The sequence below is a fragment of the Caryophanon latum genome (assembly GCF_001700325.1).
GTDB lineage: Bacteria > Bacillota > Bacilli > Bacillales_A > Planococcaceae > Caryophanon > Caryophanon latum.
In genome coordinates this window covers 1-57,671 of sequence record NZ_MATO01000067.1, presented here as the reverse complement: position 1 = coordinate 57,671, position 57,671 = coordinate 1, and the positions used below count along the sequence as shown (strand labels likewise).

Genomic DNA, 57,671 nt, shown 5'->3' with positions numbered 1-57,671 from the left:
CGAATCTAATTAGTTAGATTTAACGAAAGTCTTTTTGAAGCCGTTAATTGCTTCAGCCATATCAGCATCTGACGGAAGGTCTTTCGTGTTACGGATGTGATCTAAAACAGTTGAGTGGTTTGTTTCTAACCAGCTTAACCATTCTTGTTCGAAGCGTACGATGTCTTGTACTGGAATATCGTCTAAGAATCCACGAGTTAATGCATATAAAGACATAACTTGTTTTTCAACTTTAAGTAGTTTGTTTAAGTCTTGTTTTAAGATCTCAACAGTACGTTTACCACGCTCTAATTTAGATAAAGTAATTTTATCTAAGTCAGAACCGAATTGAGCGAATGACTCTAATTCACGGAACGCTGCTAAGTCAAGACGTAATGTACCAGCTACTTTTTTCATCGCTTTAATTTGAGCCGCACCACCTACGCGTGATACAGATAAACCTGCGTTGATCGCTGGACGTACACCAGAGTTGAATAAGTCAGATTGTAAGAAGATTTGTCCATCAGTGATTGAGATTACGTTCGTTGAAATGTAGTCAGAGATATCTCCAGCTTTTGTTTCTACGAATGGTAATGCAGTGATAGAACCGTTTTGGTACGTTTCGTTTAACTTCGCTGCACGCTCTAATAAACGTGAGTGTAAGTAGAACACGTCACCTGGGTATGCTTCACGACCTGGAGGACGTTTTAATAATAATGATAACTCACGGTAAGCAGAAGCTTGTTTTGATAAGTCATCGTATACTACTAATACATGTTTACCTTGTAACATGAACTCTTCAGCCATAGATACACCAGCAAATGGCGCTAAGTATAATAATGGAGCTGGTTGAGATGCAGATGCAGTTACAACGATAGAGTAATCTAATGCACCGTGTTTACGTAATGTTTCTACTACGCCACGTACAGTTGATTCTTTTTGACCGATAGCAACGTAGATACAAATCATGTTTTCGCCTTTTTGGTTAAGGATTGTATCGATTGCTACTGATGTTTTACCTACTTGACGGTCACCGATGATTAACTCACGTTGACCACGTCCGATTGGAACTAAAGCGTCGATCGCTTTAATACCAGTTTGTAATGGTTCATGTACTGATTTACGAGCCATTACGCCGAACGCTGGGCTCTCGATTGGACGAGATGTAGTTGCGTTGATTGGACCTAATCCATCAACTGGCATACCTAGAGGGTTTACTACGCGACCGATTAGTGCGTCTCCTGTTGGTACTTCCATAATACGACCTGTGCGACTAACTTTATCGCCTTCTTTAATGCCAAGGTACTCACCTAGAATAACGATACCTACGTTACCAGCTTCTAAGTTTTGAGCCATACCCATAACACCGTTTTCGAACTGTAAAAGTTCTCCAGCCATAGCGTTGTCGAGGCCATGAGCAAGCGCGATACCGTCACCAACACGGATAACCGTACCAGTTTCGCTTACTTCTAGTTCAGATTCGTAGTTAGCAATCTGTTGTTTAATCAGAGTACTGATTTCTTCAGCTTTGATGCCCATGAATGTCACCTCTCAAGTTCTTAATTATATTATCGAGTTAATGCTTTTTGTAAGCGTGCAAGTTTACCTTTTACGCTGCTATCAAAAATGTCATTTCCGATTTGAACACGAATACCACCGATTAGTGATTCGTCAATTACATTGTCAATTGCTAATGAGTTTTTGTTCACTCGTTTTGCGAATGCAGCTGAAATTTCAGTGCGTTCTTCTTCCGATAAAGGACGAGTAGAAAATACCGTTGCACGTGCAAACCCTTGTGAGTCAGCAGATAAACGATCGAATTCTTCCACTACATTAACTACTTCGTTAAAACGCTTACGTTCAACTAAAAGCTGAAGTACGTTAATAACAACCGGCTGTGCGCCAGCAAAAATTTCACCGATGAATTGCTTTTTGCGTTCAACAGATACTTTTGGAGCACTTAAAAGTGTTAGTAACTCTGGCGTATCTGCTAAGACTTTTGAAAGCTCAGCTAAATCTTGTCCAACTTCAGTAAGAAGCTTTGATTCATTAGCTGCTTCAAATAATGCTTGGGCATAGCGTTTCGCTACAGTCGATTGACTCATTTGATTTCGCCTGCCTTCGCAATCGTTTCTTTAATTAATGCACTGTTGTCAGCTTCTGAAATTTCTTTTCCAAGAACTTTAGATGCAGCAAGTACTGATAATGAAACGACTTCTTCACGAATAGCTTCAACTGCTTTTTCACGCTCTGCAACGATATCACGCTGTGCAGACTCTTTAAGACGAGCCGCTTCAGCAGTTGCTGCTGAGATGATTTCTTCACGTTGAGCAGTCGCTTGTTTTTTAGCGCTTTCTAAAATCTCAGCCATGTTAGCTTGAGTTTCTTTTACTAACTTTTCGTTTTGAGCTAATAAGTTAGCAGATTCTTTACGGTTCTTTTCTGCTTCTTCAATTTCGCTCGCAACTAACTCTTCACGTTGCTGCATGATACCCATTAAAGGACCCCAAGCGAATTTTTTTAGAAGAGCCATTAAAAGTAAGAACGTTACTAGTGTTACAACAATATCACCTAAGTTCATGCCTGTTGCACCAGCACCTAATACAAGGTTATCTAAAAACACGATTGTTTCACTCCCTTCAAGAGCTTGTAAGTTCATTTTATTTGTAAGAACTATGAATGTTTAAAAAATTGGAAATAAAGGTACACACAAGAAGTGACGAAGTTATTCAGAACGAATGAGCCTTCGCCACTACATTTTAAATACGAATCGGTAACGACCAATTATTGGTTCATTACGATGAATGCTACTACTACTGCGATGATTGGAAGGGCTTCAACTAATGCAACCCCGATGAACATAGTTGTTTGTAATGCGCCACGAGCTTCTGGTTGGCGAGCCATACCTTCTACTGTTTTTGAAACGATAAGACCGTTACCGATACCTGCACCTAGTGCTGCTAAACCGATAGCGATTGCTGCTGCTAATAAACCTAATGAACCTGTCATTTTTAATTTCCTCCTTGGAATTTTAAGTTTTTTTGGTTTTGGTTCTAACTTGTTACGCCGTAGCGTATATTATCAATGATCTTCGCTCACTTTGTGAGACATGTATACCATTGTTAACATCGTGAAGATGAAGGCTTGGATGAAACCGATGAAAATCGAGAATCCTTGCCATGCCATACCTGGAACAATCGCTCCTACGAAACCAAGTACACTTGATGCACCTAGTGTTGCGATTAAACCTAATAGCACCTCACCTGCGTAAATGTTACCGTAAAGACGCAGACCAAGAGTTAACGTATTTGCGAACTCTTCAATCAGCTTCAGTGGGAACATGAACTTCATTGGTGAGAAGAAAGTACCTGTATAATGGCTCGTGCCGCGAAGTTTAATACCATAATAGTGAGTTAACACTAAAATCATCGCTGCAAGTGTCATTGTTACAGTTGGATCGGCAGTCGGTGATTTCCACCATAATTCTCCGTCGATCGCAATTGCGAATGGTAAACCTAGTAAGTTGGAAACCGCGATAAACATAATAAGTGTAATACCTAATACGTGGAAGCGTCCTCCAGTTTTCCAGTCCATGTTACTTTGAATAATACCTTTAACAAAGTCCATGATCCATTCCATGAAGTTCTGCATACCTGTTGGCTTTAGAGCTAGCTTTCGTGTACCGATTACTGCGATTAAAAACACAACAGCTGCAGAAATGATTAACATCATTACTGTCGATAAGTTAAACGTTAGCCCGAACGAGTCGGTAATTTGCCACGTAAACTCTGGAGCTGTATGATTCATTGCTTGCATTCACCTCTCTTTCTAAAGCACTTTATTGGTTTCTTACAAGGTATATGCTTCGCTCTACAAGAACGAAAACATATGGGAACATTAGCCCGCTAACCGTGCTAATGAGATGAAAATATTCCGGCAACAACATAGCAACTGCTACCGCTGCAACACCTGATCCGAAACGGAAGGACATGCCCATAGATGCTGCTCTTCTTCCCTCACTAATGGATTTATCAAATTTCTCCATACGTCGAACTAAAATCCAAAAGTTATACGTACCAAATAATGCACCCAGTGCGATACCAGCGAAAATTGTTTGGTATGAAGTTAAAAATCCCCATCCTAAAGCGCAACCTGCTAGTAAAAAAAAGAGTCCTCTCTTTTGAGCGGCGTAAATCTGATGCAAATCTAGCATTTTACAAGTCTCCTGAACTAGTTTCGAGTAAAGATGACAATCACCACTAAGTGAATTCAGTTGTTGTAGTGAATGCACACTACATCGCGATGTATTATCGCATTAACAATTCTCTAAAAATATGATCCGGATCATGCCCTCTAGAAAACGGTTAAATAACTGCATTTCGCTCTCCTCCACTCTACAAAATAGAATGTCCTCAAGCACTAACCATTAAATGATTAGCATTTCCACCAGTATAGTAGTAGAAAGTTGATACAACAAGTGTTTATACGTCTTTTTACAGACTAAACCCTTATCATTCTTACCCTTTGTAAGCATACAATAGGGGGTATTTGATGTCAATTAGTTCAGGTGAAAAACTTCACAAACGCGCATACCTTGTCAAATTGTTGACAAATTTGTACGCGAAAATTCACAAAGCGATAAATTCTATACAAATTGCGTACATTTGTTGATTTTTTAAGCTGAATTTACGTATATATGCGAACTTTTTTTCAGCCGAACTGCGTCGCTAGCTTCCTCTATATAGACGGTGAATGTAGTTTCGTGCTTTGTTATTCAGCTCTCCAACTTTTCTATCGCGTAATGCAAGCCTTTCATGTAAAGCTCATGCTCGATTTGTTCATCGTCGCCGAAAGTTTTTCGCTCTTGCGGCTGCAGCTCGCCTATTGTTCAAACCGGCCTTCGCAATTTTTTCGATCTCCTACTATAAAAGACTAAATTGACGGTTGTTGTATTCCCTCATTTATCGATTTAAAAACATAAGCAGCGATTCAACGATGCGCTCTGATGCGTGACCGTCACCGTATGGATTCGATGCGTGCGCCATTTTTGCATATGCTTCTTCGTCTGTTAATAGCTCTTTTGCAAGCGTATAAATTGTTTCTTCCTCCGTGCCTGCAAGCTTTAACGTACCTGCTGCAATACCTTCAGGACGTTCCGTCGTATCGCGCAGTACAAGAACTGGCTTACCAAGTGATGGTGCTTCCTCCTGTACACCGCCTGAATCCGTTAAAATCATAAATGAACGTGCCGCAAAGTTATGGAAATCAAACACTTCAAGCGGCTCGATTAAATGCACGCGCGCGTCTCCTCCTAACACTTCGTTTGCCACTTCACGCACAGCTGGGTTCATATGCACTGGGTATACGACTTGTACATCGTCATGCTCTGCAAGTAAACGTTTGATCGCTTTAAACATGTTGCGCATCGGCTGCCCTAAGTTTTCGCGACGGTGCGCAGTTAATAAAATCATACGGTCGCTGCCAACTTGTTCAAGTACCGGATGTGTGTAATTTTCTTGAACGGTCGTGCGCAATGCATCGATTGCTGTGTTACCTGTTACGTAAATCGCTTCGTCTAATTTATTTTCCTTTAATAAGTTGTTGCGTGATTGTTCAGTCGGTGCGAAATGTAAGTCCGCCATAACACCTGTTAGCTGACGATTCATCTCCTCTGGGTACGGCGAATATTTATTGCCTGTGCGTAAACCAGCTTCTACGTGACCGATCGCAATTTGGTTGTAAAATGCCGCTAAGCTGCCAACGAATGTCGTTGATGTATCACCGTGAACTAATACGATATCTGGCTTCGCTTCCTTCATTACTTCGTCCAACCCTTTTAATGCGTTCGTCGTCACATCGATTAACGTTTGGCGATCCTTCATAATGTTTAAATCGTAGTTTGGCGTAATGTTAAACGTTTCAAGCACTTGGTCAAGCATTTGACGGTGCTGCGCTGTTACAGTGACGATCGATTCGATTTGCTCTGGATGCTTTTGTAACTCCAGTACGAGCGGCGCCATTTTAATTGCTTCTGGACGCGTACCGAAAATCGTCATTACTTTAAATTTTTTCATCAGTTTGTTCCCTCCAACATATTCATTACAATAGTTTCCTCTATTATATGTTTACCATAATAAAAAAGACTGCCTAATTGTTAGACAGTCTTCATTGTACTATAGAACGTACTTTTATTTAAGCTCGCTTATTTTGTGCCGAATAAACGGTCGCCCGCGTCACCTAAGCCTGGCACGATGTAACCGTGGTCGTTTAATTTTTCGTCAAGCGCTGCGATGTAAATATCTACGTCGTTATGCTCGTCTTGAATTGCTTTTACGCCTTCTGGAGCTGCGATTAAGCACATGAATTTAATGCTTTTTGCGCCGCGTTTTTTCAGTGAGTTGATCGCTTCAACTGCTGATCCACCTGTTGCAAGCATTGGGTCTACGATGATGAAATCGCGCTCTTCCACGTCTGCTGGCAGCTTCGCATAATACTCAACTGGCTTTAACGTTTCTGGGTCACGGTAAAGACCGATATGCCCTACTTTAGCCGCTGGAATTAGCTTTAATACGCCGTCAACCATGCCGATACCTGCGCGTAAAATTGGCACGATCGCAATTTTTTTACCTGATAATACTTTTGCTTTTGCTGTCGTTACCGGTGTTTTTACATCGATTTCTTCTAACGGTAAATCGCGTGTAATTTCAAATGCCATTAACGTTGCTACTTCGTCAACTAGCTCGCGGAATTCCTTTGTACCTGTTTTTTCGTCACGAATATGTGTTAGTTTATGTTGAATGAGTGGGTGGTCAAATACGTATACTTTGCTCACGAAAATCGCTCCTGTCGTTTAATTATCTGTCCTAGTATATCAGTTTTACTAATAAATGACGACTATTTTACTGCGAATGCGCTATATTGTATGTCATTTTTTTGACTAATGAAGTGTCTCTAAAAATTGCCCTTCACTTTTAAGGCAGGCTTTTTATTGCTCTAAGAGAGGCGAGTTGATGGTAGCGCTGCGGCGAGACTCCTTGGGGAAAAGCTCGTGCCTCAAGACCCCACAGACGTGAGGTACGAACGTCGAGGAGGCTTGAGCCGAGCCCCAGGAAAGCGAGCCGCATGAAGCGAACATCAATATCAAACCTAAAAAAGTACCCTCCATACATACGGAGAGTACTTTTATAAATTATGCGTATAATGGGTGCTTTGCTGTTAATGCAGCGACTGCTTGACGAGCTTCTTCTTTCACTGCTTCGTCTTCGTGGTTCTTTAATACTTTCGCGATAATTTTGCCAACTTCGCGTGCATCTTCTTCTTTGAAGCCACGAGCTGTGATCGCTGCAGTACCTACGCGAATACCAGACGTTACGAATGGTTTTTCTTCGTCGTAAGGAATTGTGTTTTTGTTCGTAGTGATTGCCACTTCGTCTAATACGTGCTCCGCTACTTTACCAGTTAAGCCTAAAGATTTTACGTTTAATAGTAATAAGTGGTTGTCTGTACCACCAGATACGATTTTCACGCCTTCTTCCATTAAGCTTTCTGCTAATGCTTTTGCGTTTGCTTTAATTTGTTTTGCGTACTCTTTGAATTCAGGTTGTAACGCTTCGCCGAATGCTACTGCTTTAGCAGCGATTACGTGCATTAAAGGACCACCTTGAATACCAGGGAATACTGATTTATTTAATTCTTTTTCCCATTTCGCGTCGTTTGTTAAAATCATACCGCCGCGTGGACCACGTAACGTTTTATGCGTTGTTGTCGTAACAAAGTCAGCGTGTGGGATTGGAGATGGGTGTTCACCAGCTGCTACAAGACCTGCAATGTGCGCCATGTCTACCATGAAGTATGCGCCTACTTCATCAGCGATTTCACGGAATTTAGCAAAGTCGATTTCACGTGGGTATGCAGAAGCACCTGCCACGATTAATTTTGGTTTTGCTGCTAACGCTTTTTGACGAACATCTTCGTAATCGATTACGTTTGTATCAGCTGTTACACCGTACTCTACGAAGTTGTATAAAATACCTGAGAAGTTTACAGGTGAACCGTGTGTTAAGTGACCGCCGTGAGATAAGTTCATACCTAGAACTGTGTCACCTGGTTGTAAAATTGTATGGTAAACAGCCATGTTTGCTTGTGCACCTGAGTGTGGTTGAACGTTTACATATGCTGCACCGAATAACTCTTTTGCACGGTCGCGCGCGATGTCTTCTACTACGTCAACGTGCTCACAGCCACCGTAGTAACGTTTGCCTGGGTAACCTTCAGCGTATTTATTTGTAAGGTAAGAACCTTGTGCTTCCATTACAGCTTCTGATACGAAGTTTTCTGAAGCGATTAACTCGATGTTGTCGTTTTGACGTTTTTTCTCTAATAAAATTGCGTCTAAAATAGACTTGTCCTGTACTGCTAATTTTTCAAATGCCATTGTTGAAAAATCCTCCCTGAATTAAATAATCATTTATTTTATAGGGTTACCCCTGCATTCATATAATTAATATTGCGCACGCTCGCCGCCGATTAGCTTCGGACGTGTTGTTGCAGTTGTGACAAACGCTTCGCCAATTTGTCGAATGCTTGTACGGACTGGGACTGCGACATGCTTTAAATGCATGCCAATCAATGTTTGACCGATATCGATGCCGTAATGTGCTTCAACACGCTCTACGACAACCGCTTCCTCGAAATGCTCATACGCATACGCTGACATCGAGCCACCTGCTGTTCGCACCGGTCGCACCGATACTTCGTCTAAGCGGTAATGCTCTGCTGCTTTGCGCTCAATCGTTAACGCGCGATTAATATGCTCGCACCCTTGAAACGCTAAATAAAGGTTATGCTTGTTCGCAAATTGCTGCAGCGGAACGAATAGCTCCTGTGCAACGTTTAAAGTTCCTGCTGTACCGATTTTTTCACCGATTACTTCCGACGTAGAACAACCAATAACGAGCAGTTGATGTGGTCGAACTGTTGGGGCAATCATTTCCTCAAACTGAACGAGCAGCTCTTGTAATTGTGCTTGAATCGTCATACAGACACCTTCTTAATTTTCTAATTCCGCAATTTTCTGAATGCGTTTTTCGTGACGACCACCTTCGAAATCTGTGTTTAACCACGTTTTAACGATTTCTTGTGCTAAGCCTGGTCCGATGACGCGCTCACCCATTGCTAAAATATTTGAGTCGTTATGGCAACGAGTTGCTTTCGCTGAAAATACATCATGCACTAATGCACAACGAATCCCTTTGAACTTATTCGCCGCAATTGAAATACCGATACCTGTACCACAAATTAAAATGCCGCGGTCAAATTCGCCGCTTGCTACACGCTCTGCTACTGGCTTTGCGTAATCTGGATAATCAACCGAATCATCCGTTTGTGGACCGAAGTCTGTATACTCAATGTTTAGCTCTGTTAATAAGTTCATAATCTCGCGACGTAAGTTATTTCCGCCATGATCTGAAGAAATTGCAATTTTCAAGGAAGTTCCCTCTTTTCATTTATTTTCTTCATTAGTGTATCATGCCTACTCAATAAAAACATCCGTTGTCTATTGAAATGTGTTATACAAATACGCATTAGTGTGTGTGAATTAGTGAGTAGATGTATCGCTACCATACAATGTCAAAAACGAATGTTGTCTATATTTAAACATGAAACATTGTTTTTTTAAAGCCTTTTTCCGAAAGTTTTATATGCTAAACAGATTAAAATTCGCTTTTAAAGAAAAAAGTGGTTTAAAAGAAGATTTTTCAACTTCTTTCAAACCACTTTTACGAACAATTATTTCGATCGATCAAATTGTTCGATGCTTGTAAATAGATTCGCCGCTTGCTCGTCTAATAACGTAGCAAGCGTGTTCACTTGCGCAATTGAAGCGAGCTGCGTTTTTGTTAAGTTTTCAACTTCCTCTGCGCTTGCTGACGTTTGTTGTGCAATTGCCGCAACGTCCTGCGATTGCGATGCTGTATGATGAATGTTACGCATTTGCTGCTCGACTAACTGCGAAATTTCGACAATATCAGTGGCCATTTGTTCTACACCCGCTGACATTTCGTTCACAGTCGATGTCGTTTCATGAATGCGCGCTGTTTCCTGCACAGCTAGCGTCACTTGCCCTTCCATTTGTGAAACAGCTGTCGTGATGTTATTTTGAATTGTACGAATAAGCTCTGTAATACCGCTTACTGCCTTCGCACTTTCATCGGCAAGCTTACGAACTTCCTCTGCAACGACTGCAAAACCTTTTCCGTGCTCACCTGCGCGTGCCGCTTCAATTGACGCGTTTAACGCCAATAAATTTGTTTGGTTCGCAATATCCCCGACGAGCGTATTAATCGCTTCAATTTGTGTCGCATTTTTTTCAAGCTCTTTAATATGTAGCAATGCTTCTTCATTGCCATGCGCAATCGCTTGAATACCGTTTACTAAGTTCGATACAACTTCATTCGTCGTCGTTAAATGCTTTAAAATTTCCCCTGACTGATTCGCTGAGCTTTCGGCACGATCGTTTACTTCCGCTGCGAGTTCGCGCACTTCCTCAATCGCATGCACTGTTTGCTGCACTGCACTTGCCGATAAATCTGCACCTTTTGAAATATGTGTAATCGTTTCGGAAATTGCCTGTGCTTGCTTCGTCGTGCTCGTCGTTTCGTCCGTTAAACGGTTCATCGTCGTTTTCGTCGTTTCCACATTCGCTTCAATCGTTTCAACCATCGTGCGTAAATTTTCGAGCATTTTTTGGAACGAATTCGATACAGCGTTAATTTCATCATCGCGCTTAAACTTCACTTCGATGTCACTGCCAATTTGCCCTGCTGCTGCTTTTTCCGCGGCGACGTCTAAACGTTCAAGCGGTCGCACGAGCACTAAGCTAAATGCTGCTGCTAACACGCCTGACCACATAACCCCTAGTGCGTATGTCACAATTTGAAACAAGCTATCGTCCACATTGTTAAACATTTTCGGATATAAAAATTCAATAAAAAGAAAGCTCGTCGTATATGTGACTACTGCTAACGTCACAACGAACAACACGAGCTGTTTGCGTAAACTAAATGCATGTTTTTTCATCTAATACTCCTTTAAAAATGATAGTTGTTCAATCGCTTGCTTAAGTTCTAAAAATGTTTGCTCATATACAGCAAGCGATGCACCAAACGGATCGCGCACATCTTTCGTGCTATTTGATGCTAGCTCATGTAGCGTATATAACTTGCTTGCATGTTGTGGCGCTGCCTGTAAAATAGCGTCCTTATGTGCAGCCGTCATTGCAATGACAACTTGCGCCCATTGTAAATCCATCTCCTGCAAGCGATGTGCTACATGTGTTTGAGCAATCGCCTGCTGCTGCAATACTGCCTGTGCATGCATCGACATCGCCTCTCCGCTCTGCGCGTATATGCCTGCTGAACGTACATTGACATGCGCTAGCTTCTTCGCACGCACAATTGCCTCAGCCATCGCCGAGCGACACGTATTCCCTGTGCATACAAATAAAACATTCATATGTTAAAGACCTCCCATTTATTTCATACTCTACATTACTTTTGTTTTGTTTCTCTAAGAATAACAAAAGTTCTTTCGACTGAAAAGCATTCGGTATTATCGTTAAAATTATATAAAAATGATAACGGCACGTAGCAAATCAAGCTTGCTTCGTGCCGTTATGTACTTTGTTGATCTATTTGCTAAAAATTACATGTTATCGTCCGTAATACACGTTCCCGGCCGCCTTTTCCAGACGGTTCATAATTGCCGCTCCAACGCCTTTTTCATCAGTCGTCACTGCTAAAATTACATCGGCATCTGTATTATCGCACGCGCGTAATGCATCGTACAGCTGTGCAGCCATTTGCTCTTTTGTATCGCCAAATGAGAAAAAATAATCCGCCAATGTTTGATGTAAATTTATCATCGCAAGAAGCGCGACCTTTTTGCCATCATTTTGTAATTGCTTGATAGCATTATTAATTTTTTGTGCATCCGGCTCGATTAATACGACTGGTGCGTTCGGTGCATAATGCGTATATTTCATGCCAGGTGCTTTCGGTGTCTCCTTCGCCTCTGCTTGCAGTTTCGTCGGCTGGAACACGTCGCCAATAATCTCCTCTAACATTTCTTTCGTCACACCACCAGGACGTAAAATCGTCGGTGTTGGCGTCGTTACATCGAGCACTGTTGATTCAACACCGATCCCTGTTGCGCCACCGTCTAAAATCATCGGAATGCGTCCTGTTAAATCATCATAAACGTGACGCGCTTCTGTCGGACTCGGTCTTCCACTTCGGTTCGCACTCGGCGCAGCAACGGGCTGACCGAGCTGACGCAGTAATGTAAGTGCTACATCGTTGTCAGGCATACGTAGCCCGACGGTTGAAAGCCCAGCTGTTACGTTCGGTGCGATGCTATTGTTTTTTACGTTCATCACAAGTGTAAGCGGCCCTGGCCAAAATGCTTCCATGCAAAGGCGCGCTATTTCAGGCACGTCTGTAATGTAGTTGTCCACTTCCTCAATCGTTCCAATGTGTACGATTAACGGGTTATCAGACGGACGACCTTTCGCCTCAAAAATTTTCGCCACAGCCGCCTCGCTTGTCGCAACCGCTCCTAAACCATATACCGTTTCTGTCGGGAAGCCAACGACATGCCCAGCCGCAAGTAACGATACAGCTTCGTCATATGCCTCACTACTCGCTCGTTTTACTACCGTTTCCATTTCAATTTTCCTCCTTCATATGAAAAATCCTCCCTAGCAGCTGCTAAGGAGTAATTTCACAAAAGACAATGCGATCTTTTCCATTTATATCTTGTACTACTTCGACATGCGCGTTCGGGAAATGGTCGCGGAAAAATGCCGAAACGTGCTCACCTTGTGTATATCCAATTTCCACACCGATTAACGCCGTGTCATGAATGATTGCACCTACTTGCTCGGCTAGCTTGCGATACAAAATAAGCCCGTTCTCATCCGCAAACAACGCCGAATGTGGCTCATGCTCGGTCACAACGTCCGACATTGTTTCCATATCATCATACGCGATGTACGGCGGGTTCGATAAAATGACGTCAAACTTCTCACCAGCAAGCGGGGCCGTTAAATCGCCTAAACGAAACGTAACGTCCGCTTCAAGCGCTGCCGCATTTTTTTGCGCTGTCGCTAATGCTGCCTCTGATAAATCCGTCGCCACAACGTTTAACGCAGGCTGCTCAAGCTTCATCGTAATCGCAATGGCGCCGCTACCTGTACCGATATCCGCTACACGTAACGCATCGGTATGAAATAACTTCTTCATACGAGCGAATGCACCGACGATGAACTCCTCTGTTTCAGGACGCGGAATAAGCACCGATTCATCGACGAAAAACGAGCGACCGTAAAACTCCTCGACACCTGTAATGTACTGCACAGGACGACCTGTTATATGCTCACGTGCCATCGCCTCAAACTGCTCAATTTGCTCTAGTGGCATCGCATCGTGCATCGCCATCATGAGTGCGCTAAAATTTTTATTTGTAACATGCTGCATCAATAGGCGAGCTGCTGTTTCCTCACGACCGTGTTCGATGAAAAAAGCAGAAGCCCATTGAAGGACTTCCACATGGGTTTTAGTCATTTTCGTTTAAGCGCTCTAATTTAGAAGCTTGTTCCTCTAAAATTAATGCGTCGATAATTTCGTCTAGCTTACCTTCAACAATTTGATCTAACTTTTGTAGCGTTAAACCAATGCGGTGGTCTGTTACACGGTTTTGTGGATAGTTGTACGTACGAATACGCTCTGAACGGTCACCTGTACCGACTGCTGATTTACGCGTAGAATCGATTTCTGCTTGCGCCTCTGCACGGTGCTTTTCCGCAACACGCGCTACTAAAATTTTCATCGCTTTATCACGGTTTTTCAGCTGTGAACGCTCATCTTGCATCGATACGACAACCCCTGTTGGTAAGTGGGTCATACGTACAGCTGACATCGTCGTATTTACTGATTGTCCACCAGCACCAGATGATGCGAACGTATCAACGCGAATATCTTTTTCGTGAATTTCGACATCTTCTACGTGCATTTCAGGTAAACATGCAACTGTCGCTGTCGACGTATGAATACGACCTTGTGATTCCGTCGCTGGTACACGTTGTACGCGGTGAGCGCCGTTTTCGAACTTGAATTTTGAATAGGCACCTTGTCCGTTAATCATGAAAATGACTTCTTTATAGCCACCAGATGTATTCGGTGTCGCTTCCATAATGTCGATTTTCCAGCCTTGTGTCTCCGCATAACGCGTATACATACGGAATAAGTCGCCCGCAAAAATATTCGCCTCGTCGCCACCTGCTGCACCACGAATTTCCATAATTACGTTTTTCGAATCGTTCGGGTCTTTTGGAATTAATAAGACGCGTAAACGTTCCTCTAATTCTTCAATCGTCTTTTTTAATTCGTTAAACTCTTCTTTTACCATTTCAAGCATGTCAGGGTCTTTTTCTACATCTAACATTTCACGTGCGTCCGCAAATTGCTCTTTCGCCTCTTTGTACTCACGATATGCTTCTACTGTGCTTTGAATGTCTGATTGCTCTTTTGAATAATCGCGTAACTTTTTCGTATCACTTACAACATCCGGGTCACTTAATAATTCAGTTAAGCGCTCATAACGGTCTTCCACCGCTTGTAATCGGTCAAACATGTTATCACCTCTATAAAAATTTTATATTTTAACTAATTTTTTATTTCAAATTCAAAAATTGCTCTTAACAGTTCTTTCATTTCGGCGGACGCTTTTCGCGGGCACGGCCTCAACTAATTTTTGACGGACAAGCCGCCAAAAATGGATTTTCGGCTCGTGCTTGTCCCGCAGAAGTCGCCGCCTACATTTCAGAATGCTTCAAACACCTATCTTGAAAAAAATCTGTTGATACGCCATATTAAGGCTCTTCACCATAACTTGGGGTTGCTTTTCACGTCGAGGCAGGCTTTCCGCGGGCGCGGCTCAAGCCTCCTCGTCGTTCGTGCCTCACGACTGCGGGGTCTTGAGGCTCGCGCTTAGCAACTTTTATACGTCAACCCCAGCTTACGGTGATGAACCCATATTAAGACAGCTGAATACGTTCTGTTCATCAACAAACTCGAAATACAAGCTACTTTGTAATGGCAGAGCGCGTGCGGCGAGACTCCTTGGGGAATAGCTGGAGACTACAGGCTCAAGCCATGCCCCAGGACTTTTGCGACGAGTAACCGCAGGAGCACCGCGAGCCGCAATACGCGAACTGCCAATTTAACGGTGGATCAATACGCTTGATTTTGAAATAAAGTCATGCTTTTTAATATTGTACTTTAACTTCATCATTATAAAGAAATCATTCGTTTTATGCTACTACAAATCGTTTAAAGTGGTGGATTTGCGTGGCATTTGCGGCAAACTGGGTAGTACGAGTCGTTGCCGCCAATTTGAATTTGCTCGCCTGTATAGATCGGGCGTTTTTGCTCATCGACACGCAAGTTCATCGTCGCCTTCTTTTGGCAAAACCAGCAGATCGTTTTCATTTCTTCAATTTTATCCGCATACGTTAATAAATATTGGCTTCCTTCAAATAATTCGTTGCGGAAATCATTTTTCAAGCCAAACGCCATTACTGGAATATTTAATTCATCAACAATTTGCGTAAATTGTAAAATGTGCTCCTTCTTCACAAACTGCGCCTCATCAATGAGCACGCAATACGGTCGCGGCGTCGTTTGCTTTACGACCTCGTATACGTTCGTATCGTCATAAATCGCAATCGCGGGCTGGCGCATGCCAACGCGACTTGATACGTATCCAATCTCATCACGATTATCAATGCCCGATGTAAAAATTAACACCGGCTTGTTTTGCTCCTCATAATTATGAGCAACCTTTAAAATTTCAATCGATTTTCCGCTATTCATTGCACCATATTTAAAAAATAATTGCGCCATCGTTCGTTCCTCCGCTAGATTTAATTCTAAACTATTAATGCTGTTGCCTATTAGATGAATTCACTCGGCATAATGTGAGGTTGCTTTTTGCGTCGAGACAAGCTTTCCGCGGGCGTGGGGGTGAACACGATGTTTATTCTGAAGGTGATGACTCGTGTAGCGGCGTTTATCACCTTGCTCAAGTATCCTCGCTTCGCTGTCGGTTTTAAGCGTCACGCATTTCCCGCTACAGTCTGCCTTTTGCTTCAAGCGACCTCCATTTCGTCCGCCTTCACTTTCATTGACGAACGTCTTGCGTGTATCAGTACGCCATGTTTATATAACGAAAACGATTTTTGCTAGCGCCTCTGCTATACACAACATCTAATTTTTCAAGCAGCATACGTGATGTAGTGTATATTCATCAACTGTTTTAACGTACGTTATCTCTATAATCAAACAAAATGCCAGCCAAGAGAACTTGGCTGGCATTGTTGTAACAAATAATTAGTCTTCTTTAAGACCGTATTTTTTGTTGAAACGATCTACGCGGCCATCAGCAGCTGCGAATTTTTGACGTCCAGTGTAGAATGGGTGACATTCGTTACAGAACTCAACAGAGATTTTTTCTTTAACTGAACCAGTTTCGAAAGTGTTACCGCAAGAGCACACTACAGTTGCAGTTTTGTAATCTGGGTGGATACCTTGTTTCATATTCGTTTTCTCCTCTCGCCCTGAGCCATCTAGCACAGAGTATTTTCGATCTGCACCTTACATAGCCCGAATATATTACTACGCTTAACACGTAATCGTTAAAGGCCGACTATATATGTGCACGATACATACTTAAAGTATATTATCATATGTTTTTTTGTTACGCAACCAATTTTATAGCAAGCCTTTACCATTCGTTGCTTTTTTCATGCCTTCGTTTAGCTTTTCAAAAAACTCGGCGTTTGTTTCTGTTGTGCGCAGCTTGCGAATGAAACGCTCCGCAAAGTCGTGCGTATCTGAGAACGTTTTACGAATTGCCCATAGCTTCTCTAAATCTTCCGCCGGGATTAGCAGCTCTTCTTTACGCGTACCTGAGCGACGAATATCGATTGCTGGGAAAATACGACGCTCTGATAATGCACGGTCTAAATGTAACTCTAAGTTACCGGTACCTTTGAATTCTTCGTAAATCACTTCATCCATACGTGAACCCGTATCAACAAGCGCTGTCGCTAAAATCGTTAAGCTGCCGCCTTCTTCAATGTTACGTGCTGAGCCGAAGAAACGCTTTGGACGATGGAATGCGGCTGGGTCAATACCACCTGATAACGTACGACCACTTGGTGGAATAATTAAGTTATATGCGCGCGCTAAACGAGTAATCGAATCCATTAAAATAATAACATCACGTTTATGCTCGACTAATCGACGCGCACGCTCTAATACCATTTCCGCTACTTTCACATGGTTTTCTGGCACTTCATCAAATGTTGACGACACAACGTCTGCATTTACTGAACGTTCAATATCCGTTACTTCCTCAGGGCGTTCATCAATTAATAGTACGATTAATTCTGCATCTGGATAATTCGTCGTAATCGCATTCGCAATTTCTTTTAATAACGATGTTTTCCCTGCTTTTGGTGGCGCGACGATTAAACCACGCTGTCCAAAACCAACTGGTGCAATTAAATCCATAATGCGCGTTGATACGTTACCTTTTGTTGTCTCCAACTTCATATGACGGTCTGGGTAAAGTGGCGTTAATGCTGGGAAATGAACGCGTTCCTTCGCCACAACTGGATCTTCTCCGTTTACCGCATCTACTTGTAACAGCCCGTAATAACGCTCGTTTTCTTTCGGTGGACGCACTTTCCCTGTCACTTTATCACCGTTACGTAAGTCGAACTTACGAATTTGTGACGCTGAAATGTAAATATCCTCTTTGCTTGGTGAATAGTTAATTGGGCGTAAAAAACCGTAGCCCTCGCTTTGAATAATTTCAAGTACGCCTTCCATAAAGAAATAACCTTCTGATTCTGAACGTGCTTTTAAAATCGCAAAAATTAATTCTTTTTTCGTTAGCTTACTGTAGTACGACACTTTAAACTGCTTTGCTAAACCGTAAAGTTCCTTCAGTGTCTTTGTTTCTAGTTGTGCAATTGTCATCGTTGACATTGGCAAGACTCCAGTCTATATAGTTTTTCAAACGTGTTGATTAGCCATTAATCTAGCTGACCGCGCAATTGACACTTTCTTTTCTTTTCATGAGGGCTCCGTGAACAAAATAATGATCATGTTCCCCTCTTGAACGAGTGTAGTCGCATACGCTCAGCTAAATCAATTCAATTGAGCTAATGTAAATCTTCATTTCGCTATTTCAAAATGGTTAGTCAACATATATGATAGTTTTTATTTATATACAAGCGTGTTAATACGCCAGTTAATTGGCAGTTCGCGTATGGCGGCTCGCTTTGTCTGTACGGTTACTCGAGACAGCAAAACTTATATTTCTGCAATTACTCGTCGCACATCAATTTTTAGGGCTCGGCGGCAAACACGATATTTATTCTGAAGGTGATCGCTCGTGTAGTAGCTTTTACTACCTCACTCAATCGTCCGCGCGCTTTCTGCCACTCATATACAGCATTTATTTCAGCTCGGCGACTAAAAATCATGAATTCCACTGCATACAAATAGTTAATCAACAGACGTGATTTATATAGATGATGAATGTGTTTTAGCGTTTTGTTAGTCGGTTCTTCACATCGAGGCAAGCTTTTTTTACGAGCGTGGCATGAGCTTTCTCACCGCTGTTACGTTATAGCTGTCGAGTGTCAAGCGTCACGCTTTTTCCGTTGAAGTCTGCTTCTTGTTTCGAGCCTCGTTCACATTCTAAAATCCAATCACCTTCTATAAGAATAGATTACACAAAATGCATACGGTGAGTCATTGTAGGAAAAACGAAGTCAACATGTTACGTATCGTTAGTATTATAACAAATATCCTAAATAATAGTTACATTATTTGTTACATGTGTCGATGAGCGATATGTATGCATTACAAAACGAAAACAAAGCCCAATCAAATGTCGGGCTTTGTTTTCGTACAAAATGCGTTGTTCTATTCAATCACTGGTTTTTTATCTAAGCTGTGTCGACCTTCGATAAAACGAACTGTACCTGATTTTGCACGCATAACAACAGAATGTGTTAAGCAATGACCTGCTTTGAATTGCACGCCGCGTAATAGCTCGCTATCTGTTACGCCTGTCGCTGCGAAAATTGCGTCATCACCTTTTACTAAGTCGTTTAACGTTAATACTTCGTTTACGTCAATGCCCATATCTTTACAACGTTGTAATTGCTCTTCGTCCTCTGGTACTAAGCGTGCTTGGAAGTCGCCGCCTAAGCATTTTAATGCCGCTGCTGCAATTACGCCTTCTGGTGCGCCACCTGTACCGAACATAATATCAATCCCTGTTTCGTCAAATGCTGTATTGATCGCAGCACCTACGTCACCATCTTGGATGAATTTAATACGCGCGCCCGCTTCACGAATTTCATCAACGATATGCTGATGACGTTCGCGGTCTAATAACGTCGCTACAACATCACCGATATCTTTATTTTTTGCTTTTGCTACGGCTAAAAGGTTCGCTGTAACAGATGCTTCAATACTTACTTTACCAGCTGCTTCAGGCCCAACCGCTAACTTTTCCATATACATATCTGGTGCATTTAGCAAGTTGCCTCGGTCTGCAATGGCAAGTACAGTCATCGCACCATTCGTTCCTTTTGCCACAATGTTTGTACCTTCAAGTGGGTCAACAGCGATATCTACTTCTGGACCACCATTACGCAATCCTAGCTCCTCGCCGATATATAGCATCGGTGCTTCATCCATTTCACCTTCACCGATTACAACACGCCCGTGCATTGGAATAGTATCGAACATTTGGCGCATCGCTGTTGTTGCTGCGTCATCCGCTTCATTTTTTAACCCGCGTCCCATCCACTTTGCTGAGCTGATTGCAGCTGACTCTGTAACACGTACGACTTCCATCGATAAACTACGTTCCATTTTGTTTCCTGCCTCCTGTTGTTTTGCTTTTTTTGCAAAACGATTATCGCCATTCATTTTAACATACTAATCTGTAATTGTTGCATACTATTTGAAAATTAGCACGATTAATTCGCCGATGCTGGTGTAATTGTTTCTTTGCGAATTTCTGCGCCAAGTGCGTTTAATTTTTCCACAATGTCGCTATAGCCGCGCTCTACGTGGTAAATGTCATGAATTTCCGTTTCACCTTCCGCAAGTAATCCTGCAATAACAAGTGCTGCACCTGCGCGTAAATCACTCGCTGTTACCGTTGATCCGTGAAGCGTCGTCGGCCCTGTTAAAATCGCCGTATTCCCTTCTACACGTGCAACCGCATTCATGCGACGTAATTCATCAATATGCTTAAAGCGCGCCGAATAAATCGTATCCGTCACTTTTGATGACCCTTCCGCCTGCGTCATTAATACGCAAAGCGGCTGCTGAATGTCCGTCGCTAACCCTGGATATACGAGTGTTTTCACATCAACAGCATGAAGCGTTTCACTTTTCGGAATGAAGATCGACTCCTCGTCCTCTTGCACTTTTACACCCATTTCACGAAGCTTTGCCGTTACTGCCTCTAAATGAAACGGAATAACGTTATCCACTTGAATGCCATCACCAATTGCTGCAGCCATAATCATATATGTCGCCGCTTCGATGCGGTCAGGAATCACTGTATGCTGTGCGCCGTGCAGTTCATCAACACCGTCAATACGAATGACGCTCGTGCCTGCACCTTTAATTTTTGCGCCCATATTTGATAAAAGCGTCGCCACATCGACAATTTCAGGCTCCTTTGCGGCATTTTCAATAATCGTTTGCCCTTTTGCGCGAACAGCCGCAAGCATAATGTTAATCGTTGCGCCGACACTCGCTACGTCTAAGTAAATTTTTGCACCTTTTAGCTCATCAGCGCGTAAATAAATCGCTCCGTGCTCGTTCGTTACTTTTGCGCCAAGTGCTTCAAAGCCTTTTATATGTTGGTCGATTGGACGCGGCCCTAAAAAGCAGCCCCCTGGTAAGCCGACAACAGCACGTTTGAAACGCCCAAGCATCGCACCCATTAAATAATACGACGCACGCATTTTTTTCACGTTGCCATTCGGTAATGGCATTGCTTCCATGTTCGTTGGATCGACTGTCATTTTGCCATTTTCAAACGTTACCGTACCGCCGATTTCTTCCATTAATAGCTTCAACGTCAGCACATCTGAAATTTCCGGTAAACCGTCAATCGTCACTGGTGAATCCGCTAAAATTGTTGCTGGAATTAACGCTACTGCACTGTTTTTCGCACCACTTACTTTAATGTTGCCTTTTAAGCGATTACCGCCTTTAATTTTATAAACTTCCATTATTTATATTCTCCTCATTATATGGAAAAATCCGTCTGTTTTTTTATATTCACGAAAACTAACTATCATTTTATGTGCTAAGCATCCTTTTTGCATCGATGCTTTTTTATGCGTTTATGTCGTAAACTAAGCGCATAAAAAAACAAGCAAAAAACATATAATGACGTATTTGAACAGACAATTCCGCCCAAATACGTCTTGTGTATCGCTGCACCATTTTAATGGCAAACAGTGAAAACGTTTCTTTTCATTAAAAGCATGTTGATCCGTTAAAGGTGGCTTTTCACATCGAGGCAGGCTTTCCGCGGGCGTGGCTTGAGCTTGTAGTCTCACGCTCACGCTTTTCCCGCAGGAGTCCCTCTCTTGTTTCAAGCAACGTATATGTGTCAACACTAGCTTATGGCGATGAAAAATAAAAATGTGAACGAACACATTTTTCATTACTTTCCTTCGCGCTTGCTCCAGTCAGCTAAAAAGCCTTCAATGCCTTTGTCTGTTAACGGGTGGTGGAATAATTGCTTTAACACTTTATATGGCGTTGTTGCAATGTGCGCACCTGCTAATGCCGCCGCTTGAATGTGCTGCGGGTGACGAATTGATGCCGCGATAATTTGCGTATCGATATTGTGTACCGCGAAAATTTGTGCAATTGTCGCGATTAATTCTGCACCATCTTGACCGATATCATCTAAGCGACCGATAAATGGTGATACGTACGTTGCGCCTGCACGTGCAGCCATTAACGCTTGGTTCGCTGAGAAAATTAACGTAACGTTCGTTTCAATTCCTTTGCTTGCAAAATGACGGCAAGCTTCTAATCCAGCTGGTGTCATCGGAAGCTTCACTGTAATGTTCGGGTGAATTTTCGCAAGTTCTTCACCTTCTTCAATCATACCTTTTGCTTCAAGTGAAATGACTTCACCAGAAACTGAACCGTCAACTAAGTTCGCAATTTCACGTAAACGATCGTGGAAATCTACGCCCGGCTCCTTTGCAACTAATGATGGGTTTGTTGTTACGCCTGATAAAATTCCCCAAGCATGCGCTTCTTTAATTTCATCAAAGTTTGCTGTATCGATAAAAAATTTCATCGTAGTTTTCCTCCAAAAGTATGATGTTTTCTCGCGCCTTAACATGTGAACGCTTCACTATAGCTTGAAGTCGCCTTTACGCTCACTATACGTACTGAGCCGAATTTTGGTCACGAATCCAACATCTGTCTATTTTACTGCTCTGTAAAATAGGAGAAGTAGCTTAACGCTTCTTCCCCTATCACAACTTTGTATACGCTACGGATATTATGCTTTGTTTGAGCTGCCGAATTCGCGCATTTTGCCGATTACTGTCGCTTTAATCGCTTCACGAGCTGGTGCTAAGTATTTGCGTGGGTCGTATGTTGTTGAATCGTTTTCTAAAAACTCACGAATTACTTTCGTTGCCGCGATTTGATTTTCTGTGTTTACGTTAATTTTTGCAGTACCTAAAGAAATTGAACGTTGAATATCTTTCGTTGGGATTCCTGTACCACCGTGTAATACTAATGGTAAATCCGCTAACTGTGAAATTTCTTCCATTTCTTTAAAGCCTAAGTTCGGTTCACCTTTGTATGGACCGTGCACTGATCCTAATGCTGGCGCTAAGCAGTCAATGCCTGTTGCGTCTACTAATGCTTTACATTCTTGTGGATCTGCATAAATGATGCCGCCGATTACGCCATCTTCTTCACCACCAACAGTACCTAGCTCTGCTTCTACTGATACGTTACGTGCGTGTGCATACTCAACAACTTGTTTTGTCGTTTCTACGTTTTCTTCAAATGGGTGATGTGAAGCGTCAATCATAACAGATGTGAAGCCTGCATCGATTGCTTCTTTACATTTATCGAAGCTTGAACCATGGTCTAAGTGAATCGCAACCGGTACAGTTGTGCCATAGCTTGCCATTAATCCTTTAACGATGTGAACAACCGACACGAAGCCGCCCATATATTTTGCAGCGCCTTCAGATACACCTAAAATAACTGGTGATTTTTCCTCTTCAGCAGCTTGTAAAATCGCTTGCGTCCACTCTAAGTTGTTAATGTTAAATTGACCAACCGCGTACTTACCTTCCTTTGCAGTAATTAACATTTCTTTCATTGAAACTAATGCCATGATGTTAAGACTCCCTCCCGAAAATACGGACATTTTTTATAATTTATACCTTCATTATCATATCAAAAATATAACTATCTCGCTACCGTCTACCTAGAGTTCCTGCCGCAAAATTTGACGCAGCACATCACGTACCTCCAAAATACTAAACGGTTTCATAAAATAGTGCGTAACACCCAATTTATTTGCCTGCTCGATTAATTGTCGTTCACCGTATGCCGTCATCATAATGACAGGAAGCGTCGCATCGATTTTCTTTAGCGCAGCCAGCACTTCTAGCCCTGACATTCCTGGCATGCGCATATCGAGCAGCGCGCACGAAAATGTGTACCTCGTCGTAGCATCGAGCGCTTCATCTCCATTAGCTGCTACTATTGGCATATACCCTTCTTTTTTCAAAAACTCCTGCAACAGCAATCGGATTCCTTTTTCATCGTCAACTACTAAAATATGGTTCATAAAGCTACACATAATTCCTTTTCATCTTTTTTATTAGTAACGACTATTTTAATCGACAATGCGCCGAATGGAAAGTGTTTTCGGATTGCTTTATAATGTGTGTCGAGGTGTTGAATATGTTTAAAATGCTAACGACCCAATTAACAGGGTTATATCAACGAGTTTTACAAACAGAAGAAGAACAAATTGAGGATGCTGCACGCTTACTCGCTCAAGCTGCAATCGGCGAAGGAAATGTCTATTTCGCCTGCTTCGGTGAGCTACAAGCAGTAGAACACAATGCGTTTTTAAGTGCCGCGCCGTTTACGAAGCTTGCGCGTTACACGAAAGACGTACAATTAACGGATGCTGATCGTGTATGCATTTTCACACCGACTGCTGACAACGAAGAAGCCATTACTCTTGCTCATTACTGCAACGATCACTTCATTCCATTTGCCGTTGTTGCAAGTGAAAAAGCATCGGACGACAATGTGTTAAGTGACCTTGCTTACGTTTACATTTCACTCAAAGTGCGCGGCGGACTGCTGCCACACCCGACTGACTTGTCAAAGCGTGTCGTTATGCCACACTTGCTCGCTGCACTATTCGTGTACGAGGCGATGAAACTATCATACGACGAAATGGTTGAAGATGACGACGATTTCGGTGAGGATCATACGCCCGCATCACCGTTTGCTTAATAAATACGAGCATCAACAAGCGTGTTAATTAGCAGTACGCGTATTGCGGCTCGCGGTTACTCGTCGCAAAAGTCCTGGGGCTCGGCGGCAAACACGATGTTGATCATGAAGGCGGTGCTACATGGACGTAGCCCTTCCTCAAGCCTCCGCACCGCTCCTACATCGCGCTTTACGCGGTCTTGAGGCACGAGCTTTTTCCCAAGGAGTCTCGCCGCATGCTTCCTACCATCATAATGCAGCAATCATTCCAGTTTTATGCTTAACAATAAACGATTCAGCTGTACAAAGATCGCTAATCAATAAAAAAGGGGTTATCCACAACGTAAAAATTGTGGATAACCCCTTCATTTATTATTTACGGTTGTTAAACGCCGCGCCTACAAACTCACGGAATAGTGGTTGTGGACGGTTCGGACGTGAAATTAACTCTGGATGGAATTGACCAGCTACGAAGAACTTGTGCTCTGGTAACTCGATAATTTCCACTAACTTGTTGTCAGGTGATACGCCTGAGAATACAAGACCTGCTGCTTCCATCGCTTCACGGAACTCGTTGTTAAACTCGTAACGGTGACGGTGACGCTCGTATACTAGCTCCTCGCCGCCGTAAGCTGCACGTGCAACTGAGCCTTCTTTTAATTTACATGGGTATAAACCAAGACGTAACGTACCACCTAAATCTGTCTCTTCAGATTGGTCTGGTAAGAAGTCGATAATTGGGTACTTCGTGTCTTTATCTAACTCTGTTGAATGTGCGCCGTCTAACTTTAATACGTTGCGTGCAAACTCAACTGCCGCCATTTGCATCCCTAAGCAAATACCGAAAAATGGTACGTTGTTTTCACGTGCAAAACGAGTTGCTTCAATTTTCCCTTCAACACCGCGATCGCCGAAGCCACCTGGCACTAAAATACCGTCTGCGTTCGCAAGTAATTCCGCTACGTTATCCGCATTTACTTCCTCTGCGTTTACCCAGTCGATTTCGATATCTGAATCGTACGTGTAACCAGCATGCTTTAACGCTTCGACTACTGAAATGTACGCATCTTGTAGCTCTACATATTTCCCTACTAATGCGATACGTGTTTTATGTTGTAAGTTTTTCACTTTGTGTACTAATTCCGTCCACTCTGTCATGTCCGCTTTCGGTGCTTTAATGCCGAAATGCTCTAATACGATATCGTCAAAGCCTTGTGCATGTAAGTTCAGTGGCACTTCATATAAATGCTCTGCGTCACGAGATTCTACGATGTCTTGTGGGCGCACGTCGCAAAATAGCGCGATTTTATCTTTCATATCTTGTGGTACAGGCTGCTCTGTACGTAATACGATAATGTTTGGCTGAATACCTAATGAACGTAACTCTTTTACTGAGTGCTGTGTCGGTTTTGTTTTCATTTCGCCTGCTGCTTTAATGTAAGGCATTAACGTACAGTGAACGTACATGACGTTGTTATGCCCTAAGTTTGTACGCATTTGACGAATGGCTTCTAAAAATGCAAGTGATTCGAAGTCACCAACTGTACCGCCGATTTCTGTAATGACTACATCCGCAGACGTTTCACGACCAGCGCGTTGAATGCGGTCTTTAATTTCGTTCGTTACGTGTGGAATTACTTGTACCGTACCACCGTTGTAATCACCGCGACGTTCTTTGTTTAAAACCGATTGATACACTTTACCAGACGTTACTGTTGAATGCTTCCCAAGATTAATGTCGATGAAACGCTCGTAGTGACCTAAGTCTAAATCTGCCTCTGCGCCGTCATCTGTTACGAATACTTCACCGTGCTGATACGGGCTCATTGTACCTGGATCGATATTTAAATACGGGTCAAACTTTTGAATTGTTACTTCTAAACCACGGTTTTTAAGTAAGCGACCAAGTGAAGCTGCGACGATCCCTTTACCAAGTGACGATACAACGCCACCTGTTACGAAAATATATTTTGTCATAATGAAAAAATCCTCCTTATAAATGAAAATGCACAATGCGGCTGTTTGCTCCTAAAAAACAATAAAAGCTATGAGATGCGAGACCTCGAAGCTTTCTCAACCTGAATTATCCATCTGTCTTACATGTATGCGCACAGTACAACACAAAAAATAAAAAACGCTCCTCCCGCAACGATCATTGCAGGGGGAGCGTATTGTATATACGGTCAATCTCCTTTTTTAAGGAGCCCAAGCAACATACTATACGCTATGTAAAAAGAAGTCAAGATTTTTTATTTAAAAACGAACAAGTCTGACCTATACGATGTTAACATATCAGGTCTGTTGATTAGCTATTTTTATACAGCTGAATTGCTTGTTTTTAGTAGCAAGACGGAGATGAACGCTGCATTTTTGTGGCATGGAGCGGGTGGCGAGACTCCTTGGGGAATAGCTCGTGCCTCAAGACCCCGTAAGCCTCGACATAGGAGAGGCGCGGAGGCTTGAGCCGAGCCCCAGGAAAGCGAGCCACCATACGCGAAATGCCAGTTGAATGGCTAATCAACACGCTTGTTAACATATAAAAGAAAAATCACGTTAAGAACTTATTCTTAACGCGATTTTCTAGCTCTATAGACGGTGAATGTATTTTAAAGTTTTGTTAGTCGGCTCTTCACATCGAGGCAGACTTTCCACGGGCGTGGCATGAGCCTTTCGTGTCACGCTCACGCTTTTACCGCAGGAGTCCGCCTCTTGTTTCAAGCCTCGTTCGCATTGTAAATTTCAATCACCTTGTATATAAACGGTAAATGCATGTTATCGTTGTCAGTTCGCTCTTCATCAAAGCAGGTTTTTCATGGGCATAGCTTGATTTTCCTCGCTACGTTACGCGCTCTCACGCTTTTTCCGTAGAAATCGCCACCTACATTTTCAGAACACATAGTTACATACGGCAAGCACCGCGTTTGAAATAGCGCCTTATTTTAAGTCGTCTTCTTCGACAATCGTTAAATCGTCTTCTTCATCCAACTCTTCTTCAAGTTCAAACTCTTCGTCCTCGATTTCGATCACTTCTTCAATGTCTTCTTCAATCGTTACTAAATCGTCTTCATCGACAACCGCATCGAAATCTAATACATCTTCTTCCTCGTCATCTTCTTCCTCGTCGTCGCTTACGAACTCTTCGTAATCTTCCTCGAATACTAAGTCGTCCTCATCTACTTCGATTTCTTCTAACTCATCATCCGCAACAACTTTCGCCTTTTTCTTGCGCGTTTTTACGATTGGTGCTGTTTCTTCTTCAATTTGTTCTACTTTGTACCATTCACGTAGACCCCACTGACCTTCTTGATTCAATAAGAAACGCCCGTCAATGTTCATATCTGTGTAGAATTGTAAAAACTGCTCCTGCATATATTCATCAGAAGCACCATTTAATTGTTGTAAAACATTTAATAAATCTTCAAATGTAATTGTTGATTTTTTATCATCTAAAATTGCAAACGTTAAGTCAATTAACGACTCTTCTGCAAGTTGCTCTTTTGTCATTTCACGAAAGTTCAATCCGTGCACGCCCTTTCTATATTACATTACCTACTACGTTTTAACGCATAATATCCATTATATACATATATACTATATGTACGCTAGCGTCATTTACTCTTTTTTAAGTAGATTGCCTGTTTCGTGCCTAAATAAAATAAATAGGCGGCTAATGTTAATAGTGGAATGGCGCCAAGTTGATGATTGTACATGAAAAAAGTAGCGACTAAGCAAGCAAGTATGATGACATGTGGTACGTATTTGCCCATCGTTTGTCCATCCTCTCATGCAAAGTATCCTGTTGTCATTGTAGCGAATGCTGCAGCGTTATTCCACTATTACGACTACTTACTTGCCGTATAAACGCTCACCCTATTTATTTGCGCGAACAGAAAAGATTGTCTAGTAATATATATCACTAGACAATCTTCTTAAAAACAACCTTTGTTTACGTTAGCACAACATGTGTGAAAATGCACATGTTTTTTTACATGTTACGACGGTATTGCCCGCCTACTTCATATAAAGCGTTCGTAATTTGTCCTAAGCTTGCAACACGCACTGTTTCCATTAGCTCCTCGAATAAGTTGCCGCCTGTTTTTGCGACTTCTTTTAAACGAGCAAGTGCCGCTTCCGTTTTGTCCGCATGTGCGCTTTGGAATTTACGTAAGTTCGTAATTTGCAGCGTTTTTTCTTCATTCGAAGCACGCGCAATTTCCATTGAGTCAATGCTTTCTTCACCTGCTGCATTCGGATTTAAATACGTGTTCACACCAACAATCGGCAGCTCACCTGAATGTTTCAGCGTTTCATAGTACATTGATTCCTCTTGAATTTTGCCGCGCTGGTATTGTGTTTCCATCGCTCCGAGTACACCACCGCGATCATTAATACGATCAAACTCTTGTAGCACCGCTTCTTCAACTAAATCCGTTAGCTGCTCCGTAATGAATGAGCCTTGAATCGGATTTTCATTTTTCGATAAACCATGCTCTTTCGTAATGATCATTTGAATGGCCATCGCACGGCGTACAGATTCCTCTGTCGGCGTCGTAATTGCCTCGTCGTACGCGTTTGTATGCAGCGAGTTACAGTTATCCTGTAACGCCATTAATGCTTGCAGCGTCGTACGAATGTCGTTAAAGTCGATTTCCTGTGCGTGTAAACTACGCCCGGACGTTTGCACATGGTATTTCAGCTTTTGCGAACGCTCATTTGCACCGTACTTCTCACGCATTACGACAGCCCAGATGCGACGTGCTACACGTCCGATTACCGTATACTCTGGGTCTAAACCATTTGAGAAGAAGAACGATAAGTTTGGCGCGAAATCATCGATGTGCATACCGCGGCTTAAGTAATATTCCACGTACGTGAAACCGTTCGACAATGTAAATGCTAACTGCGAAATTGGGTTTGCGCCCGCCTCTGCAATGTGGTAGCCCGAAATCGATACAGAATAGTAGTTACGCACTTTTTTGTCGATGAAGTATTGCTGAATATCGCCCATTAAACGAAGCGCAAACTCCGTTGAGAAAATACACGTATTTTGCCCTTGGTCCTCTTTTAAAATATCCGCTTGTACAGTACCGCGCACAACTTGTAACGTTTCATCGCGCGTTTCTGTAAACTCCTCAACCGTTAGAACACGACCTAACTCTTCCTCGCGACGCTTCACTTGCTGATCAATCGCCGTATTCATAAACATCGCTAAAATGACTGGTGCTGGTCCATTAATCGTCATCGATACAGATGTTGCAGGGGCACATAAGTCAAAGCCCGCATAAAGCTTTTTCATATCATCTAACGTACAAACATTTACGCCCGATTCTCCGATTTTCCCATAAATATCTGGGCGCTCATTCGGATCTTCACCGTACAGTGTCACCGAGTCAAACGCTGTCGATAAACGTTTTGCATCGTCGTCCTTCGATAAGTAATGGAAGCGTTTATTCGTACGCTCTGGTGTACCTTCTCCGGCAAATTGACGTTTTGGATCTTCCCCTTCACGTTTGAACGGGAATACGCCTGCTGTGTACGGATATGCACCTGGCACGTTTTCTTTATACACCCAGCGTAAAATTTCGCCGTAGTCTTTAAAGTCTGGTAATGCTACTCGCGGAATTGATAAGCCTGATAATGATTTCGTCGCTAAAATGGTACGAATTTCTTTATCACGTACTTTCGTTACTAATTCATCACCGCTATAGCTTTCCTTCAACGTTTCCCAATTTGCTAAAATGCGCTTTGACTCCGCTGTTAGCTCATCTTGAATACCTGTAATTAAGCTTTCTAACGATGCAATTAACGCATCGTTTGGCGATTGCTTTTTCACTTCATCAAGCGCGCCTTCTAGCTGGAATAAGCGACGTGCAAACTCTACTTGCTGTGCTGAATGCTTATGGTAGTTACGCACTGTATCTGTAATTTCACGCAAGTAGTAACGACGGTCATTCGGAATAATGACGTCCTGCTTTTGCGTTTTCGCCGTTAGCTCATACGATGTTTCCCAATCATAGCCAAGCTTTTCATTAATTGTTTTCACGACAGCTGCAAACAGCGCATTCGTGCCTTTGTCATTAAACTGGCTTGCGATCGTACCATATACCGGCATATCTTCTAACTTCGCATTCCACAGCTCGCGTGAACGTTGGTATTGCTTACGAACTTGCTGCAATGCATCTTCAGAACCTTTACGCTCGAATTTATTAATAACGATTAAGTCCGCGAAATCAATCATGTCGATTTTTTCAAGCTGCGTCGGCGCACCGAACTCGCTCGTCATAACGTACATTGACATGTCTGTATATTTCGTAATTTCCGCGTCACCTTGCCCGATTCCGCTCGTTTCAACGACGATTAAATCGTAGCCAACCGCCTTTACAACGTCCAGCACATCACCGATTGATGCAGAAAGCTCGGTACGTGAGCCACGCGTCGCTAAACTGCGCATGTATACGCGGTTGTTGAAAATAGCGTTCATACGAATACGGTCACCAAGCAATGCCCCGCCTGTTTTTTGCTTCGTCGGGTCTACTGAAATGATCGCGATTTTTTTATCTGGGAACTCGTGTAAAAAGCGGCGAATTAACTCGTCTGTTAACGAAGATTTCCCAGCGCCACCCGTCCCTGTAATACCAATTACTGGCGTGCCTTTTGAACGTTTACGTGCTTCTTCAATTAACGCTTGCGTCTCAGCATCTGGATTAATTTCCGCTGCCGTAATTAAGTTCGCTAAAATTTCTGGTGTTTCCGTCGTCACGTTGTCCAGCTTTGCTAAATAGTCGCCTGATAATGTCGAAAAATCCGCGCCCTCTAGCTTTTTATTGATCATGCCTTGTAAGCCCATTTTGCGTCCATCTTCTGGAGAGAAAATGCCCGCAATACCATACTCGTGCAGCTCTTTAATTTCACGAGGTAAAATAACCCCGCCACCGCCACCGAAAATTTTAATATGTCCAGCACCGCGCTCGCGCAGTAAATCGTACATATACTTGAAGTACTCCATATGTCCGCCTTGATAAGATGATAACGCAATCCCTTGTGCATCCTCTTGAATAGCTGCATTTACAACTTCTTCAACAGAGCGGTTATGCCCTAAGTGAATAACTTCAGCACCGCTAGACTGTAAAATACGACGCATAATGTTAACCGATGCATCGTGCCCATCAAATAAACTTGAAGCTGTTACAAAACGAACTGGATGTGCTGCTTTATATACCTCTACTACTGTCATATATCAAAACCCCTTTGTTTCATCATGAAAGTTTGGTAGCAATTTCTCATTTCTTTACGTCTATAGAGAAAAAACAGAGCCGCTCCCCAACGACCCTGCTTTTATTATGAAAACCCCTTTAGTCCGTATAAAAACAATTCTGTTTGTGCTTCGATGAACTGCTCAATTTTGTAATCTTTTTTATATGCCCAGTTGCGGAAAGCCCACGCTTGCCCTTGTACAACAATTTGGTTTGCCGCAATGAGAATATATTGTTCCTTTAACGCTAACTCACCTGATGCTACGCAGCTACGTAATAACTCCGCAAACATCGACACCATTTCGTATTCTCTATCTAAAATGTATGCCCGCGTATCTTTTGGTAACGATTTTGTTTCCTGATACATAATCGTAAACTCAATGTGCATGCGGTGAATTAAGTAATAATACTCATAGATCGCACGTCGAAGGGTGTCGAGAGTCCCTTCTTCATTTTGATATGGTGACAGCTTCAGCGTGACTTCGTTAAAGATTCGATCACATACTAAATACAGAACGTCTTCCTTTGTGCGAATGTATTCATACAGCGTGCCGATACTAAAACCCGCTGCCTTTGCGATTTCTCGCGTCGTCGCTTTATGAAAGCCTTTTTCTTTAAATAATTTCACCGCGCCTTTTATAATTTGTTCACGGCGCATGGCGATCAGCGTTTCATCTTTGACCGACGAATGTACTTCAATATCTTTCGGCATAAAATTATTTTGTTAAGTTACGAGAAATAACGAGACGTTGAATTTCTTGCGTACCTTCATAAATTTGTGTAATTTTCGCATCGCGCATGAAACGTTCCACTGGATAGTCTTTCGTATAACCGTAACCACCGAATACTTGTACAGCATCTGTTGTTACTTTCATCGCAGTGTCTCCCGCCATCAACTTCGCCATAGCTGATGCTTGTCCGTATGGTAAGTCATTTGTTTCTAACCACGCTGCTTGATACGTTAATAAACGTGATGCTTCAACAGCTGTTGCCATATCTGCTAATTTGAAACCTACACCTTGTTGTAATGCGATTGGCTTACCGAATTGTACGCGCTCTTTTGCATAGTCAGCAGCAGCATCTAATGCGCCTTGTGCAATACCTACAGCTTGTGCAGCGATACCGTTACGACCGCCGTCTAATGTTTTCATTGCGATAATGAAACCTTGACCAACTTCACCTAAAATATTTTCTTTCGGTACGCGGCAGTTATCAAAAATAATTTCAGTTGTTGGAGATGAACGAATTCCTAACTTTTGCTCTTTTTTACCTACTGAGAAGCCTGGGAAATCCGCTTCAACGATAAACGCTGTCGTACCTTTAGCGCCTAATTCTGGATCTGTTACAGCAAATACTACATAAATGTCTGCAATGCCGCCGTTTGTAATGAAGATTTTTGAGCCGTTTAATACGTACGCATCTCCATCTTCTACTGCATACGTGCGCATACCGCCTGCATCAGAACCTGAACCTGGCTCCGTTAAACCGTAAGCACCAATTTTTTTACCTTCAGCCATTGGGCGTAAGTATTTTTGCTTTTGCTCTTCTGTACCGAATTTGTATACAGGCCAACCTGCAAGTGAAGTATGTGCCGATAACGTTACACCTGTTGAACCACAAACACGTGATAATTCTTCTACCGCGATGCAGTACGCTAAATAGTCAAAGCCTGCGCCACCGTACTCTTCTGGCCATGGAATACCTGTTAAGCCAAGCTCCGCCATTTTGTCGAAAATTTCACGATCGAAGCGCTCCTCTTCGTCACGCTCTGCTGCTGTTGGTGCTACTTCATTTAAAGCAAAGTCACGAATCATGTCACGTAATTGTTGATGCTCTTCTGTTAATTGAAAGTTCATAGTATATAAATCCCCTTTTCTATTTTGTTAAGTTTTTACTAATTACTAAACGTTGAATTTCACTTGTACCTTCATAAATCTCCGTTACTTTCGCATCGCGGAATAGGCGCTCTACTGGATAGTCTTTCGTATAACCGTAGCCACCAAATACTTGCACAGCGTCAATCGATACATCAACAGCTGTTTTTGATGCAAATAATTTTGCCATCGACGCTTCTTGTCCACAAGGAAGCCCTTGAGCTCGAAGATTGGCGGCACGGAAGATGAGAAGGCGTGATGCTTCAACAGCTGTTGCCATATCAGCAAGCTTAAAGCCAACCCCTTGCTGCGCAGCGATCGGTTTACCAAACTGCACGCGCTCTTTTGCATAATCAACAGCATACCCAAGAGCTGCCTCTGCAATGCCTAAGCTTTGTGCTGCAATACCGATGCGCCCTACATCTAAATTTGCCATCGCAATTTTAAATCCTTCTCCTTCTTCACCAAGTAAGTTTTCAGCAGGTATGCGCATTTGCTCAAATGTTAACTGAACGGTGCGAGAACCGTGCAGCCCCATTTTATGCTCATCCTTCCCGACAACAAACCCTTCTGTGCCTTTTTCAACGATGAATGCTGAAATGCCTTTTGCACCCGCTTCTGGATTTGTCGAAGCGAACACGATATATACATCCGCCTCACCACCATTTGTAATAAACACTTTCGAGCCGTTGATCACGTACTCATCGCCGTCTTTGATAGCGCGTGTTTTAAGCGACGCGGCGTCTGAACCGGCACTTGGCTCCGTTAAGCAAAACGCACCTAAATATTCACCTGATGCAAGTTTTGGTACGTATTTTTGCTTTTGCGCTTCTGTACCGAAGTATAAAATTGGATTCGTTCCAACTGATGTATGAACGGATAAAATAACGCCAACGACTGCACTTACACGTGAAAGCTCATTGATCGCAATAATGTAAGAGGTAAAGTCCATTCCTGCACCGCCGTACTGCTCTGGTACAGTAATGCCCATTAACCCAAGTTCTCCCATTTGCGCTAAAATGTCACGCGGAAATACGCCTTTTTCCATCTCTTCGACAAATGGCGCAATTTTGTCATTCGCAAAGCTTCGCACCATATCTCGCATCATTAGCTGCTCTTCTGTAAAACGTAAATCCATCTATAACACATCCTTTATTCGTACACGTAGAAGCCACGACCTGATTTTTTACCTACCCAGCCAGCAGCTACGTATTTACGTAATAACGGACAAGGACGGTATTTGCTGTCACCTAAGCCTTCATGTAAAATTTCCATAATCGCCAAGCACGTATCTAAGCCGATGAAATCAGCTAACGTAAGTGGACCCATCGGATGATTCATTCCAAGCTTCATTACTGTGTCTACGTCTTCAATCGATGCTACACCTTCATACACTGTGTAAATCGCTTCGTTGATCATCGGTAATAAAATACGGTTCGCCACAAATCCAGGGAAGTCATTTACTTCAACTGGTGTTTTTTCTAGCTTCACTGATAAATCACGCACTGCCTCGTACACTTCATCCGTCGTTGCTAAACCACGAATCACTTCAACAAGCTTCATTACTGGTACTGGGTTCATGAAGTGCATGCCAATTACTTTTTCCGGACGGTTTGTAACAGCCGCAAGCTCTGTAATCGGTAATGACGATGTGTTCGTCGCTAAAATTGTATGCGCTGGCGCAATGCTATCTAACTGACGGAAAATCGATTGCTTAATTTCCATATTTTCAACTGCTGCTTCGATGACGATATCTGCATTTTTCGCGTCGTCAATCGATAAAGATTGTTGCAGACGACTTAAAATCGCCGCTTTTTCTTCTTCTGTTTTACGACCTTTTTCAACGTCGCGGCTTAAGTTTTTCGTAATGTTCGCTAAACCGCGATCGAAAAACTCTTGCTTTTGATCATTTAAAATAACGTCGTAGCCCGCTGTTGCACAAACTTGCGCAATACCTGAGCCCATTTGTCCTGCACCGATGACCATAATTGTTTGAATTGACATGAACTGCTTATTCCCCTTTCACTTCAATCATGATGGCATCCCCTTGACCGCCACCTGAACAAATTGCTGCAATACCGATACCGCCGCCGCGACGTTTTAATTCATACGCAAGCGTTAAAATGATGCGCGTACCTGATGCACCGATTGGGTGACCTAATGCGATTGCACCACCGTTAACGTTAATTTTTTCTTCCGGTAACTCGGCGATTTTCGCACTTGCAAGTGATACTGCCGCAAACGCTTCGTTCATTTCGATTAATGCGATATCGTCAATCGTTTTGCCTGTTTTCTTTAAAATTTCATTTACGACTAAACCTGGTGTTTCAGGGAATCGTGCTGGCTCAACACCTACTTCAGCGTGACCGATAATTGTCGCAAGCACATGTTTACCTGCTGCTTTTGCTTTTTCTTCGTTCATTAATACAAGTGCCGCAGCGCCGTCGTTAATACCTGGTGCGTTCGCTGCTGTAATTGTACCGCCTTTGCCGAATGCTGAACGCAATTTGCTAAGCGTTTCTGTCGTTGTGCTTGCACGTGGTGATTCGTCTGCATTAAATACGATTGGATCACCTTTACGTTGTGGTACTTCTACAGGCACGATTTCTTCAGCAAATTTACCTTCTTCAATCGCTTTTGCCGCAAGCTGTTGGCTGCGTAATGCCCATGCGTCTTGATCTTCGCGCGTTACTTCGAATTTCTCAGCAGTTGCGTTACCGTAAACGCCCATATGTACGCGTGATTCTTCATTAAACGGGCAAGTTAAGCCGTCATATAATAGACCGTCTGTTACAGAGCCATCGCCCATGCGTAAGCCCCAACGATCTTTTAATAAATAGTAAGGTGCATTTGACATTGATTCCATACCACCTGCAACGATTACATCTTCTTCACCTAAACGAATAATTTGGTCTGCAAGCGTTACACTGCGCATACCTGATGCACATACTTTATTAATTGTTTCTGTTTTTACGTTGAATGGGATGCCGCCTTTTGCAGCTGCTTGACGTGAAGGAATTTGCCCTTGTCCAGCTTGTAACACTGTACCCATGATTACTTGGTTTACTTCGTCTGGTGCTACGTTTGCACGATTTAGTGCCCCTTTAATTGCTACGCCACCTAAATCCGCTGCTGTTAGGCTGCTTAAAGCGCCGCCAAATTTACCAAATGCTGTACGTGCACCGTCTAAAATTACTGTTCTTGTCATTTCTCTATCCCCTTTGTTAGATAAGTGTTTCAAGCATTAATACGACTGAACGCTCGCTCAACTGATATGTAAATAAAAAAGAAACTTTACCCCTTACCTACTTAATATCGTACTAAACTTAGAATATTTTTTCAATATTATTTTTTCTGAAAAATCATTTTATTGAATTTTTAGTAGAAATCTGCGCTGCATTTCCCGTCAAAAAACCAAAAAAAGAGCGGGAAACTTTGATGTTCCCCACTCTTTAATGCTGTCACGAAAATGCCACGCATCAGCTATTTAATATACATTTTTTTGAAGTTGTTCATATGGCATACGGTTAATTTAATGTACCTTCTTCTGTTTCAACTGTCGGTACATCACCGAATACAGCTCGCTCTAAAATTTCCGCGATGTCGAACGTACCTACTTTGTCCTCTACTTCCTTCGCCTTCGTACCGTCTGAAAGCATCGTTAAGCAGTACGGACATCCTGAAGAAATCATTGACGCATCCGTTTGTAATGCCTGCTCTGTGCGGGCAACATTAATGCGGTTTCCAACATGCTCTTCCATCCACATTAAACCACCACCAGCGCCACAGCACATACCATCTTGACGGTTACGCTCCATTTCGACAAGCTTTACGCCTGGCACAGCACGTAAAATTTCACGCGGCGGATCGAACACGCCGTTATAGCGACCTAAATAACATGAGTCGTGGAATACAATCGTTTCATCAACTCGGTGATTCATCGCTAGGCGCCCTTCCTTCACTAAATCATACAGTAGCTCTGTATGGTGAAGCACTTCGCCATTCCATCCGAAATCTTTGTACTCATTTTTGAAAATGTTGTACGCATGCGGATCGATTGTTACAATTTTTGTTACTTCGTTTTTCTCAAACTCGTCGATGTTACCCGTCGCAAGCTCTTGGAATAAAAACTCATTTCCTAAGCGGCGTGGTGTATCACCTGAGTTTTTCTCTTTGTTACCTAAAATCGCAAACTTCACGCCCGCTTCGTTCATTAAACGAGCAAATGCTAATGCGATTTTTTGTGAGCGGCTATCGAATGACCCCATCGAACCAACCCAGAATAAATACTCAAAGCCTTCCCCTGACTTATTCGCTTCTTTTACTGTTGGGATGTTAATGGATGGATCTAAGTCGCGCCATTTTTCTTTTTCTTTACGGTTTAAGCCCCACGGATTCCCTTGGCGTTCGATGTTTGTCATCGCGCGTTGTGCATCCGGATTTACTTTACCTTCTGTCATCGTTAAGTAACGACGCAGGTCGATAATTTTATCTACGTGCTCGTTCATTACTGGACATTGGTCTTCACAGTTACGGCAAGTCGTACATGCCCAAATTTCTTCCTCTGTAATAACGTCACCAATTAATGATGGGCTGTAAATATCTTCAATGACTGCACCTTCTGCCCCAGCAGCTAGTGCAAGCTGATTACCTTTTGTGTTTTTAAAGAATTGATATGGTACCCACGGCTTTGATTTTGTCGTTACCGCACCAGTGAACGTTAAATGGTCGCGTAGCTTCACAATTAAATCCATTGGCGACAGCATTTTACCTGTACCTGATGCTGGACACATATTCGTACAGCGGCCACACTCTACACATGCGTATAAATCGAGCAGCTGCTTTTGAGTGAAGTCTTCAATGCGACCGACACCGAACGATACGTCTTCTTCGCCCGCTTCTTCATCGTCCTCTAAATCAAACTTGATCGGCTCAAGCGTCCCGACACGGTCAAGACGGTTGAAGTATACGTTGCCGACACTCGTAATTAAGTGGAAGTGCTTTGATTGTGGTACGTACACTAAGAACGTTAATAAAATGAGTAAATGAACCCACCATGATACGTAAAACATAACCATACCTGCTGTTGGTGGTAACCAAGAAAATGCAAGCATAACAGTCGATGCAACTGGCTCAAAGCCGTTGAACGTCGTATGCTCATGCCAAATCATCGCAAAGCCATTTGCTAATAACGTTGATAGCATTAAGCCACCGATGAAGATTAATACTAAACCGTTTTTCCAGCCGCGCTTTAAGCGAACGTGCTTTTCAACGTAACGACGGTGGAACGCCATCGCCACGGCAACTAAAATAATGAGCGCTACTAGCTCCTCAAAAAATACGAACGGACCGTATAATGGCCCAAGTGGTAAATGATGATCCGGTGCTAAACCACGAATAATTAAATCAATCGCACCGAGCTGTACGAGTAAAAACCCGTAGAAGAACATGACGTGCATTACACCACTTTTTTTATCTTTTAATAACTTACTTTGCCCAAATACTTTTTCCATAATTTGAGATATACGCTCTTTTACGCTCTCGTCAAACTCTACTTTTTTCCCTAACTTGATGAATTCATAACGTGTTTTTAATAAGTACACGAACAGTCCAACAGCGTATGCGACAGCTGCAATCGTCAGTACCCATGTCACGATTAAGAAAATATCCATCATCGTCCCCCCTTTTCACTTTCAACAAATCCCCATTTTGTTGTCATCATTGTAAATTATGAATGACTATTCAGTCAATATGACACAGTTTAAAAAAATAACTTAAACGAGTATATTGACGTAAGTTTGTATTTAAAATGATACATTATGTAAACATAATTTTCACGCTATTTATAAAATCGTTTTACACTTTATTATTATAAATGTCAAAATATGTACGAAATTTCAAAAAAGCTGTTTATGTTAAAAAGGGCTTTATACGGATTACATCGCATGTTAGTATTAACAATTTGATATAAACTTCACATGAATAAGGAGGTAGCTATGCGCCGTTGCCAGTAAAAAAATATGCCTGTCATTTCGACTACCGTGCGCTATAACGATTTTCGTTGTCGATGATGTATATCTACTTCGCATTCATTCATCCGCTCATGTACCGATGCAATAAAACACAAAAAAATACTATTCGAATCCTCGTCGTTTCGAATAGTATTTTTAAAATGAACGCGGTAATTTTTTTACGTATGCTACACATTTATTATGGCAACATATTAGTTGCGCGCTCCACTTTCGTTTATTTTTCGTTCTTTTTCGTATGGAATACTTTTCCGCCACGTGCATATTCAACGTCTTGTACGCCCGCACGGAAATTCACAACACGAGCTGCAGCGAAGAAATAATCTGATAAACGGTTTAAATACTTTTGTACAACGACGTTTACACCTTCTACTTCCGTCGTTAATGTCACCATTTGACGCTCTGCACGACGCGTTACTGTGCGAGCGATATGAAGCGTCGCCGCAGCTGGTGTGCCGCCTGGTAAAACGAACTTTTCAAGCGGTGGTGCTTCGTCTACAAGTGCGTCGATGCGATTTTCTAACACGGTAATTGGCTCTTCTGTTAATTTAAATTGTGGCTCCTTCATAACGTTTGCTAAATCGCCACCGCAATCAAATAGCTCGTGTTGAATCGCATGTAAATCGTTTAAAATGTCCGCGTACGTTTCCTCATCTAGCTCCGTCATTGCTTTGCCAACAAATGAGTTTAGCTCGTCTACTGTACCGTACACTTCCACGCGAATGTCATCCTTTGCAGCGCGTCCTCCGATTAAGCCTGTTTTCCCTGTGTCACCTGTTTTTGTATAAATTTTCATCGTGCCATCTCCTTTAGTTGTTTATAGCGCTGAATTGCTTCAACGGTCGTTTCAAATACGGCATGTCCAACCCACTTACCAAGAAGCGACGCCGTTCCTGCATAAGCGTGCTGCTGACCTTGTTGTGTGCTCGCGATTAAAATGCTGTCGGTCGCTGTCCCCGTCGCAATCGTATTCGACGTTTGATCGCGTACTTCCTCTATTTGTAACGCTTTTACTTTCGCCTCAGTCGCGGTCATCATCGCTTGCACGAACGCTTCATCGGTAAGCTCGCCATTCACGATGACCCACGTATTAATCGTGCCGACCTCGTAATGCGACGTCCGCTCGCAAGTTTTTGAGACGTCGATTGCTTTGCCGACGCCCGCTGTTACAGCGACGATTAAATGCCCCGCTTCGCTGTTGAATTCACGAATAACAGCGTGATCTGTCGTGAGCGCTGTCATCATGCCGACGCAGTTTGTCGGTAATGCACCGAGCTTGCGAATAAATTGCGCAAACTCATCGCTTACATTCGTCACATCGTATAGCGGATCGACAGTGCGATTAATGAGTGTGCGATACCAGCCAAGCCCTGCGTTGTATACAGCTGATGATAATACGCGCAGTGGCAGCGGACTTTGTAGCACGACCGCTTCTTCTGTAATGTGAATATGCTCCGCTGTCACACGTGCCTCCTTTTGCAACGACACGCTCGGTAAAATCGTCACTTGTGGTGTCGCTTCCTTCGGGTGAGCACGCGTGACAACATCGACGTCGTACACTTGTTCAATTTGCGCATCAACGAGCACTTCATGCGGCTCGCCAATAATGCGAACGCGCCCTTTTTCCATCAGCAATAGGCGATCGCAATAAAGCGCAGCTAAGTTCATATCGTGAAAAATCGATACGACCGTTAAGCCGTGTATTTTTGCCTCAGTGCGCACCATGTCGAGTAGCTGACGCTGATGCGCAATATCTAAATGGTTCGTCGGCTCGTCTAAAAATAACACGTCCGCCTTTTGTGCTAACGCCTGTGCAACAAATACGCGCTGCTGTTCACCACCAGATAAAAATTCCATTTCGGTATCGGCGTATTGTATCACGTCCGTTTGTGCCATCGCCTGTACGACTGCTTGTTCGTCCTCGTCACGCCAGCTTGAGAAAAAGCCGCTTTGATGTGGATAACGTCCGAGCGATACAACTTCGCGCACTGTATGCGTAAATGTATTGGCATGCAGCTGCGGCAAGACGGCTAGCTTTTTAGCGAGTTCTTTCGGTGCGTACGCGCGAAGTGGCTTACCTTGCAATGCTACATCGCCAGACAGCATCGGGAGCGCACCGCTAATGAGCTTGAGCATCGTCGACTTGCCACTACCGTTTGGACCGAGCACGCCGAGAATTTCCCCTTTTTGCACAGTAAACGATACGTCTTGTACGTATGCCTCATTGCCGTACCCTCCACTTACTTGTTGTACATGTAACATTACGCCACACCTTTCCTTCTACGTTGTTTAAAGAAAATATACGCAAATACTGGCGCACCGACGAACGATGTAATAACCCCAATCGGTAGCTCAGTCGGCGCAATAATCGTGCGTGAAATTAAGTCACAAATGATGAGCAGTGACGCACCGTGCAGCATTGATAGCGGCAATAAATGATGATGATCCGCTCCCCAAAGCATGCGCGTCATATGCGGTACGACTAAGCCGACGAATCCGATCGTGCCCGATACCGCAACGGCCGCACCAGTGAGCATCGACCCGCCGATAAGCACCTGCATTTTACTGCGCTTTACGTTGACGCCTAAATATTGCGCGCGCTCCTCACCGTACAGCATCGCATTTAGCTCACGGCGGTTCCACCATAAAATGAAGCTGCCGATAATGACGAATGGAATAATCATTTGCACGTACGGCCAGCCGCGCATCGACACACTGCCGAGAAGCCAGCTCATAATTTGGCGCAGCTCCTCACCTGTAAGTGCAATCATGAGCGAAATCATCGAGCCTAAAAATGAGCTAAAAATAATACCGGTTAAAATGAGCGTCTCCATTTTCATCGTGCGGTCAACTAGTCGCGCAAAACTCATCACAAGAAACATCGTCACAATGGCGCCAATCATGCTAAAAATTGGCAATGTAAAAATGCCGAGTAGCGGAACGGAAATGCTAAAGAAAATCGTGGCGACTGCTCCGACCGACGCACCTGACGAAATGCCGAGCGTGTACGGATCAGCAAGCGGGTTTTTTAACAGCCCTTGAAACGCCGCCCCTGCAATTGCTAAACTTGCGCCAACGAGAGCGGCAAGCAGCACGCGCGGCATGCGAATTTGCCATAAAATGTTCGCCGCTGTTTCGTTTATGCTCGGATTCCATAACACTTCAAGCGGAATGCGTACCGAGCCGATTGCAACGCCGAGCCACATCGTAATAATTAACGTAGCGAGTGCAATCGTGTAGGCAAGCACATATTTTTTATTCACTGAAAACCTCTGGGTGAATTGCTGTTGCCATTTCGAGTAAACCTTCTGCTAAACGTGGTGCTTGTCGACTTGTCGTATCTTCATCGATTTGGAATACAGCGTTGTTTTTTACCGCGGCAATTGTCTCAAAGCCTGGGCGCAGTGGCAGCGTCGTTAAAATGTCTGGCACGTAGCTGTATGACACTAAAATAACGTCCGGGTTTTGCGTAATAATTTCCTCTGAGCTAATTAAATACCAGCCTTCTTGTGTTGCCGCAACGTTTTCTGCTTTAATCATTTTTAACATTTCGTCTGTAAACGTATTTGAGCCAGCTGTATAAATTTCAGGTGCATCTGAGTTTTCGATAAATACACGCTTCGGCTCAACGTCCGCAAGCTTTTCTTGAATGTCGGCAACTTGTGCTTTCATCTCAGTAACGATTTCGTCTGCTTGCTCTGTCGTATTTGTAATTTCTGCAATATCATAAATTGTTTCGTACGTATGCTCGAAGTTTTTCGCATCTTCTACAACGAATACGTCAATGCCTGCTGCGCGTAGCTGCTCGATGCCTGCTTCTGATACACCCATTGCTGATTCATGTGAAAATACAACGTCTGGTGATAACGAAATAATTTTTTCAAAGTCAAATTCCATCGCACCGATTTTTTCTTTTTCTGCCGCTTCTGCTGGGTAATCGTCAATGTCTGTCACCGCAATCACTTCATCGCCTAAGCCGAGCTCAAATAAAATTTCCGTGTTGCTCGGGATCATCGAAATGATGCGCTCTGGCTCTTTTTCAATTGTAATTTCTGTGCCGCTTGCGTCCGTTACGGTTAACGGGTACGCGCCGTCTGTTTCCGTTTCGTTCGTTGCTTCATTCGTCGTTTCTTCTTTGTCACTGCACGCAACTAACGCCGATGTTGCAAGTGCAGCTGTCATTGCTAATTTCCAACGTTTCATGTTTATTCGCTCCCTTTGTATAAAATAAAAAGCTCGCCTTAGCAAAACGCTAAAACGAGCATATGTATATGGTTAGTTGCCATACACACTTATCCTCGTAAGTGGTTGCTAAAAAATCAGCTAGGCAGGTCTCCTGACTTCTACGCCAATCAAATGCACCTTCCCGATTGCTCAGTGGTATGTCGCATTTGTGCTCGTAGTTACAGTGGCGGGACCGTGTCGGATTTGCACCGACTTCCCTTTTCATCCTTTTACGAAGGAACCTAGTTGATGTATGCAATTGTGTTATATTATAGCGCATTTTTTTCGATGCGCACGAATTTTTCGTGATTTTAGGAAATATTCGAATAATATTGTTCATCCCATTAGCTGTTCCCATTATATCTAACAGCAAGCATATTGATTAACTAGCAATAGGCAGTGAACTGATTGCGGCTCGCTTTCCTAGGGCTCGGCTCAAGCCTCCTCGACGTTCGTACCTCACGTCTGTGGGGTCTTGAGTCACGAGCTGTTCCCTAAGGAGTCTCGCCGCATGTTCACTGCCATGACGATACTGCATATATTTCCTTGTTGCTAAAAACAATTGATTTAGCGGGCTAAAAATGGCTAGTCTACACATCTGCGGTATATTTAAAAAGCACACACAAACGATTTAATAGTATAGGTAAAGCCACAATTTCGATGAGCGCGGTAAAAAAATCATATTCGCGCCTAGCATGCCGCATGAACGTGACAAGTGACACCGCACGCATGTTGTAGTCAGCACGAATATGATGCTTCAGCGTATATCGCAACGACAAAAAAGCTGCTCGAAAATTTCTTTCCGAGCAGCTTTGATTTATTATTACATTTTCTCTGGCGCTGATACACCGATTAAGCGTAATGCGTTTGCGATTGTCGTTTGGACTGCTGTAATTAATGCAAGGCGAGCTTCTGTTAGCTCCTTGTTGTCTGCGTTAATTACTTTTTCTGCACCGTAGAAGCTGTGGAACGTTGCCGCAGTTTCTTGAATGTAGTTCGCAATGCGGTGTGGTGTGCGGTGTTTTGCCGCCTCTGCGATCACTTTCGGGAAGTCGCCCACTTTTTTCAGCACATCGATTTCTTTTTCTGCTGTTAATAAATCAAGGTTTTCAATTGATGCTTCGAACCCTTGCTCTTTTGCAGAACGTAAAATCGATGCGATACGTGCGTGTGCATATTGCGCGTAGTACACTGGGTTTTCGTTTGATTGCGATACCGCTAAATCTAAGTCGAAGTCCATATGCGAGTCGCCCGCTGTTTTTACGAAGAAGTAGCGCACTGCGTCTAAGCCGACCATTTCGACTAATTCACGCATCGTAACAGCATTACCTGTACGTTTTGACATTTTGAACTTCTCGCCGTTTTTATACAGCTGTACCATTTGGATAATATCTACTTCAAGCGTACCGCGGTCGTAGCCAAGTGCTTCGATCGCCGCTTTCATACGCGGAATGTAGCCGTGGTGGTCAGCACCCCAAATGTTTACTAACTTATCGAAGCCACGTTGTAATTTGTCTTCGTGGTACGCGATGTCTGGCGTTAAGTATGTGAATGAACCGTCACCTTTAATTAATACGCGGTCTTTGTCATCACCGAATGTTGTTGAGCGGAACCATGTCGCGCCTTCTTCTTCAAAAATGTGACCGTTCGCTTTTAATTTATCTAATGCGCGCTCGATTTTGCCGTTGCCGTATAAAGAAGTTTCTGAATACCATACGTCAAATTCTACGCGGAAGTTTTTTAAGTCGTTTTGTAATTTCGCAAGCTCTAAACGTAAGCCGTGCTCGCGGAAAAACTTGAAGCGCTCTTCATCTGATTTATCTAAAATGTCTGCGCCGAACTCTTCTTTTAACTTGCCAGCGATTTCAACAATGTCTGCACCGTGGTAGCCGTCTTCTGGCATTTGTGCGTCCATTCCTAACGCTTGCTTGTAGCGCGCTTCTAATGAGTACGCTAAGTTGTTAATTTGGTTACCTGCGTCGTTAATGTAGTACTCGCGTGATACTGCATAGCCTGCTGCGTCTAGCACGTTACATAACGAATCCCCAACAGATGCGCCGCGTGCGTGACCTAAGTGTAAGTCACCAGTTGGGTTTGCTGATACGAACTCGACTTGTACTTTCTCGCCTTGACCTGCTTCAGAGCGACCGTAATCCGCGCCTTGTGCAAGAGCTGCTTTCACAACTTGCGTTAAGAAATCTTTTTTCACCGTAATGTTCATGAAACCAGGGCCTGCGATGTCGATTTTCTCGATATCTGTGCCTGCTGTGTCTAAGTTTTCAAGAATGGCTTCTGCGATTGCGCGCGGTGGCTTTTTCGCAAGCTTCGTTAACTGCATCGCAATGTTCGTTGCGTAGTCGCCGTTTGCTTTATCCTTTGGCGATTCTAAATGAATGTTTAACTCCGTGCCTGCTTCTACTAGCTGTGCTTTTTCAACAGCTGCTGCGATTGCCGATTTAATCGACTGTTGTACTTGCTCTACTGCGTTCATGTTTATTCCTCCGTAAAAGTTAATTTTAACGTATATGTGCCAGCTAATTGTCCACCAACATGAAGTGCATACTTCGTTTCAAATTGGCTTTGCTGTTCAGTTTCAGTTGTATAGTGAAGATGTGCTGTATCGATCCATAAAGGTAATGAACCGACCTCGCTCGTGTAATGCCCTGTTTCGCGCTGCTTTACGTTTAACGGCAAGCGCATATCGACTGAGCCTTTACGCATAATGAACGATTGATTTTCTGCTAGCTTAATCGTCGTTTTAATCGATTGTGATTCGTGTTCTTCTGTATAGCGCAAATATTTCGTACCATTTTTTTCGACGATGTGCCCATCTAACCACATTTCGACACTTTCCGTCTCACCTTCAGCATAAGAAATCGCCGATGTTAGCCGAATATTGACACGCTTTCCAATGTCGCTTTTCAATGGAACCCCTCCAACGCTTTTTCTATAACCTTCTTATTATAGGATGAAATTTTCAGCGATTCAAGCAAAGTTGTGTTTTGTACGCTTTTTATATAATACGAACCAACCGTCGCCTCTTCTCTCCATCGATACGCCGAAATAGCCGTCGCGCAGTAGCTGTTGCTGTGCTTCCGTTTCACCCATCGGAACGACAATCGCCTCGTCTTCCCAAGCCGTTTCTTCAACGAGCGATTTTGCAAACACATAACGAAGCTTGCCGCCGTATTTTAACTTTAGCGCTGCGACATGCATGCGTTGTGCGAACTTATCTTTTAAGCTTGCGATGTTAAATGGCATGACCGTCGCACAAACGATTTTATGCTTATTCGTATCGACATACTGCATAATGTGCTGTGCCATTTGCTGCTGCAGCCCTTGTCCACGGTGATCTGGGTGCACGTTTGAAATTTCTTGATACAGCACCTCGTCTAAATTCGCATGTCCGATGTCGCGCCCTAAATGCTCGTCATCAATCGGTGGCTCCAGCAGCGCACGAAACGCGATGAGTTGCTCGTCTGCAAACAAGCCGATCATGACGCCGTTACCTTCTAAAATAAAACGCAGCTCCGACTCATCAAGCGGCTGTAACATCGTTTTGTCCGGCAGCGCATCAATGACTTGCTGCTGCAACGTTTGAAGCTGTGGAATGTGTGCGAGCGTCAGTTTTTGTACGTCATACATTTAGCTCACCACAACGCTTTCGTCTGTCAGTTCCGCTAAAATCGCCTCGTCTACATCCACACCAAGTCCTGCACGCTCGTTTAATTGGATAAACGGCACGTCGTAATGGAGGTTGCCGATATCTTTTGAAAACTTCAGCGGTCCTGTTAGCTCAACGCTCGTAAACGCCTTGTTTGAAAACGCTACATGGAAGCCTGCTGCTGAACCGACTGACGACTCAACCATCGAGCCGATTTGACATTCGATGCCTGCCATTTGTGCCATATGCGCAAGCTTCATCGCGGGATACATGCCGCCGCATTTCATCAGCTTAATGTTCACTTTGTCCGCTGCGTTTTTCGCAATAATTTCGCGCATATCACGTACACCGCGCAAGCCTTCATCGATCATGAGTGGAATCGTCGTCTTCGCCTTGATTGCTACCATCGCGTCAATGTCGTCCGCCTTTACCGGTTGTTCTAGCCAGTCGATGTTTAGCTGCTCTAGCTGACGCACTGCTTGTAATGTATTTGCCGCGTTCACCCAGCCTTGGTTGACGTCAACGCGAATCGCAATTGCTTCACCGACACGTTCGCGAACTGCTCGAATGCGCGCAACGTCACTTGCAACGTCACGACCGACTTTCATTTTAAATGACGTGTAGCCCATATCGACGCGACGAGCCGCTTCATCTGCCATCGCTTCAGGTGTTGCGATGCTTAACACGTGCGTAATCGGGAATTTTTCGTGATAGCGTCCGCCTGTAAGTTGATACGCAGGAACGCCAAGCTTTTTGCCGACTGCATCGAAGCACGCAATGTCGATTGCTGCCTTCGCTGCTGGCACGCCGTAAACTGCTGCGTCCATTTTTTCGTGCAGCGCCTCAAAATTCATCGCGTTTTCACCGATAACAGCCGGTGCTAAATGATGCTTTAATACAGCAAATGTACCTTCTAACGTTTCGCCTGTTACGTGCTCATCTGGAACTGCTTCGCCCCAGCCAACGATACCACACGTCGTTGTTAACTTCGTAATGATCGATGGCATGTTCGGATACGTCGCGTAGCTTACGACGAACGGTTCGATGAGTGGTAGCTCGATTTTAAAAATTTCAATAGATTGGATGATCATATATAAAACTCCTTATATGTTAGTCTCGTTGTCATATTTGTTCATTATACAACGAAAAAGCTGTGCTGAATGTCGATTTTGACTTTCAGCACAGCTTCATTAAATTTTTATTTTATACGTAATAATGCGTGAGCGTGTAGCGGCGAGACTCCTTGGGGAATAGCCCGAGCCTCGAGACCCCGCAGTCGTGAGGCACGAACGACGAGGAGGCTTGAGGAAGGCGATAAGCGCCACGTCCATGTGGCATCGCCTTCATGACCAACATCGTGTTCGCCGCCGGGCCCCAGGAACGCGAGCCGCAAAACACGCTCATAACACAAATAATTACTTAATCCAGCCGAGCATCATTTCACGTAGGAACTTCGCTGCAGCGTTTGCCGTCATTTCTGAATGGTCGTATACTGGACATACTTCTACTAAGTCAAAGCCGACAACGTTTACATCTGAGCCTGCGATCGCATGAATCGATGCAAGTAACTCTTTTGACGTAATGCCACCTGCGTCTACTGTGCCTGTACCTGGTGCGTGTGCTGGGTCTAATACGTCGATATCAATCGTTACATAAACAGGGCGACCTGCTAATGTTGGTAATACTTTTTTCAGTGGCTCTAGCACTTCAAATAATGAAATGTGCATGCCGTTTTCTTTCGCCCATTCAAGCTCTTCTTTTAAGCCAGAGCGAATGCCGAATGAATACACGTTATGCGGTCCGATCTGGTCTGCAATTTTACGAATTGGTGTTGCGTGTGAATATTGCTCACCTTCGTAATCTGTACGTAAATCCGTGTGCGCGTCAAAGTGGATAACCGCCATGTCTGGATACTTTTCGTACACCGCTTCCATTACTGGTAACGACACTAAATGTTCGCCACCCATGCCGACTGGTACTTTACCGTCTGCAACAACTTGGCGCACGAACGATTTAATTTCTTCAAGCGATTTACCTGGGTTACCAAATGGTAGTGGAATGTCGCCTGCATCAAATACTTTTACGTCCTCTAAATGACGATCTAAATAGAAGCTGTATTCCTCTAAACCGATTGATACTTCGCGAATACGTGCTGGTGCGAAGCGTGAGCCTGGACGATAGCTTACTGTCCAGTCCATCGGCATGCCATATAATACAGCTTTTGCATCCTCATACGTTGGATGGCTTTTAATAAATACATTACCTGCATATGTTTCATCAAAACGCATAATCTATTCACCTACTATTTATATTTCGTATTCGCCAAGCAAAATGCTTTATCGAAACGATGCTTTCCTTTATACTACCTTACTTAATCGTAATGTTAGCGCGCGAAACTTTTTTTCAAAACAACGCGTATAATTTAAGCAGTACAAAAAAAGTATAGTGGTTTTATGTGAAAGTTCAATAGCTATGTGTGAACTTTTCGAAATTTACAAACATATTCGCAACAACAATAAATGAGGTGATGAACATGGATGAGCGCAAAGTCGACAACAGCGCAAAACCCGAACAACGCGACGAAGCAGCGCAGCAAACCGCCTCACGTGTGAAAAAACGAAAATCGAAACGTCGATACCGCATCGCAATGGTGTTCGGTGCATTGGCGATCATACTAATTAGCGCACTCATTTCGCTGCGCATTTACGCACAAATTGCAGGCGCACCACCGCTTACTGTACAAAAAGCGACGGTGTTTTTAAATGCGGAAGGTGAGCAAATCGGTGACCATTACGTTAACGAACGCCGCTACTGGGTCACGCTTGACGACATTTCATCACACGTCGTCAACGCAACCATTTCCGTTGAAGACCAAGATTTTTACTCGCACAGCGGCTTTAACGTAAAACGTATTGGCGCAGCGATCATCGCGAACGTGCAAGCGGGCGGCAAGTCGCAAGGTGCCAGTACATTGACGCAGCAATATGCGCGAAACTTATATTTAACGCACGAAAAAACGTGGACGCGCAAATTGAACGAAGCGCTCTATGCGTATCGATTAGAAGTATTTTATTCAAAAGATGAAATTTTAGAAGGCTATTTAAATACGGTGTACTACGGTCACGGCATGTACGGCATTGAAGCGGCGAGCCGTTTTTATTACGGCAAATCCGCAAGCGAGCTCACACTAGCAGAAAGTGCGATGCTTGCCGGTATTCCGAAAGGGCCGACGTATTACTCACCTGTCGTCAACTTACAAAAGGCGACAACTCGTCAACACGTCATTTTAACGCTTATGCATGACGAAGGTTACATTACAGCTGACGAACAAGCAGCCGCAGTTGCAGCAAAGCTGACGTTCACAAACAACGAATGGAAAACAGCGAACTCACAAGCACCGTACTTTTTAGATACAGCATGGCTGGAAGCGAGCGCCATTTTAGAAGATGTCGGACGCAACATTGACACAGGCGGCTGGGAAATTCAAACGACGCTCAAAAAACAGCACCAGCAAGCAGCTGAAAACGCCATTCGCGATCAAATGCCAAAAACGAGCTTGCAAGCTGCACTCATTAGCATCGAGCAGCAAACAGGCTACATTACAGCACTCGTTGGCGGACGCGATTACACAACGAGCAATTTCAACCGCGTCACACAGGCGAAGCGTCAGCCTGGCTCAACGATGAAGCCGCTTCTGTACGCCGCAGCACTACAAAAAGGCTACAGCCCGCTCACATTTGTCGACGTATCGCAAACGACGCTAAAATATGACGGCAAGGAATATACACCAAAAAACATTAACGGTCAGTACGGCGACAATATTACGATGGCTCAAGCAGTCGCGATTTCCGATAATGTGTACGCCGTTAACACGCTCGAAGATATCGGCTACAAAGCATTTCAGCGCCTGCTCGACGATGTGAAGCTCGGCGTTGAAATTAAACATGTGCCATCGTCCGCGCTCGGTGCGACGAACGTAACGCTGCACAACATGACGACTGCATACGCTATTTTCGGCAACGAAGGTAACGACGTACAGCCGACGACGATTTTAAAAATTACCGACGAGCGCGGCAACGTTTTATACGATGCGACAGCGAAAAAAGTCGAGCGCAAACGTCTCGTACGAAAGGAAGATGCGTTTTTATTAACGCAAATGATGCGCGGCATGTTCGACCCAACATTTAACACGTACTTATATGCTACAGGTGTCACACTAACAAACAAACTGACCCACCCGTACGCCGCTAAATCTGGCACGACCGACACCGACCAATGGATGATTGGCTACTCACCAATCGTAACAGCAGGTGTGTGGAACGGCTTTGACGAAGGCGCACTCGATGTCGATGCAGATCACGCTGCTGCTAAAGAAGTGTGGGCGCAGTTTATGGAAACGGTTCACGCCGGTCAAAACGTTACATTTAAAGAGCCTTCGGGTGTCACAGCAGTCGAAGTCGAGCTAAAAAGCGGCAACGTTGCAACGGAATATTGCACAGGCCCAACCGCAACGATTTACGTAGCAGACGACGATATGCCGAGCGATTCATGCAGCCCATCGGATAAATATACCGAGCCAGAAACGTATAAAAATTGGTGGGATTCTTGGTTGGATTTATTTAATTAAATAGTGGCGAAGAAAAAACAAGTGCCATCAGGAATTTCAACCTTTCCTGATGGCACTTGTTTGCTGTTCGACTACGCTACGTTACGCGGACGCTTTCTAGGGGGAACGGCGGCGAACACGATGTTGGTCATGCGGGCGGTGCCACATGGACGTGGCGCAACCGCCGCTACTTTCGCCTTGCTAAAGCAAGTCTCTCGGCACGTTCTTTTCCCCTAGGAGTCGCCGCTTCACACGCTCCGTCATCAAACTCCTACTATGAAACTCATCCGATGAACGCTCGGAATACACTTCTGTACCAAACCATTCCACTTTCCGGCTTCACTTACTCCTGCACTGCCAACCCTTGATGCAGCTCTTCACTGCTGCGATCCCATACCGATTTGTCGTGCGATTGTAAAAATTCCGCTAGCACGCGCTTTGATACGTCGTCCATGTTGTCGACCATAATTTTGCGCTTTAGCGACTTATCCATGCGGTTCACATGGTCGGCTAAAATTTTGTAGCCGCGGCGCTTTTCGCGGTTCACGACCATTTCACAAGCTGTTACGCCCGCAAAATACGCACCCTCTGGCATTTGCTCAATCGTTACCCATACGAGCCAGTACGGTTTGCCGCCTTCAGAGTCTTCGCGGTTCATCGTAAACTTAATGCCGCGCTCAACGTCGCTACGTGCATGCATCGCGCCGATATCAACGAATGCGCGCTCTTCCTCTACATCAATGATGACTGGGCTAATGTTTTCAAGCGACAATGAGCCTATGCCGAACCCTTTATGCCCGTCTGTCGGGTCGTTTTTAATAATCGTAAAGCCTAATTTTTGTTTTGGTTTTTCTTCGTTCGTCATATGAAAATACCTCCGTATACGCTATTATAAATACTATACACTATAATTCTACTTTGGAGGTATCATCAATGCCAATCGTAACAGTAAAAATGCTAGAAGGTCGTACAGATGACCAAAAACGCGCGTTAGTGGAAGAAGTAACAGCAGCGATTTCAAACTCACTTAGCACACCAAAAGAAAGTGTAACAATCATCTTAGAAGAAATGCAAAAAAACCACTTCGCAAAAGCAGGTGTACGTGAAAGCGATAAGTAATCGTCGCCTAACGTAAATACGATGAAACGACTTACAAACATCGTCGTCAATCTCATCTTAATCGCCATCATCTTTTCAGGTGTGTTATTAATTTTTAATCAACCAATTCAAGAGCATTTTATTAGTACAGCGTCCGGCGATTTACTCGATATCGATGCTGATACAATCGCTGAAAATATCGGCGCCGACGTTTCATACAATTTCGACGACATCGAGGAGCTAACGTTAACCGATATTTTATCGCTACAATCGACAAAAAGCTACGTGCCGGTCATCGCGCAAATTGCCATTCCGTCTGTGAACATTCGTTTACCGATCGCAAAAGGCTTGAGCGAAACGGCACTCGCAACTGGCGCGGGTACGATGAAAGAATCACAGCAGCTCGGTGAAGGCAACTACACGCTTGCTAGTCACAACCTCGAAGGAACGGACGTATTATTTAGTCCGCTTCACCGTCTTGAAATTGGCGAGCTCATTTATATTACCGATTTACAAGACGTCTATACGTATGAAGTAACGATTTCAGAAGTCGTTGAGCCAACTGCGGTGTACGTGCTAGACGATGTGCCAAATAAGCGATTATTAACGCTTATTACGTGCGCATTTGACGGTGCCGACCGCTTACACATTCAAGCGACGTTTAAAAATAAAACGCCACTCGATAAAGCGACACCGGAAATGCTAAACGCGTTCGACCGTTTACAAACGCATACACAATGGAAATAATAAAAATTAAGCTAAGCGGCTTGAACTCTGAATTTTAGAGAGTTCAGGTCGTTTAATTGTTTTTGATTATAAACATCTATAGCCTTTCGTAACTCCTCAAATGACTGAAACTCATGCAAATTGAAGAATTGCTATTTTTTGTTCCACTGTATGCTTACTTCATGCCATAAAAAATATCCCCCAACAGGTAACAGATTTTATTTTTTATCTGTCTACCTATTGAGGAACATATCACAAATTTGGCGGCACTAGCTTTTTCATTTTCGACGCAGCAACGTTAAAATTTCGTTACGCAGCGCATCATCTTCAATTGCTTCGACGACATCGAGCGGGTAATAAATTTTACGATCCGGCTTTAACTTGCCAATGACTGCCTCGACAATCGGTGACACCGTCGATAGCTCCTGTAAGCTTCCGTCCGGCATGAGCATCATGATTGGATTTTGCGCACTCGCCTTATAAAAATCGTCCGACGTCGTATCAGACACTAAGTAATAAAGCGGATCAATGCCCGCCTTCGCAAATAAAATTTGAAGCTTCACGTAACGCTCCATATCTTCATCGCTATTTAAATTGCTATATTTGAACAGGCGACGGTTCACAAAGCGCGTACATAAATCACGCAGCACATCGTCTTTTTCGTTCATCCATAGTTGGAAATATGTAAGTAAAATGCTTTCGTCTAACGCCACGTAATCTTGCAGCGTAATGTCATTTTTAAAAAATGGCACGAACGGTCGCGGCTCAATATCAAACGCATAATCCGTCATATACAAATGCTTCGCGCGCTGTAAAATATGATTCAAAATCGCCTCCGCACTGCGCGACACCGGATGGAAGTACACTTGTAAATACATTTGATAGCGCGACATAATGTAATCCTCGACCGCATGCATGCCGCTATACTTCATAACCGCCTGCTCCTTCGCTGGTCGAATGACACGCAAAATGCGCTCCAAATCAAAATGCCCGTACGTCACCCCTGTATAAAACGCATCTCGCTGCAAATAATCCATGCGGTCCACGTCCATTTGGCTCGAAATTAAGCTCACGACAAGCTTGTTCTCATACGTTTTTTCAATAACTTGCGACACTTTAAGCGGAAAATCATCGCTTACTTTTCGCAGCACCGCATTAACCTCTGTATCGCCGAGCAAAATTTCACGCGTATAAAACTCATGGTCAAGTTGAAATACGTTTTCAAACGCATGTGAAAACGGTCCGTGCCCTAAATCATGTAGTAACGCCGCACACAATACGACTAATCGCTCGCTATCATCCCACTCCGCACGCCCTTTAAAATGGTCATCTACGAGTCGTCGCATGAGCTCATACACTCCAAGCGAATGGTTAAAGCGCGTATGCTCCGCTCCGTGGAACACTAAAAATGTCGTCCCGAGCTGGCGAATACGACGCAACCGCTGAAACTCCCTCGTGCTAATTAAATCCCAAATGACTTGATCGCGCACATGTACATAGCTATGCACAGGATCTTTAAACACCTTTTCCTCATGAAGCTTTCGATCTTTATATCGCATCACTATACAGCCCTCCTTCACTCTTTCTTTCATTATAATCGACGCGGCGCATTTCGTAAAAAAAGCCTTACGCAAGTTTCCTCGCGTAAGGCTTTCTCATAACACAATTATTTGTTTAATTGACGACGACGAACGAATACGAATGCCGCTAATACAATAACAAGTAAACCTAACAGTTGTAAATAATTTGATGAACGCTCATCTACGTTTGTTTGCGGTAACTTGTTGCTTGCTGTCGTAGTTGTTGCAGTTGCCGCGTTCGATGTTGTACCGTTGCTCGTAGCAGTTGTTGATGATGTGCTAGTGCTTGGTTTTACCGAACTGTTATTTGATGGTACGTAACTTGTTGTGCCACCAGTTGTTGATGTGCTACCTGTTACATTTCCTGGAGTTGTTGTTACGCCTCCAGTAGTACCTGATGTGTTACTTGAAGTTGTGCCAGATGTACCTGGAGTCGTTCCTGGCGTTGTGCCTGGTGTTTCACCTGATGTACCTGGCTCTTCTGTTACTCCTGATGTAGTGCCTGGTGTAGTTCCTGGTGTTTCACCTGGTGTACCTGGCTCTTCCGTTGCTCCTGGTGTTTCACCTGGTGTACCTGGCTCTTCCGTTACTCCTGGTGTTTCACCTGGAGTAAGCACTGGTGGTAATGTAGGTTTGTTTACATTATTGTTATTTGGATCTTTCGCTGTTAAACAAATTGTTGAGAATGCAACGCGGTTTTGAGCATCTTTCGTCACCGTGAATGTTGCAACTTCTTCACCATTTGCATCTTTTAATACGTACTCACCTGTTGCTAAGAACGCCATTGCTACGCCTTCATTATTTGTTTTTACATTTTGTACGAACTTGCCGTCTTTCGTGTAAATTGAATACGTTTGATTTGCTTCACATGCAGGGTTCTCAATAAATTGTACAAGCTCTGTTTGCTTGTTTGGTGTATTTGTTGATGGTGTTGAAGGTGTCGGTATTACTAAGTCATTCACCTCTACCTCATCACAATTTGTTAACGTGAACGTTTCAACTGGTTTAGAACCCGTTACCGTAATGGTATCAAATTGAGACGTTGGGTTGCCTTGCTTCACTACTTTGTACGTGCCTTTTGGAACTAAGAACTGAACTTTACCTGTTGTATCTGGTTTCACTGTTGTTACAAGTGAACCATTTGCATTGTAAATTTCATATACTACTGTTTCTGATTTTTCACACGCGTCATTTAACTCCACTGCGTAGTTCGTTACTGGAATAGCTGGCATTGCTGGATAAGACGGTGTTGATGGTGTTGGTGTTGGAGCAGATGGTTTTTCTTCATTCTCTGCATCTTCTGCACCTACTAAGTCCGGCGTGATGACAATCGATTCTGGCTTATCTTCACCTACGATAAACTTCACTGCCTCTTGCACTGGCTCATTTACTTGATCATTACATAACTCTGCATTTACTAAAGCATATTCACCTTTGCTTAAGCCTGAAACATCGATTGTTGTGTTACTTGTTGCATTTACTAACACTGTACCTTGTACGTTGTCACATTGAGGATAGCCATTTACTACCGGCACAATGTTTAACTTAGGTGGTACTTTACCGCCGAAGAAGCCATTTGCACTTACAGATAAAGTCATATCTGAACATTCAAATGTTACATTTACAATTTGCTTCTTCGTTGAATCTGTTACTGTAAATTCTTTAAGTACAGTACCGTCTTCTAATAATACTTTGTAATTACCAATTTCTAAGTGTAACTCTTTATTCGTATTGCTATCAATATTTGATACTGATGCAACTGTGTTACCTTTCGCATCCACTACTTCATACGAAATTTCTGGGATGTAGTCACATGTTGCCTCTGAAACGATAACAACTTCATATGCTACTGGTGTTTCAGGTTTCTCTGTTCCTTCTGGGTTTGTTTCACCTGGTATTTCAGGTTTTTCTGTTCCTTCTGGGTTCGTTTCACCTGGTGTTTCAGGTTTCTCTGTTCCTTCTGGGTT

General features: G+C 43.4%; 50 protein-coding genes and 1 riboswitch. Of the genes, 4 read left to right on the top strand and 46 right to left on the bottom strand.

Features of this window, described 5'->3' with window-relative positions; genetic code table 11:
* Positions 1 to 9: 9 nt before the first annotated feature.
* From atpA to A6K76_RS14645, 24 genes are all read right to left on the bottom strand, one after another.
* A complete protein-coding gene (gene atpA, locus A6K76_RS14765; protein ID WP_066466366.1) occupies positions 10 to 1,518 on the bottom strand; it encodes a F0F1 ATP synthase subunit alpha in 1,509 nt (502 codons plus the stop codon).
* Between the two features lie 29 nt (positions 1,519 to 1,547).
* Positions 1,548 to 2,084, bottom strand: a complete 537-nt coding sequence (locus A6K76_RS14760) for a F0F1 ATP synthase subunit delta (RefSeq protein WP_066466365.1) — start codon at positions 2,082 to 2,084, stop codon at positions 1,548 to 1,550.
* Positions 2,081 to 2,602 carry a F0F1 ATP synthase subunit B gene (gene atpF, locus A6K76_RS14755; protein ID WP_066466364.1) on the bottom strand — a complete coding sequence of 174 codons (522 nt, stop codon included), beginning with the start codon at positions 2,600 to 2,602 and terminating at the stop codon, positions 2,081 to 2,083. The genes A6K76_RS14760 and atpF overlap by 4 nt, the downstream gene beginning before the upstream one ends.
* A 161-nt stretch (positions 2,603 to 2,763) precedes the next feature.
* Entirely contained in the window at positions 2,764 to 2,988 is a 225-nt protein-coding gene (gene atpE, locus A6K76_RS14750) for a F0F1 ATP synthase subunit C (protein ID WP_066466363.1), read from the bottom strand.
* A gap of 72 nt (positions 2,989 to 3,060) precedes the next feature.
* Entirely contained in the window at positions 3,061 to 3,786 is a 726-nt protein-coding gene (gene atpB, locus A6K76_RS14745) for a F0F1 ATP synthase subunit A (protein WP_066466381.1), read from the bottom strand.
* Positions 3,787 to 3,817: 31 nt separating this feature from the next.
* Complete coding sequence (locus A6K76_RS14740; protein ID WP_066466362.1) at positions 3,818 to 4,192, bottom strand: ATP synthase subunit I; 375 nt, start codon at positions 4,190 to 4,192, stop codon at positions 3,818 to 3,820.
* Between the two features lie 748 nt (positions 4,193 to 4,940).
* Positions 4,941 to 6,056, bottom strand: coding sequence for a non-hydrolyzing UDP-N-acetylglucosamine 2-epimerase (wecB, locus tag A6K76_RS14735; RefSeq protein WP_066466361.1), 1,116 nt, complete (start codon positions 6,054 to 6,056; stop codon positions 4,941 to 4,943).
* Positions 6,057 to 6,181: 125 nt separating this feature from the next.
* Positions 6,182 to 6,811, bottom strand: coding sequence for a uracil phosphoribosyltransferase (upp, locus tag A6K76_RS14730; RefSeq protein ID WP_066466360.1), 630 nt, complete (start codon positions 6,809 to 6,811; stop codon positions 6,182 to 6,184).
* Between the two features lie 357 nt (positions 6,812 to 7,168).
* Entirely contained in the window at positions 7,169 to 8,413 is a 1,245-nt protein-coding gene (gene glyA, locus A6K76_RS14725; RefSeq protein ID WP_066466359.1) for a serine hydroxymethyltransferase, read from the bottom strand.
* Between the two features lie 66 nt (positions 8,414 to 8,479).
* The gene (locus A6K76_RS14720) at positions 8,480 to 9,016 is read right to left on the bottom strand and encodes a TIGR01440 family protein (protein WP_066466358.1); all 537 of its coding nucleotides are present in this window, start codon (positions 9,014 to 9,016) and stop codon (positions 8,480 to 8,482) included.
* 12 nt (positions 9,017 to 9,028) lie between these two features.
* Entirely contained in the window at positions 9,029 to 9,466 is a 438-nt protein-coding gene (gene rpiB / locus A6K76_RS14715) for a ribose 5-phosphate isomerase B (RefSeq protein WP_066466357.1), read from the bottom strand.
* A gap of 302 nt (positions 9,467 to 9,768) precedes the next feature.
* Positions 9,769 to 11,058, bottom strand: a complete 1,290-nt coding sequence (locus tag A6K76_RS14710) for a methyl-accepting chemotaxis protein (RefSeq protein ID WP_066466356.1) — start codon at positions 11,056 to 11,058, stop codon at positions 9,769 to 9,771.
* Positions 11,059 to 11,493, bottom strand: a complete 435-nt coding sequence (locus A6K76_RS14705; RefSeq protein WP_066466355.1) for a low molecular weight protein arginine phosphatase — start codon at positions 11,491 to 11,493, stop codon at positions 11,059 to 11,061.
* A gap of 196 nt (positions 11,494 to 11,689) precedes the next feature.
* Positions 11,690 to 12,703 (bottom strand): L-threonylcarbamoyladenylate synthase, encoded by a 1,014-nt coding sequence (locus A6K76_RS14700; RefSeq protein WP_066466354.1) that lies wholly within the window; start codon positions 12,701 to 12,703, stop codon positions 11,690 to 11,692.
* Between the two features lie 43 nt (positions 12,704 to 12,746).
* Positions 12,747 to 13,601 (bottom strand): peptide chain release factor N(5)-glutamine methyltransferase, encoded by an 855-nt coding sequence (gene prmC / locus A6K76_RS14695; protein WP_066466353.1) that lies wholly within the window; start codon positions 13,599 to 13,601, stop codon positions 12,747 to 12,749.
* Positions 13,594 to 14,670: a peptide chain release factor 1 gene (prfA, locus tag A6K76_RS14690; protein ID WP_066466352.1), complete on the bottom strand. Its 1,077-nt coding sequence runs from the start codon at positions 14,668 to 14,670 to the stop codon at positions 13,594 to 13,596. The genes prmC and prfA overlap by 8 nt, the downstream gene beginning before the upstream one ends.
* Positions 14,671 to 15,368: 698 nt before the next feature.
* Positions 15,369 to 15,941 (bottom strand): thymidine kinase, encoded by a 573-nt coding sequence (locus A6K76_RS14685; protein ID WP_066466351.1) that lies wholly within the window; start codon positions 15,939 to 15,941, stop codon positions 15,369 to 15,371.
* Between the two features lie 486 nt (positions 15,942 to 16,427).
* Positions 16,428 to 16,634, bottom strand: a complete 207-nt coding sequence (gene rpmE / locus A6K76_RS14675; protein WP_066466349.1) for a 50S ribosomal protein L31 — start codon at positions 16,632 to 16,634, stop codon at positions 16,428 to 16,430.
* Positions 16,635 to 16,808: 174 nt separating this feature from the next.
* Entirely contained in the window at positions 16,809 to 18,092 is a 1,284-nt protein-coding gene (rho, locus tag A6K76_RS14670; RefSeq protein ID WP_066466348.1) for a transcription termination factor Rho, read from the bottom strand.
* A 945-nt stretch (positions 18,093 to 19,037) separates the two neighbouring features.
* On the bottom strand, positions 19,038 to 19,997 hold the full coding sequence (glpX, locus tag A6K76_RS14665) for a class II fructose-bisphosphatase (protein ID WP_066466347.1): 960 nt from the start codon (positions 19,995 to 19,997) through the stop codon (positions 19,038 to 19,040).
* Between the two features lie 107 nt (positions 19,998 to 20,104).
* Positions 20,105 to 21,376, bottom strand: coding sequence for a UDP-N-acetylglucosamine 1-carboxyvinyltransferase (locus A6K76_RS14660; RefSeq protein ID WP_066466346.1), 1,272 nt, complete (start codon positions 21,374 to 21,376; stop codon positions 20,105 to 20,107).
* Positions 21,377 to 21,816: 440 nt separating this feature from the next.
* Positions 21,817 to 22,467, bottom strand: a complete 651-nt coding sequence (fsa, locus tag A6K76_RS14655; protein ID WP_066466345.1) for a fructose-6-phosphate aldolase — start codon at positions 22,465 to 22,467, stop codon at positions 21,817 to 21,819.
* Positions 22,468 to 22,674: 207 nt separating this feature from the next.
* Entirely contained in the window at positions 22,675 to 23,529 is an 855-nt protein-coding gene (locus A6K76_RS14650; RefSeq protein ID WP_066466344.1) for a class II fructose-bisphosphate aldolase, read from the bottom strand.
* Between the two features lie 93 nt (positions 23,530 to 23,622).
* Positions 23,623 to 23,988, bottom strand: coding sequence for a response regulator (locus A6K76_RS14645; RefSeq protein WP_066466343.1), 366 nt, complete (start codon positions 23,986 to 23,988; stop codon positions 23,623 to 23,625).
* Between the two features lie 116 nt (positions 23,989 to 24,104).
* Between A6K76_RS14645 and A6K76_RS14640 the strand changes: the two genes are divergently transcribed.
* Complete coding sequence (locus tag A6K76_RS14640; protein WP_066466342.1) at positions 24,105 to 24,671, top strand: DUF2529 family protein; 567 nt, start codon at positions 24,105 to 24,107, stop codon at positions 24,669 to 24,671.
* A gap of 351 nt (positions 24,672 to 25,022) precedes the next feature.
* On the opposite strand, the gene A6K76_RS14635 is transcribed toward A6K76_RS14640, so the two are convergent.
* The 19 genes from A6K76_RS14635 to speB all read right to left on the bottom strand — a co-directional run bounded on the left by A6K76_RS14635 (position 25,023) and on the right by speB (position 49,982).
* Positions 25,023 to 26,627 (bottom strand): CTP synthase, encoded by a 1,605-nt coding sequence (locus A6K76_RS14635; protein ID WP_066466341.1) that lies wholly within the window; start codon positions 26,625 to 26,627, stop codon positions 25,023 to 25,025.
* A 957-nt stretch (positions 26,628 to 27,584) separates the two neighbouring features.
* The gene (rpoE, locus tag A6K76_RS14630) at positions 27,585 to 28,169 is read right to left on the bottom strand and encodes a DNA-directed RNA polymerase subunit delta (protein WP_211271776.1); all 585 of its coding nucleotides are present in this window, start codon (positions 28,167 to 28,169) and stop codon (positions 27,585 to 27,587) included.
* 89 nt (positions 28,170 to 28,258) lie between these two features.
* Positions 28,259 to 28,417, bottom strand: coding sequence for a hypothetical protein (locus tag A6K76_RS16845; protein ID WP_169818033.1), 159 nt, complete (start codon positions 28,415 to 28,417; stop codon positions 28,259 to 28,261).
* 218 nt (positions 28,418 to 28,635) lie between these two features.
* A complete protein-coding gene (gene icmF / locus A6K76_RS14625; RefSeq protein ID WP_066466339.1) occupies positions 28,636 to 31,884 on the bottom strand; it encodes a fused isobutyryl-CoA mutase/GTPase IcmF in 3,249 nt (1,082 codons plus the stop codon).
* A gap of 104 nt (positions 31,885 to 31,988) precedes the next feature.
* A complete protein-coding gene (locus A6K76_RS14620; protein ID WP_066466338.1) occupies positions 31,989 to 32,615 on the bottom strand; it encodes a TetR/AcrR family transcriptional regulator in 627 nt (208 codons plus the stop codon).
* Between the two features lie 4 nt (positions 32,616 to 32,619).
* Positions 32,620 to 33,759 (bottom strand): acyl-CoA dehydrogenase, encoded by a 1,140-nt coding sequence (locus tag A6K76_RS14615; RefSeq protein ID WP_066466337.1) that lies wholly within the window; start codon positions 33,757 to 33,759, stop codon positions 32,620 to 32,622.
* Positions 33,760 to 33,778: 19 nt separating this feature from the next.
* Positions 33,779 to 34,915, bottom strand: a complete 1,137-nt coding sequence (locus A6K76_RS14610; protein ID WP_066466336.1) for an acyl-CoA dehydrogenase — start codon at positions 34,913 to 34,915, stop codon at positions 33,779 to 33,781.
* Positions 34,916 to 34,929: 14 nt separating this feature from the next.
* Positions 34,930 to 35,781, bottom strand: coding sequence for a 3-hydroxybutyryl-CoA dehydrogenase (locus A6K76_RS14605; protein WP_066466335.1), 852 nt, complete (start codon positions 35,779 to 35,781; stop codon positions 34,930 to 34,932).
* A gap of 7 nt (positions 35,782 to 35,788) precedes the next feature.
* Entirely contained in the window at positions 35,789 to 36,985 is a 1,197-nt protein-coding gene (locus tag A6K76_RS14600; protein WP_066466334.1) for an acetyl-CoA C-acetyltransferase, read from the bottom strand.
* A 319-nt stretch (positions 36,986 to 37,304) separates the two neighbouring features.
* A complete protein-coding gene (locus A6K76_RS14595; protein ID WP_066466333.1) occupies positions 37,305 to 39,449 on the bottom strand; it encodes a (Fe-S)-binding protein in 2,145 nt (714 codons plus the stop codon).
* Positions 39,450 to 40,023: 574 nt separating this feature from the next.
* Entirely contained in the window at positions 40,024 to 40,602 is a 579-nt protein-coding gene (locus tag A6K76_RS14590) for a cob(I)yrinic acid a,c-diamide adenosyltransferase (protein ID WP_066466332.1), read from the bottom strand.
* Positions 40,599 to 42,068 carry a heme ABC transporter ATP-binding protein gene (locus tag A6K76_RS14585; protein ID WP_066466331.1) on the bottom strand — a complete coding sequence of 490 codons (1,470 nt, stop codon included), beginning with the start codon at positions 42,066 to 42,068 and terminating at the stop codon, positions 40,599 to 40,601. The genes A6K76_RS14590 and A6K76_RS14585 overlap by 4 nt, the downstream gene beginning before the upstream one ends.
* Entirely contained in the window at positions 42,068 to 43,012 is a 945-nt protein-coding gene (locus A6K76_RS14580; protein ID WP_211271778.1) for a FecCD family ABC transporter permease, read from the bottom strand. Before A6K76_RS14580 ends, A6K76_RS14585 begins: the two co-directional genes overlap by 1 nt.
* 49 nt (positions 43,013 to 43,061) lie before the next feature.
* Positions 43,062 to 44,009, bottom strand: coding sequence for an ABC transporter substrate-binding protein (locus A6K76_RS14575; RefSeq protein WP_066466329.1), 948 nt, complete (start codon positions 44,007 to 44,009; stop codon positions 43,062 to 43,064).
* A 106-nt stretch (positions 44,010 to 44,115) separates the two neighbouring features.
* A riboswitch (cobalamin riboswitch) is annotated at positions 44,116 to 44,291 on the bottom strand.
* 562 nt (positions 44,292 to 44,853) lie between these two features.
* Complete coding sequence (gene argS / locus A6K76_RS14570; RefSeq protein WP_066466328.1) at positions 44,854 to 46,521, bottom strand: arginine--tRNA ligase; 1,668 nt, start codon at positions 46,519 to 46,521, stop codon at positions 44,854 to 44,856.
* Between the two features lie 2 nt (positions 46,522 to 46,523).
* On the bottom strand, positions 46,524 to 46,955 hold the full coding sequence (locus A6K76_RS14565) for a YwiB family protein (RefSeq protein ID WP_066466327.1): 432 nt from the start codon (positions 46,953 to 46,955) through the stop codon (positions 46,524 to 46,526).
* A gap of 60 nt (positions 46,956 to 47,015) precedes the next feature.
* Complete coding sequence (locus A6K76_RS14560) at positions 47,016 to 47,675, bottom strand: GNAT family N-acetyltransferase (protein ID WP_066466326.1); 660 nt, start codon at positions 47,673 to 47,675, stop codon at positions 47,016 to 47,018.
* Positions 47,676 to 48,785 (bottom strand): mandelate racemase/muconate lactonizing enzyme family protein, encoded by a 1,110-nt coding sequence (locus A6K76_RS14555; protein WP_066466325.1) that lies wholly within the window; start codon positions 48,783 to 48,785, stop codon positions 47,676 to 47,678.
* Between the two features lie 324 nt (positions 48,786 to 49,109).
* Positions 49,110 to 49,982: an agmatinase gene (gene speB, locus A6K76_RS14550; RefSeq protein ID WP_066466324.1), complete on the bottom strand. Its 873-nt coding sequence runs from the start codon at positions 49,980 to 49,982 to the stop codon at positions 49,110 to 49,112.
* Between the two features lie 245 nt (positions 49,983 to 50,227).
* Here speB and A6K76_RS14545 point away from each other — a divergent pair, with 245 nt between their 5' ends.
* Positions 50,228 to 52,321, top strand: a complete 2,094-nt coding sequence (locus A6K76_RS14545; protein ID WP_083995481.1) for a transglycosylase domain-containing protein — start codon at positions 50,228 to 50,230, stop codon at positions 52,319 to 52,321.
* Between the two features lie 322 nt (positions 52,322 to 52,643).
* Here the strand turns inward: A6K76_RS14545 and A6K76_RS14540 are convergent, their stop codons facing one another.
* Positions 52,644 to 53,165, bottom strand: a complete 522-nt coding sequence (locus A6K76_RS14540; RefSeq protein WP_066466323.1) for a YwhD family protein — start codon at positions 53,163 to 53,165, stop codon at positions 52,644 to 52,646.
* A 68-nt stretch (positions 53,166 to 53,233) separates the two neighbouring features.
* Between A6K76_RS14540 and A6K76_RS14535 the strand changes: the two genes are divergently transcribed.
* Together A6K76_RS14535 and A6K76_RS14530 are read left to right on the top strand one after the other, a co-directional pair.
* Positions 53,234 to 53,419, top strand: coding sequence for a 2-hydroxymuconate tautomerase (locus A6K76_RS14535; protein ID WP_066466322.1), 186 nt, complete (start codon positions 53,234 to 53,236; stop codon positions 53,417 to 53,419).
* A 21-nt stretch (positions 53,420 to 53,440) separates the two neighbouring features.
* The gene (locus A6K76_RS14530; RefSeq protein ID WP_066466321.1) at positions 53,441 to 54,145 is read left to right on the top strand and encodes a class A sortase; all 705 of its coding nucleotides are present in this window, start codon (positions 53,441 to 53,443) and stop codon (positions 54,143 to 54,145) included.
* A 257-nt stretch (positions 54,146 to 54,402) separates the two neighbouring features.
* On the opposite strand, the gene A6K76_RS14525 is transcribed toward A6K76_RS14530, so the two are convergent.
* Both A6K76_RS14525 and A6K76_RS14520 read right to left on the bottom strand, forming a co-directional pair.
* Positions 54,403 to 55,683: an HD domain-containing protein gene (locus A6K76_RS14525; protein WP_066466379.1), complete on the bottom strand. Its 1,281-nt coding sequence runs from the start codon at positions 55,681 to 55,683 to the stop codon at positions 54,403 to 54,405.
* A 107-nt stretch (positions 55,684 to 55,790) separates the two neighbouring features.
* A partial coding sequence (locus tag A6K76_RS14520; RefSeq protein ID WP_066466320.1) for an LPXTG cell wall anchor domain-containing protein occupies positions 55,791 to 57,671 on the bottom strand: 1,881 nt, incomplete at its 5' end.

Bases quoted from the DNA above. Each gene is read 5' to 3' on its own strand.
- atpA (WP_066466366.1), bottom strand. From the start codon at position 1,518: ATGGGCATCAAAGCTGAAGAAATCAGTACTCTGATTAAACAACAGATT.
- A6K76_RS14760 (WP_066466365.1), bottom strand. From the start codon at position 2,084: ATGAGTCAATCGACTGTAGCGAAACGCTATGCCCAAGCATTATTTGAA.
- atpE (WP_066466363.1), bottom strand. From the start codon at position 2,988: ATGACAGGTTCATTAGGTTTATTAGCAGCAGCAATCGCTATCGGTTTA.
- atpB (WP_066466381.1), bottom strand. From the start codon at position 3,786: ATGAATCATACAGCTCCAGAGTTTACGTGGCAAATTACCGACTCGTTC.
- A6K76_RS14740 (WP_066466362.1), bottom strand. From the start codon at position 4,192: ATGCTAGATTTGCATCAGATTTACGCCGCTCAAAAGAGAGGACTCTTT.
- glyA (WP_066466359.1), bottom strand. From the start codon at position 8,413: ATGGCATTTGAAAAATTAGCAGTACAGGACAAGTCTATTTTAGACGCA.
- A6K76_RS14720 (WP_066466358.1), bottom strand. From the start codon at position 9,016: ATGACGATTCAAGCACAATTACAAGAGCTGCTCGTTCAGTTTGAGGAA.
- A6K76_RS14710 (WP_066466356.1), bottom strand. From the start codon at position 11,058: ATGAAAAAACATGCATTTAGTTTACGCAAACAGCTCGTGTTGTTCGTT.
- A6K76_RS14705 (WP_066466355.1), bottom strand. From the start codon at position 11,493: ATGAATGTTTTATTTGTATGCACAGGGAATACGTGTCGCTCGGCGATG.
- A6K76_RS14700 (WP_066466354.1), bottom strand. From the start codon at position 12,703: ATGGAAACGGTAGTAAAACGAGCGAGTAGTGAGGCATATGACGAAGCT.
- prmC (WP_066466353.1), bottom strand. From the start codon at position 13,601: ATGACTAAAACCCATGTGGAAGTCCTTCAATGGGCTTCTGCTTTTTTC.
- prfA (WP_066466352.1), bottom strand. From the start codon at position 14,670: ATGTTTGACCGATTACAAGCGGTGGAAGACCGTTATGAGCGCTTAACT.
- A6K76_RS14685 (WP_066466351.1), bottom strand. From the start codon at position 15,941: ATGGCGCAATTATTTTTTAAATATGGTGCAATGAATAGCGGAAAATCG.
- rpmE (WP_066466349.1), bottom strand. From the start codon at position 16,634: ATGAAACAAGGTATCCACCCAGATTACAAAACTGCAACTGTAGTGTGC.
- rho (WP_066466348.1), bottom strand. From the start codon at position 18,092: ATGTCAACGATGACAATTGCACAACTAGAAACAAAGACACTGAAGGAA.
- glpX (WP_066466347.1), bottom strand. From the start codon at position 19,997: ATGGAACGTAGTTTATCGATGGAAGTCGTACGTGTTACAGAGTCAGCT.
- A6K76_RS14660 (WP_066466346.1), bottom strand. From the start codon at position 21,376: ATGGAAGTTTATAAAATTAAAGGCGGTAATCGCTTAAAAGGCAACATT.
- fsa (WP_066466345.1), bottom strand. From the start codon at position 22,467: ATGAAATTTTTTATCGATACAGCAAACTTTGATGAAATTAAAGAAGCG.
- A6K76_RS14650 (WP_066466344.1), bottom strand. From the start codon at position 23,529: ATGGCATTAGTTTCAATGAAAGAAATGTTAATTACTGCAAAGGAAGGT.
- A6K76_RS14645 (WP_066466343.1), bottom strand. From the start codon at position 23,988: ATGAACCATATTTTAGTAGTTGACGATGAAAAAGGAATCCGATTGCTG.
- A6K76_RS14640 (WP_066466342.1), top strand. From the start codon at position 24,105: ATGTTTAAAATGCTAACGACCCAATTAACAGGGTTATATCAACGAGTT.
- A6K76_RS14635 (WP_066466341.1), bottom strand. From the start codon at position 26,627: ATGACAAAATATATTTTCGTAACAGGTGGCGTTGTATCGTCACTTGGT.
- A6K76_RS16845 (WP_169818033.1), bottom strand. From the start codon at position 28,417: ATGGGCAAATACGTACCACATGTCATCATACTTGCTTGCTTAGTCGCT.
- icmF (WP_066466339.1), bottom strand. From the start codon at position 31,884: ATGACAGTAGTAGAGGTATATAAAGCAGCACATCCAGTTCGTTTTGTA.
- A6K76_RS14620 (WP_066466338.1), bottom strand. From the start codon at position 32,615: ATGCCGAAAGATATTGAAGTACATTCGTCGGTCAAAGATGAAACGCTG.
- A6K76_RS14615 (WP_066466337.1), bottom strand. From the start codon at position 33,759: ATGAACTTTCAATTAACAGAAGAGCATCAACAATTACGTGACATGATT.
- A6K76_RS14610 (WP_066466336.1), bottom strand. From the start codon at position 34,915: ATGGATTTACGTTTTACAGAAGAGCAGCTAATGATGCGAGATATGGTG.
- A6K76_RS14605 (WP_066466335.1), bottom strand. From the start codon at position 35,781: ATGTCAATTCAAACAATTATGGTCATCGGTGCAGGACAAATGGGCTCA.
- A6K76_RS14600 (WP_066466334.1), bottom strand. From the start codon at position 36,985: ATGACAAGAACAGTAATTTTAGACGGTGCACGTACAGCATTTGGTAAA.
- A6K76_RS14595 (WP_066466333.1), bottom strand. From the start codon at position 39,449: ATGGATATTTTCTTAATCGTGACATGGGTACTGACGATTGCAGCTGTC.
- A6K76_RS14590 (WP_066466332.1), bottom strand. From the start codon at position 40,602: ATGAAAATTTATACAAAAACAGGTGACACAGGGAAAACAGGCTTAATC.
- A6K76_RS14585 (WP_066466331.1), bottom strand. From the start codon at position 42,068: ATGTTACATGTACAACAAGTAAGTGGAGGGTACGGCAATGAGGCATAC.
- A6K76_RS14580 (WP_211271778.1), bottom strand. From the start codon at position 43,012: ATGTGGCTCGGCGTTGCAATCGGCTCGGTACGCATTCCGCTTGAAGTG.
- A6K76_RS14575 (WP_066466329.1), bottom strand. From the start codon at position 44,009: ATGAAACGTTGGAAATTAGCAATGACAGCTGCACTTGCAACATCGGCG.
- argS (WP_066466328.1), bottom strand. From the start codon at position 46,521: ATGAACGCAGTAGAGCAAGTACAACAGTCGATTAAATCGGCAATCGCA.
- A6K76_RS14560 (WP_066466326.1), bottom strand. From the start codon at position 47,675: ATGTATGACGTACAAAAACTGACGCTCGCACACATTCCACAGCTTCAA.
- A6K76_RS14555 (WP_066466325.1), bottom strand. From the start codon at position 48,785: ATGATCATCCAATCTATTGAAATTTTTAAAATCGAGCTACCACTCATC.
- speB (WP_066466324.1), bottom strand. From the start codon at position 49,982: ATGCGTTTTGATGAAACATATGCAGGTAATGTATTTATTAAAAGCCAT.
- A6K76_RS14545 (WP_083995481.1), top strand. From the start codon at position 50,228: ATGGATGAGCGCAAAGTCGACAACAGCGCAAAACCCGAACAACGCGAC.
- A6K76_RS14540 (WP_066466323.1), bottom strand. From the start codon at position 53,165: ATGACGAACGAAGAAAAACCAAAACAAAAATTAGGCTTTACGATTATT.
- A6K76_RS14535 (WP_066466322.1), top strand. From the start codon at position 53,234: ATGCCAATCGTAACAGTAAAAATGCTAGAAGGTCGTACAGATGACCAA.
- A6K76_RS14530 (WP_066466321.1), top strand. From the start codon at position 53,441: ATGAAACGACTTACAAACATCGTCGTCAATCTCATCTTAATCGCCATC.
- A6K76_RS14525 (WP_066466379.1), bottom strand. From the start codon at position 55,683: ATGCGATATAAAGATCGAAAGCTTCATGAGGAAAAGGTGTTTAAAGAT.